This is a genomic window from Rhizobium herbae, assembly GCF_017873135.1.
Lineage (GTDB): Bacteria > Pseudomonadota > Alphaproteobacteria > Rhizobiales > Rhizobiaceae > Pararhizobium > Pararhizobium herbae.
The window spans coordinates 112,998-170,668 of record NZ_JAGGJV010000010.1; the positions used below are offsets into that span (position 1 = coordinate 112,998).

At 61.1% G+C, this 57,671-nt stretch carries 50 protein-coding genes (2 of these 50 cut by a window edge); 13 read left to right on the top strand and 37 right to left on the bottom strand.

Annotated features, from left to right (window positions below; genetic code table 11):
• The 15 genes from J2Z75_RS24125 to J2Z75_RS24195 form a co-directional block, all read right to left on the bottom strand.
• A protein-coding gene (locus J2Z75_RS24125) for an extracellular solute-binding protein (protein WP_209855512.1) crosses the window boundary here: on the bottom strand, positions 1-582 show its beginning. The gene continues 753 nt to the left of window position 1, outside the view; 582 of the gene's 1,335 nt are visible here — the first part of the coding sequence; it begins with the start codon at positions 580-582; the stop codon falls past the left edge of the window.
• A gap of 122 nt (positions 583-704) precedes the next feature.
• On the bottom strand, positions 705-1,556 hold the full coding sequence (locus J2Z75_RS24130) for a carbohydrate ABC transporter permease (protein WP_209855514.1): 852 nt from the start codon (positions 1,554-1,556) through the stop codon (positions 705-707).
• Entirely contained in the window at positions 1,556-2,497 is a 942-nt protein-coding gene (locus tag J2Z75_RS24135) for a carbohydrate ABC transporter permease (protein ID WP_209855516.1), read from the bottom strand. Before J2Z75_RS24135 ends, J2Z75_RS24130 begins: the two co-directional genes overlap by 1 nt.
• Positions 2,490-3,593: an ABC transporter ATP-binding protein gene (locus J2Z75_RS24140; RefSeq protein ID WP_209855518.1), complete on the bottom strand. Its 1,104-nt coding sequence runs from the start codon at positions 3,591-3,593 to the stop codon at positions 2,490-2,492. The genes J2Z75_RS24135 and J2Z75_RS24140 overlap by 8 nt, the downstream gene beginning before the upstream one ends.
• A 210-nt stretch (positions 3,594-3,803) precedes the next feature.
• Complete coding sequence (arfA, locus tag J2Z75_RS24145; RefSeq protein WP_209855519.1) at positions 3,804-5,315, bottom strand: arabinosylfuranosidase ArfA; 1,512 nt, start codon at positions 5,313-5,315, stop codon at positions 3,804-3,806.
• Between the two features lie 115 nt (positions 5,316-5,430).
• A complete protein-coding gene (locus J2Z75_RS24150) occupies positions 5,431-6,357 on the bottom strand; it encodes an ArsR/SmtB family transcription factor (RefSeq protein ID WP_209855521.1) in 927 nt (308 codons plus the stop codon).
• A gap of 121 nt (positions 6,358-6,478) precedes the next feature.
• Positions 6,479-7,747, bottom strand: coding sequence for a glycerate kinase type-2 family protein (locus tag J2Z75_RS24155; protein ID WP_209855523.1), 1,269 nt, complete (start codon positions 7,745-7,747; stop codon positions 6,479-6,481).
• Between the two features lie 6 nt (positions 7,748-7,753).
• Positions 7,754-8,068, bottom strand: a complete 315-nt coding sequence (locus J2Z75_RS24160) for a Dabb family protein (protein WP_209855525.1) — start codon at positions 8,066-8,068, stop codon at positions 7,754-7,756.
• A gap of 10 nt (positions 8,069-8,078) precedes the next feature.
• Positions 8,079-9,734, bottom strand: a complete 1,656-nt coding sequence (locus J2Z75_RS24165) for a GMC family oxidoreductase (protein WP_209855527.1) — start codon at positions 9,732-9,734, stop codon at positions 8,079-8,081.
• A gap of 174 nt (positions 9,735-9,908) precedes the next feature.
• Positions 9,909-10,682: a 3-ketoacyl-ACP reductase gene (locus J2Z75_RS24170; RefSeq protein ID WP_209855529.1), complete on the bottom strand. Its 774-nt coding sequence runs from the start codon at positions 10,680-10,682 to the stop codon at positions 9,909-9,911.
• Positions 10,679-12,187 carry a GMC oxidoreductase gene (locus J2Z75_RS24175; protein ID WP_209855531.1) on the bottom strand — a complete coding sequence of 503 codons (1,509 nt, stop codon included), beginning with the start codon at positions 12,185-12,187 and terminating at the stop codon, positions 10,679-10,681. The genes J2Z75_RS24170 and J2Z75_RS24175 overlap by 4 nt, the downstream gene beginning before the upstream one ends.
• An 8-nt stretch (positions 12,188-12,195) precedes the next feature.
• Entirely contained in the window at positions 12,196-13,308 is a 1,113-nt protein-coding gene (locus J2Z75_RS24180; protein WP_209855533.1) for an ABC transporter ATP-binding protein, read from the bottom strand.
• Positions 13,309-13,311: 3 nt separating this feature from the next.
• On the bottom strand, positions 13,312-14,202 hold the full coding sequence (locus J2Z75_RS24185; protein ID WP_456115041.1) for a carbohydrate ABC transporter permease: 891 nt from the start codon (positions 14,200-14,202) through the stop codon (positions 13,312-13,314).
• 50 nt (positions 14,203-14,252) lie between these two features.
• On the bottom strand, positions 14,253-15,206 hold the full coding sequence (locus tag J2Z75_RS24190) for a carbohydrate ABC transporter permease (protein WP_209855536.1): 954 nt from the start codon (positions 15,204-15,206) through the stop codon (positions 14,253-14,255).
• Between the two features lie 89 nt (positions 15,207-15,295).
• Positions 15,296-16,558, bottom strand: coding sequence for an ABC transporter substrate-binding protein (locus J2Z75_RS24195; RefSeq protein ID WP_209855538.1), 1,263 nt, complete (start codon positions 16,556-16,558; stop codon positions 15,296-15,298).
• Positions 16,559-16,891: 333 nt separating this feature from the next.
• On the opposite strand from J2Z75_RS24195, the gene J2Z75_RS24200 reads away from it, so the two are divergent.
• On the top strand, positions 16,892-17,938 hold the full coding sequence (locus tag J2Z75_RS24200; protein WP_407692813.1) for a LacI family transcriptional regulator: 1,047 nt from the start codon (positions 16,892-16,894) through the stop codon (positions 17,936-17,938).
• A 279-nt stretch (positions 17,939-18,217) separates the two neighbouring features.
• Here the strand turns inward: J2Z75_RS24200 and J2Z75_RS24205 are convergent, their stop codons facing one another.
• From J2Z75_RS24205 to J2Z75_RS24225, 5 genes are read right to left on the bottom strand one after another with little or no spacing between them, the layout of a single operon-like run.
• The gene (locus tag J2Z75_RS24205) at positions 18,218-19,729 is read right to left on the bottom strand and encodes an aldehyde dehydrogenase family protein (protein ID WP_209855540.1); all 1,512 of its coding nucleotides are present in this window, start codon (positions 19,727-19,729) and stop codon (positions 18,218-18,220) included.
• Positions 19,729-20,508 carry an enoyl-CoA hydratase/isomerase family protein gene (locus tag J2Z75_RS24210; RefSeq protein WP_209855542.1) on the bottom strand — a complete coding sequence of 260 codons (780 nt, stop codon included), beginning with the start codon at positions 20,506-20,508 and terminating at the stop codon, positions 19,729-19,731. Before J2Z75_RS24210 ends, J2Z75_RS24205 begins: the two co-directional genes overlap by 1 nt.
• The gene (locus tag J2Z75_RS24215; RefSeq protein ID WP_209855543.1) at positions 20,501-22,117 is read right to left on the bottom strand and encodes an acyl CoA:acetate/3-ketoacid CoA transferase; all 1,617 of its coding nucleotides are present in this window, start codon (positions 22,115-22,117) and stop codon (positions 20,501-20,503) included. Before J2Z75_RS24215 ends, J2Z75_RS24210 begins: the two co-directional genes overlap by 8 nt.
• Before the next feature lie 10 nt (positions 22,118-22,127).
• Positions 22,128-23,129: a Gfo/Idh/MocA family protein gene (locus tag J2Z75_RS24220; protein ID WP_209855545.1), complete on the bottom strand. Its 1,002-nt coding sequence runs from the start codon at positions 23,127-23,129 to the stop codon at positions 22,128-22,130.
• Entirely contained in the window at positions 23,126-24,175 is a 1,050-nt protein-coding gene (locus J2Z75_RS24225; RefSeq protein WP_209855547.1) for a LacI family DNA-binding transcriptional regulator, read from the bottom strand. The genes J2Z75_RS24220 and J2Z75_RS24225 overlap by 4 nt, the downstream gene beginning before the upstream one ends.
• Before the next feature lie 332 nt (positions 24,176-24,507).
• Between J2Z75_RS24225 and J2Z75_RS24230 the strand changes: the two genes are divergently transcribed.
• Positions 24,508-25,671, top strand: coding sequence for a dihydrodipicolinate synthase family protein (locus J2Z75_RS24230; protein ID WP_209855549.1), 1,164 nt, complete (start codon positions 24,508-24,510; stop codon positions 25,669-25,671).
• A gap of 9 nt (positions 25,672-25,680) precedes the next feature.
• Here J2Z75_RS24230 and J2Z75_RS24235 read toward each other — a convergent pair whose 3' ends face one another.
• The 14 genes from J2Z75_RS24235 to J2Z75_RS24300 all read right to left on the bottom strand — a co-directional run bounded on the left by J2Z75_RS24235 (position 25,681) and on the right by J2Z75_RS24300 (position 41,416).
• Entirely contained in the window at positions 25,681-26,616 is a 936-nt protein-coding gene (locus tag J2Z75_RS24235; RefSeq protein WP_209855551.1) for a sugar phosphate isomerase/epimerase family protein, read from the bottom strand.
• A gap of 14 nt (positions 26,617-26,630) precedes the next feature.
• The gene (locus tag J2Z75_RS24240) at positions 26,631-27,437 is read right to left on the bottom strand and encodes a TIGR01459 family HAD-type hydrolase (protein WP_209855552.1); all 807 of its coding nucleotides are present in this window, start codon (positions 27,435-27,437) and stop codon (positions 26,631-26,633) included.
• A 41-nt stretch (positions 27,438-27,478) separates the two neighbouring features.
• Positions 27,479-28,768 carry an FGGY-family carbohydrate kinase gene (locus J2Z75_RS24245; RefSeq protein ID WP_209855847.1) on the bottom strand — a complete coding sequence of 430 codons (1,290 nt, stop codon included), beginning with the start codon at positions 28,766-28,768 and terminating at the stop codon, positions 27,479-27,481.
• Entirely contained in the window at positions 28,768-29,820 is a 1,053-nt protein-coding gene (locus tag J2Z75_RS24250) for a class II aldolase/adducin family protein (protein WP_209855554.1), read from the bottom strand. The genes J2Z75_RS24245 and J2Z75_RS24250 overlap by 1 nt, the downstream gene beginning before the upstream one ends.
• Positions 29,821-29,831: 11 nt before the next feature.
• Entirely contained in the window at positions 29,832-31,340 is a 1,509-nt protein-coding gene (locus tag J2Z75_RS24255) for a glycerol-3-phosphate dehydrogenase (RefSeq protein WP_407692814.1), read from the bottom strand.
• Entirely contained in the window at positions 31,337-31,993 is a 657-nt protein-coding gene (locus J2Z75_RS24260; protein ID WP_209855556.1) for a class II aldolase/adducin family protein, read from the bottom strand. Before J2Z75_RS24260 ends, J2Z75_RS24255 begins: the two co-directional genes overlap by 4 nt.
• 10 nt (positions 31,994-32,003) lie before the next feature.
• Positions 32,004-33,041, bottom strand: coding sequence for a 2-hydroxyacid dehydrogenase (locus J2Z75_RS24265; protein WP_209855558.1), 1,038 nt, complete (start codon positions 33,039-33,041; stop codon positions 32,004-32,006).
• The gene (locus J2Z75_RS24270) at positions 33,038-34,615 is read right to left on the bottom strand and encodes an FGGY-family carbohydrate kinase (protein WP_209855560.1); all 1,578 of its coding nucleotides are present in this window, start codon (positions 34,613-34,615) and stop codon (positions 33,038-33,040) included. The genes J2Z75_RS24265 and J2Z75_RS24270 overlap by 4 nt, the downstream gene beginning before the upstream one ends.
• Positions 34,615-35,739, bottom strand: a complete 1,125-nt coding sequence (locus J2Z75_RS24275) for an ABC transporter ATP-binding protein (protein WP_209855562.1) — start codon at positions 35,737-35,739, stop codon at positions 34,615-34,617. The genes J2Z75_RS24270 and J2Z75_RS24275 overlap by 1 nt, the downstream gene beginning before the upstream one ends.
• Complete coding sequence (locus tag J2Z75_RS24280) at positions 35,736-36,854, bottom strand: ABC transporter ATP-binding protein (RefSeq protein ID WP_209855565.1); 1,119 nt, start codon at positions 36,852-36,854, stop codon at positions 35,736-35,738. Before J2Z75_RS24280 ends, J2Z75_RS24275 begins: the two co-directional genes overlap by 4 nt.
• A 3-nt stretch (positions 36,855-36,857) precedes the next feature.
• On the bottom strand, positions 36,858-37,715 hold the full coding sequence (locus J2Z75_RS24285) for a carbohydrate ABC transporter permease (protein WP_209855567.1): 858 nt from the start codon (positions 37,713-37,715) through the stop codon (positions 36,858-36,860).
• Positions 37,716-37,725: 10 nt separating this feature from the next.
• The gene (locus J2Z75_RS24290; RefSeq protein WP_209855569.1) at positions 37,726-38,649 is read right to left on the bottom strand and encodes a carbohydrate ABC transporter permease; all 924 of its coding nucleotides are present in this window, start codon (positions 38,647-38,649) and stop codon (positions 37,726-37,728) included.
• 163 nt (positions 38,650-38,812) lie between these two features.
• Positions 38,813-40,249, bottom strand: a complete 1,437-nt coding sequence (locus J2Z75_RS24295) for an extracellular solute-binding protein (RefSeq protein WP_209855571.1) — start codon at positions 40,247-40,249, stop codon at positions 38,813-38,815.
• Between the two features lie 201 nt (positions 40,250-40,450).
• Positions 40,451-41,416: a sugar-binding transcriptional regulator gene (locus J2Z75_RS24300; protein ID WP_209855573.1), complete on the bottom strand. Its 966-nt coding sequence runs from the start codon at positions 41,414-41,416 to the stop codon at positions 40,451-40,453.
• Between the two features lie 169 nt (positions 41,417-41,585).
• Between J2Z75_RS24300 and J2Z75_RS24305 the strand changes: the two genes are divergently transcribed.
• A complete protein-coding gene (locus J2Z75_RS24305; protein ID WP_209855576.1) occupies positions 41,586-41,759 on the top strand; it encodes a hypothetical protein in 174 nt (57 codons plus the stop codon).
• A complete protein-coding gene (locus J2Z75_RS24310; protein WP_209855578.1) occupies positions 41,747-42,610 on the top strand; it encodes an FkbM family methyltransferase in 864 nt (287 codons plus the stop codon). The genes J2Z75_RS24305 and J2Z75_RS24310 overlap by 13 nt, the downstream gene beginning before the upstream one ends.
• 40 nt (positions 42,611-42,650) lie before the next feature.
• On the opposite strand, the gene J2Z75_RS24315 is transcribed toward J2Z75_RS24310, so the two are convergent.
• Entirely contained in the window at positions 42,651-43,133 is a 483-nt protein-coding gene (locus tag J2Z75_RS24315; protein WP_209855580.1) for a class I SAM-dependent methyltransferase, read from the bottom strand.
• A gap of 205 nt (positions 43,134-43,338) precedes the next feature.
• Here J2Z75_RS24315 and J2Z75_RS24320 point away from each other — a divergent pair, with 205 nt between their 5' ends.
• On the top strand, positions 43,339-44,517 hold the full coding sequence (locus J2Z75_RS24320; protein WP_209855582.1) for a DUF3095 domain-containing protein: 1,179 nt from the start codon (positions 43,339-43,341) through the stop codon (positions 44,515-44,517).
• Here the strand turns inward: J2Z75_RS24320 and J2Z75_RS24325 are convergent.
• Entirely contained in the window at positions 44,507-45,850 is a 1,344-nt protein-coding gene (locus J2Z75_RS24325; protein WP_327791289.1) for a nucleotide sugar dehydrogenase, read from the bottom strand. The genes J2Z75_RS24320 and J2Z75_RS24325 overlap by 11 nt on opposite strands.
• A 282-nt stretch (positions 45,851-46,132) precedes the next feature.
• Here J2Z75_RS24325 and J2Z75_RS24330 point away from each other — a divergent pair, with 282 nt between their 5' ends.
• From J2Z75_RS24330 to J2Z75_RS24365, 8 genes are all read left to right on the top strand, one after another.
• A complete protein-coding gene (locus tag J2Z75_RS24330; RefSeq protein WP_209855584.1) occupies positions 46,133-47,482 on the top strand; it encodes an adenylate/guanylate cyclase domain-containing protein in 1,350 nt (449 codons plus the stop codon).
• Between the two features lie 258 nt (positions 47,483-47,740).
• Positions 47,741-49,642, top strand: a complete 1,902-nt coding sequence (locus J2Z75_RS24335; RefSeq protein ID WP_209855586.1) for an ABC transporter ATP-binding protein — start codon at positions 47,741-47,743, stop codon at positions 49,640-49,642.
• Positions 49,639-51,540: an ABC transporter substrate-binding protein gene (locus tag J2Z75_RS24340; RefSeq protein ID WP_209855588.1), complete on the top strand. Its 1,902-nt coding sequence runs from the start codon at positions 49,639-49,641 to the stop codon at positions 51,538-51,540. Before J2Z75_RS24335 ends, J2Z75_RS24340 begins: the two co-directional genes overlap by 4 nt.
• A 2-nt stretch (positions 51,541-51,542) precedes the next feature.
• Positions 51,543-52,541, top strand: a complete 999-nt coding sequence (locus tag J2Z75_RS24345) for an ABC transporter permease (RefSeq protein WP_209855591.1) — start codon at positions 51,543-51,545, stop codon at positions 52,539-52,541.
• The gene (locus J2Z75_RS24350) at positions 52,538-53,713 is read left to right on the top strand and encodes an ABC transporter permease (protein WP_209855592.1); all 1,176 of its coding nucleotides are present in this window, start codon (positions 52,538-52,540) and stop codon (positions 53,711-53,713) included. Before J2Z75_RS24345 ends, J2Z75_RS24350 begins: the two co-directional genes overlap by 4 nt.
• A 72-nt stretch (positions 53,714-53,785) precedes the next feature.
• Positions 53,786-54,994 (top strand): glycosyltransferase family protein, encoded by a 1,209-nt coding sequence (locus J2Z75_RS24355; protein WP_209855595.1) that lies wholly within the window; start codon positions 53,786-53,788, stop codon positions 54,992-54,994.
• Between the two features lie 7 nt (positions 54,995-55,001).
• The gene (locus J2Z75_RS24360; protein WP_209855597.1) at positions 55,002-56,249 is read left to right on the top strand and encodes a glycosyltransferase family 4 protein; all 1,248 of its coding nucleotides are present in this window, start codon (positions 55,002-55,004) and stop codon (positions 56,247-56,249) included.
• Positions 56,246-57,388 (top strand): glycosyltransferase family protein, encoded by a 1,143-nt coding sequence (locus J2Z75_RS24365; RefSeq protein ID WP_209855599.1) that lies wholly within the window; start codon positions 56,246-56,248, stop codon positions 57,386-57,388. Before J2Z75_RS24360 ends, J2Z75_RS24365 begins: the two co-directional genes overlap by 4 nt.
• A gap of 7 nt (positions 57,389-57,395) precedes the next feature.
• Here J2Z75_RS24365 and J2Z75_RS24370 read toward each other — a convergent pair whose 3' ends face one another.
• Positions 57,396-57,671: the 3' end of a class I SAM-dependent methyltransferase gene (locus tag J2Z75_RS24370; RefSeq protein WP_209855602.1), read on the bottom strand. Its footprint extends 402 nt past the window's final position; only the last 276 of its 678 coding nucleotides appear in the window; its start codon lies off the right edge, out of view; it ends in the stop codon at positions 57,396-57,398.

Consider the following 57,671-nt stretch of genomic DNA (forward strand, 5'->3'; position numbering starts at 1 on the left):
GGCCTGGGCCAGAAGCTCGTCCACGCTCGTCGGAAGTATCGGCGTGCCGTCGGCATTCAGAAGGCCCGCCTGCTTGAACAGGCCCAGATTGATATGATAGAGCATCGTCCAGCTGTCGATCGGCAGGGCGTAGATCTTGTCTTCCTTGGTGACGCCGCCGCGGCCGGCATCGGTAAAGCTGTCCGGTGAAATTCCGACGGTTGCCAGCAACTCGTCGAGCGGCAGCAGCAGGCCTTTGGACTGGTAGTCCGACAACGCGGATTCATGCACGGTGACAATATCCGGCGGATCGCCGGCGGCGAACTGCGCCGTCAGCTGGTCGTAGCCCGGCCATTCGACCGTGGTCACGGTTGCCTTGATGTCCGGATTGTCGGCGTTGAACTTGTTGATCAGCGAGGTGATGATGCCGCATTCGCCGACAGCCTTGCTGACATCGGTATTGGTGCCGAAATCTGCGTCGCAAGCGCCGAAGAAGCGCTGCACCGAAATCTCGGTAACATCCTGCGCAAAGGCGGGCGACGCGCTCGCCATTGCCGCGACGGATGCCGCCGCCATGATCCATGATCTGAAATGCCGTGTCATGCTTGTCTCCTCCGTTGGTTTCGTTCCGTTGGTGCGGTCAAACCCTCTCCCAAGGGCCTGTCTTTCATGACCGGCGCAGCACGACTGTCCGCATCCGGCTATTGGCAAATGTCCAGGTGGCGTTAGCGCACGGCGGCGCCCGAGACGGCCGTGACGATATATTTCTGGAAGAACAGGTAGAGGACGAGGATCGGCGCACCGGCAAAGATCGCCTGCGCCATCAGGAAACCCAACCCTTCCGACTGCGCGAAATTGGTCTGCGTCGACGCCATGCCGACCGTCAGCGTGAACATGGTGTTCTTGGTGCCTGAAATTAGCGGCCAGAAGTAATCGTTCCACGACCACAGGAAGGTGAAGATGCCGAGCGTTGCCTGGGCAGGAACGGTCAGCGGCAGAAGCACCTTCCAGAAGATCTTGAAACGGCTGGCATTGTCGAGCAGTGCCGCCTCATCCAGTTCCTTGGGAATGGCGCGAAAATACTGCGTCATCAGGAACACGCCGAAGGGTGCGGAAAGCCCCGGCAGGATCAGCCCCTGATAGGTATTGTGCAGCTTCAGAATGCCGAAGATCTGGTGGCGCGCGATCAGCACCGCCTGTTCCGGCACGGCAAGGCCGAGAAGCACGACGACGAACAGGATATCGCGGCCGGGGAAATTCAGCCGCGCAAAGCCGTAGCCGGCAAGCGAGCAGAGAACCAGCGTGCCGATTGTCAGGCCGGTCGAAACGATGAGGCTGTTCAGGATCCAGCGAAATACCGACGAGTTCGCGAGGATATTGAAGTAGTTCATCACCGTGTAAGGTGTGCGGAAGACCGAGTTCGTATCGGCCATCAGCTCGGCATTGGCCTTCAGCGACAGCCCGATTACCCAGAGAACCGGAGCCAGCATGATCAGCGCGAAGATGATGACGAGCGCAAGCACGACACGGTCGCCGAACTCGCGTCCCATGATGCTGGTAGAGCGGACATTGCTCATCAGTTTTCTCCCCGTTTGCGCGTCAGCAGGAATTGCGCCATCGCGGCGATCAGGATCAGGACGAATAGTACTTCCGATGCGGCAGCCCCCATGCCAAGGTCCCAGCGCTTGAAGGCAACGTCGTAGATGTACATGACGATCGGCTTCGACGTGTTGTTCGGGCCGCCCTGCGTCATCAGCCGCGCCTGCCCGAACAGCTGGAACTGCATGACCACTTGGATGAGAACGACGAGAATGAACGTGCGCTTGATCGACGGCAGCGTGATCGACCGAAAGGTCTGCCAGCGGTTGGCGTTGTCGAGCGCCGCCGCCTCGTAAATCTCGCCCGGGATCTGCTGCAGGGCCGAGAGATACAGCATCATCGGCAGGCCGATGCACCACCAGATCGTGGCGATCGCAATGGCGATCATCGAAAGATCGGGGCTGGACAGGAACGCCGGTCCCGGCAGCCCGAACCAGCCATAGATCGTTGCCAACAGGCCGAAATCGGGAATGAACACGATCCGCCAGATCAGCGTAACGATGGTGACCGAGAGTACAGACGAGGAGAAGAACGCGGCGCGCAGGAAGGCGGCACTGCGCGTCTGGCGATTGAGCGCCAGGGCCAGAAACAGGCCCAGAAGCGCCAGCACGGGTACCGTCAGAAGCACGAAATAGAAGGTATTGCCGACCGACTGAAGGAAAATCTTGTCGCTGAACAGCCGCACATAATTGGCGATGCCGACGAATTTTCCGACGCCGAACGTATCGGCCTTGTGGAAGCTCAGCCAGATGCCCCAGATGAGCGGAAAGACCAGCATGGTGGCAAAGAAGAACAGATAAGGGGCGATGAACAGGGCATTGCGCCACTGCGACGCGTTGATATTGGCCGGCGGCGCCTTTTGCGCGGTCAATGCGCGTGAAGACCGGCCAACCTGCGAAGAGACCACCGCTTCAGCCATTGATCCCCTCCTCGCAATGCCAGGCACGGTCGGACGTGTCGAACAGGTGCACCCGCGATCCGTCGATCGACAGCGAAACCGTATCGTTGACGGCAACACGGCTGTAGCCGATGTCTTCGGCGACAATGACACTGCCATCCTTGAGCTTTGTGTAAACCAGCGTGCGCTCGCCGAGCCGCTCCAGAACATCGACCGTTCCGGTGGTCACGCCCTGCCCGTCCGCAACGACCCGAACCGCCTCGGCGCGGATGCCGAGCGTGAAATTGCCGGGGTCCAGCTTCATCGCCGGAATGGCCGTCTTCACCTGCGTGCCGTCGCCCAGCGTCACGGTCGCACCGCCGGTCTCCCCTCCTGCGACGCGCACCGGTACGAAGTTCATGGTCGGCGAACCGACGAACGTCGCAACGAAGCGCGTCGCCGGCCGGGAGTAGATCTCCATCGGCGTGCCGATCTGCTCGATCTTGCGGTTGTTCATGACGACGATGCGGTCGGCAAGCGTCATCGCCTCGATCTGGTCGTGGGTGACGAAGATCATCGTCGATTTCACCCGGTGCCGAAGCTGGGCAAGTTCAACGCGGGTACGGACACGCAACGCCGCATCAAGGTTGGATAAGGGCTCGTCGAACAGGAAGGCCTTCGGTTCCTTGACGATGGCGCGGCCGATGGCGACGCGCTGGCGCTGGCCGCCGGAAAGCTGCCCCGGCTTGCGCTCCAGGAGATGGCCGATCTCCAGCATGCGGCCGGCCTCGGCAACACGGGCGGAGATGACATCGGCGGCAACACCGATATTGCGCAGCCCGAAGGCCATATTGTCGGCAACCGTCATGTGTGGATAGAGCGCATAGCTCTGGAACACCATGGCGATATCGCGTTGGCCCGGCGGCAGGTTGTCGATGCGCTGGCCGTTGATGGAAATAGTGCCCTCGTCGACGCTTTCGAGACCTGCGATCATCCGCAGCAGCGTCGATTTTCCACAGCCTGAAGGCCCGAGAAACACCATGAATTCATTGGGATCGATGGAGAGCGACAAATGGTCGATCACCGTCGCAGCGCCAAAACGCTTGACCACGTCCTTGATCTCGATATGGGCCGTCACGTCAACCTCCCTTGCCGTGATGGAACGGTTCCGATCCGGTGCGGCGGCGAAAACGCCTGCCACGACCAACCCGGCCATTCCTCGGATTCTGCATGCCGCGACCTGGGTCTCCTCCCCGGTCTCGGCGCCTTCTCCGTGGCGCCGAGTATCTCCGAAACGAAACTCAAGTCAATATTTTTGATATACATCATAAATTATGATATACAGGTATCAGACCTTCACGCGGATGATCTGATAGGACAGCGGCGGCAGCGGCACCGACACGATGTCGCCCTTGACCGACGCGCCGGTTCCCTTGCGGGGCGCGACGTTGTCGGGCTTTTCAGCCATATTGACGGCGCGCAAATCCGCATGTGTCATCACCTGATGATCGAAGATTTCCGCCCGCTCGAAGCCGGCGAGACTGAATTCCGTCTCGATGCTGTCCGTCAGATGGCGATTGACCGCGAAGAAGGTAACCGTCTTGCCGTCCGCATCATGCACGCCCGCGACATCGACGAAGGGCACCTTATCGGCGACAGGCGCATCGTAGGTCGGCGAATTGACGGCCAAGTTGAGCGCCGTGCCACGGCCGAAGACCGAGGCGAAATAATAGGGATAGAAGATCGACTGCCGCCAGGCATCGCCGTTCGGCGCGGTCATGATCGGTGCGATGACGTTGACCAGCTGCGCGATGCAGGCGATGCGCACGACATCGGAGCGGCGGATGAAGGTGTTGAGGATCAGGCCGACCTGCAACACGTCCTCGAAATTGTAGATGTCCTCGAGGAGAGCCGGCGCATGTGGCCAGCCCTGGTTGCCTTCCAGAAGCGCCTTGTCCTGCTCCTTGGAATGGTACCAGACGTTCCATTCGTCGAAGGAGATGTAGACCTGCTTCTTCGAGCGCTTCTTCGCCTTCACATAATCGATGACGCCGGAAACCGTGACGATGTAATTGTCGAGTTCGACGCTCTGGGCCAGATAGTTCGCGGTGTCGCCGGCCCGGTTTTCGAAATACATATGCAGCGAGATGTAGTCGACCTCGTTGTAGGTATGTTCGAGAACGGTCGCCTCCCATTCCGGATAGGTCGGCATGTGGGCATTGGACGAACCGCAGACGATCAGCTCCAGCGAGCTGTCGAAGGCGCGCATGGCCTTGGCGGTTTCATGGGCAAGCCGGCCATATTCGTCGGCCGTCTTGTGACCGATCTGCCAGGGACCGTCCATCTCGTTGCCGAGGCACCAGAGTTTTGTGTTGAACGGCTCGGCGCGACCATTGGCGATACGCATGTCGCTCCACTTGCTGCCGCCGGGATGATTGACATATTCGAGGAAATTGCGGGCTTCATCCAGACCGCGCGAACCGAGATTGACGGCCAGCATCATCTCGGTGCCGACACTGTCGCACCAGTCGGCGAATTCGTGGATGCCGACCTGGTTGCTGTCGGACGTGTGCCAGGCAAGATCGAGCCGCGTCGGACGGTCTTCCTTCGGTCCGATGCCGTCTTCCCAATTGTAGGCCGAGACGAAGTTGCCGCCGGGATAGCGCACGACCGGAACCTTCAGTTCCTTGACGAGGTCGATGACATCCTTGCGCATGCCGTTTTCATCGGCGGTCGCGTGATCGGGCTCGTAGATGCCGGTATAAATAGCGCGGCCCAGATGCTCGAGAAACGAACCGTAGAGCCGATCGTCGATCTGCGAAATCACATAGTCCCGGTGTGCGACAACGGAAGCCTTCACGGCATGCCCTCCCTGAATAATCGTCTTTTGTGATATCAATCACTTTTGACGATAATAAAACGGAAGAAGCTGGCAGCGTCAAGCGATATAATTCAGAAAATCGGGTTTATATCCGTTATTTCGTTTTCAATCGCATCACGATGTCCTGGTCGTAATTGCCGAAGCCACGGCCGAAGATATTGATTCCGCCGGGATGTTTTGCATTTTCACGCACCGCGATGCGAAGCCGGATGGAGTGATGTTCGGAGAGGCGCAGATCGCTCAAGGCGACGTCGGAAATCTTCAGACCGTCAATGTAGGTGCCATCGCCAGCGATTCGCCAGTTCTTCAGCTTGCCGTATTGCGAGCCCTTGAGCTTCCACCAGTCCGGTGTGAAGACACCACGCTTGTCGCCATAATCGCCGGGGGACGTCCAAGTCGCGGCATCGACACCATTGACCGAAAGGGTGATGTCGGACGGCCAATCTGCGCTTGTGCCCGGCACTTCCGAGCTCAATTCCATTGCAAATTCAATCTCTTCGATCTGCGTATTGGTCAGGCGCGCATTGTTCGGAAACTGATATTCGACATAGCCGCGGGTAAACCAGATCAGCCCGGCTTTCATGCGGTCGGGGTCGAGAAACGTATCCGGCACATCGAGAAGGCCGATGATTCCGTCGACGGAACAGAGGCCGCAGGGGCCGGTGACCTCGCAGCTCGTGTAGAGCCCAAGCGGCATGGCAACCTCGATGCCGCTCGATTTCAGCGCCTTGATATCGTCCTTGAAGACGACCAGAACCTCGTCGAAATTCGAATAGCAGATCTTCTGGTTGCCCTTGCGCGCCTTCTGCGATTCCGTGCGGATCAGCCCGGCCTCTTCGAGAATCGCGACGTTGGTCGATACCGTGGACTGCGGCAGACCCAGGATTTCGGAGATTTCGTTGACGTTTTGCGGGCCTTTGACATGCAGGAGCTTGAGCATCGCGATCCGGGATGTCGAGGCCAGCCCCTTCAGGACCGCCATTCCCTCTTCCGGATCGATCACTAGAAAATTTCGGCTCATCAGTTCTTCCCGCGCTCGATCATCGCTGCTCCACCAGCAAAACCAATTAATATCAAAATAAATGATATGGTCAACGCCACTCTGTGAGCAACGACTTTCAAACCACAGGCTCGAAAACGCGCTAAAGGATCAGCAAGGCGCGCAGATCGTTGACATTGGTGCCGGTGGGACCGGGCACGAACAGGTCGCCGCTGGCGTTGAACGCCGTCCAGGCATCGTGCCGGGCAAGATGATCGCGAGGATCAGCACCCGCAGCCCGCATTCGTGCGATGGTAGAGCCATCGGCAAAGGCGCCGGCATTGTCCTCGGACCCATCGATGCCATCGGTGTCGGCGGCCAGCGCGTGAATACCGTCGATACCATCGATATCCAGCGCCAAGGACAAGAGGAGCTCGCTGTTGCGCCCGCCCTTGCCATAGGCATCGCCCGCGATCGTCACCGTGGTTTCGCCGCCGGAGAGGATGACGATGGGCTTCTGAAACGGCCGGTTGCGCAACGCCGTTTCCCTCGCGATCGCCGCATGCATGCGGCCGATGTCGCGCGCCTCACCCTCGATCGCATCGGACAGGACGACAGCCTCGACACCGAGCGACCGTGCCCTCGCCGCTGCTGCGTCGAGCGAAACACTCGCCGATGCGATGATGTGATGGCTGTGGCGGGCGAATGCCGAATGATCCGAACGGGGTGCCGCCGCCTGTTCTGATCGCAGATGCCGCATGACGGCGTCCGGCAGGGCCATCCCGTATCGGGCGACGATGGCAAGCGCATCCGCGGGCGTGGACATGTTCGGGAACGTCGGGCCGGAGGCGACAAAGGCGGGGTTATCGCCGGGCACATCGGAGACGATCAGGCTGACGACGCGCGCCGGTGCCGCGGCAAAGGCCAGCCGTCCGCCCTTGATGCGCGAAACATGCTTGCGCACCACGTTCATCGCCGAAATCGGCGCACCGGATGCGAGCAGTGCCTTGTTTACCGCGATCTCGTCGGCCAGTGCCAGACCGTCCGGAGGCGCCGGCAACAGCGACGAACCCCCACCGGAAATCAGGGCGACGACCAGATCGTCCGGCGTCAGCCCCTCGACCAGCCGCAGCAGCTCCGCCGATCCGGCAAGCCCCGCCTCGTCCGGCACCGGATGAGCCGATTGCAAAACCCGGATGCGCTTGCAGGCCGCGATCGGCCCGTGCCGCGCCACGACTGCGCCTTCCAACGGCCCGTCCCACAGGCTTTCGAACGCCGCTGCCATCTGGCTCGCCGCCTTGCCGGCGCCGACGACGATCATCCGCCCCTTGGGCTTTTCCGGCAGATGGGCGCGGATGGCCGCGAGAGGATCGGCAGCTTCGACCGCCGCCGTAAACAGGCTTGCCAGAAAGTCCCTGGGGTCAGGCGTCATATGCAGTCAGCCCGCAATGTCGAAATCATAGACGAAGACGCCGTCGACGCCGCCTTCGGTGGCGGCAACGATCCGGCCGCCGGCCTTTTCATGATCGGGATGAACGAGATAGGCGTCCCGCGCGCCAGCATCCTTGAAGTCGATGATGAAGCCGCCATTGTAGGACTTGCCAAGCCCTTCGGGGCTGACATTGGGGCCGATATCGATCGAAAGATAGCCCGGGACGTGTGCTTTTAGTGCGGCGATGTCCGAGAGGATAGACACTCTCTCGGCATCCGAAACGCTCGCCTTGAAACGGATGAAGACACAATGGCGGATCATGGCGGAACTCCTATCGGATATCGGCGCGCGCTCGCGGCCGCTGGTCGTTGCGTTCGTGGGAGAAGATCGCCGCCGGCAAGGGCTGCCGGTCGCGGATGATGTCCGATCCCTTTTCACCCATCATGATCGTCGGCCCGTTGGTATTGCAAGAGGGAACGCGCGGCATGACGGAACTGTCGCAGACCCGCAAACCTTCAAGCCCGTGGACCTTGAGATCAAGACCGACGACGGCATCGGAGCCCGTGCCCATCTTGCAGGTACCGACGGGATGATGGTCGGTCTTGGCGCTGGCACAGCCGTAATCGAACATCTCCTCGTCCGTCATCACCTTCGGCCCTGGTAGCCGCTCCGCCATGACGAACGGTTTCAATGCGGCCTGCTGGAGGATTTCCCGGGCGATCTTCAAACCCTCGATCGACATTTTGCGGTCATGCGCGTCTTCCCAGTAGTTCGGATCAATCAAGGGAGCCGCCGCCGGATTGGAGGATGACAATCGCACCGTGCCGCGCGAGCGCGGATGCAGATAGGCGGAATTGAGCGTCACGCCTGCATTCTTCAGCTTCTCGACGCCAGCCTCGATGCCGGAGCCGAGGCCCAGATGGAACTGGATATCCGGCGAGCGCGCATTCGGGTCGGCATACCAGAAACCGCCGGTCTCAAACAGCGACGAGGCGACCGGGCCGGAGCGGAACAGCACATATTGCAGACCCGCCCAGATCGACCGGTGCCACTTGGCGACGCCGTCATAGGTATGATCGCCGGTGCATTCTGAAATGACGAAGAGATCGAGATGATCCTGCAGATTGCTGCCGACGCCGGGCAGATCGTGCTTCACCTCGAGCCCGACGGAGCGCAAGTGATCGGCCGGGCCAATGCCGGATTGCTGTAAGAGCTTCGGCGAGCCGATGGCGCCGGACGTGACAAGCACTTCGCGCCCGGCCCGGATGATTTCCAGGCCCTTGGAGGTCGCAACCTCGACGCCGACCGCGCGCGTTCCCTCAAGCACGACCCGTGTCACCAGCGCCCCGAGCCGAACAGTCAGGTTCTTGCGGCCCTTGATCGGGCTCAGATAGGCAAGCGATGCGGACGACCGGCGGCGGTTGCGCTGGGTCAACTGGTAGAAGCCGATACCGGCCTGCTGTTTGCCGTTGAAATCGTGATTGTAGGGAATGCCGAGTTCCTGCCCCGCGCGGATATAGGCATCGCAGATCGGCAGGCCGGAAGCGGGCATGGAAACGCCGAGCGGTCCGCCATAGGTATGATAATCGTCGGCGAAACGCTGGTTGTCCTCGGCGCGCTTGAAATAGGGCAGAACGCTGCGGTAGTCCCAACCCGTGCAGCCGTCCTCGCTCGCCCAGAGATCGTAATCGACCGCATTGCCGCGCGTATAAAGCTGCGCATTGATCGAGGAGCCGCCGCCGACCACCTTGGCCTGGGTATAACGCATCACCCGACCCTTCATGTGCTTCTGCGGCACGGTCTCCCAGCCCCAGCTGGCAACACCCTTGGTCATCTTGGCAAACCCGGCCGGCATGTGGAACAGCGGGTGCCAGTCGCTGCCGCCCGCTTCGAGCAGCAGCACCTCGACGTCCGCATCCTCGGTCAGCCGGTTGGCGAGAACGCAACCGGCTGGTCCTGCGCCGGTGATGATGTAGTCGTAGGTCATGTCAGCGTCCTCAAAAGTCAATTATCGAGGGGATGCCTGCCCCTCACTCTAGCCCTCCCCCCGCAAGCGGGGAGAGGGGACGACGGAGTTTGCCGCTTGTTCCTTCTCCCCGTTTGCGGGGAGAAGGTGACCGATAGGCCGGATGAGGGGCTGAGCCACAAACCCGCCTGTTCCCTACAGCCTTCCGATCGACAGCCCGCCATCCGCATGGATCACCGATCCGGTGGCAAAACCGAAACCGCCGCTGGCAAGGGCTGCGACCATCCGGCCGATATCATCCGCCTCGCCCCAGCGCTTCATCGGCACCAGACCATCGGCAATCAGCGCATCGTATTTTCCTGAAACACCGGCCGTCATATCCGAGCGGATGATGCCGGGCCGCACCTCGAAGACGGAGATGCCGGCGTCTGCCAGCCGCAGAGCCAGCCCTTGCGAAAAGGCGGCGAGTCCCGCCTTGCTCATGCAATAGTCCAGACGCTCGGGCGAAGTCAGCGTTGCGGAAACGGAGGTGATGTTGATCACCGAGCGGCTCGCGGCAGATTTGGTTGCGAGCATCGCCTTCACCACGGCCTGCGTGAAAAACACCGTGCCGCGCAAGTTCGTCGCAACGATCGTATCGAAATTTTCCGGCGACAATTCCAGGAAATCACCACGCACCACTGACGCCATGCCCGCATTGTTGACGAGGCAATCGATGGAGCCGAATTGCCCCAGAACCGCATCGACCGTCGCCTGATGGCCGGAAAGATCGGAGAGGTCCGCCTTCAGAAAGATCGCTTTGGAACCCAGAGCAGCGAGTTCATCCAGCACGGAGCCGACCTGATCAGCTTCGCCGATACCCGTAATGGCGATGTCGAAGCCGCCTTTCGCCAAGGCCCTGGCAATGCCCAACCCGATACCGCGACGGCCGCCGGTGACGATGGCAACGGGGCGCTTGTGACCGGTCATGCCGCCAAATCCTTTGAAACAATGTGATCGGCAACACGCAGCGCCTGCGCCGCCACCGTCAACGCCGGATTGACCGCCGCCGATGTCGGCAGGCAGCTGGCATCGACCACAAACAGGTTCTGGTGATCGAACGCCCGGCAATAGACGTCGAGCGGCGCCAACGCCGGATCATTGCCCATCTTCACCGTGCCGCACTGATGCGATGGCGTGCGCTTGTCGAACGGCCGCGACAGCACGATCGGAAATCCTGCCGCCCGCAAGGCCTGCTTCAGCTTCTTCACCAGCATCAGATGCGCGTCCCAGTTGGTCCGCACCCATTGCAGCACGATGCGCTCGCCATCGACCATGATCCGGCTTTCCGGATGCGGGATATCCTCGCTCATCGCGTAGAAATCGATCGCGTGTTTCGAGACCTGATTGAGCAGCCATTCCGGCATGGACGGAATGTTCGCCTTCAGGATCGGCCCGGAAATACGGCCAAGAAGCTGGACATTGCCGAGCGGCGGACCACCCTCGCCATCCGAGAGATAATAATCGTTGAAGCCGAAAGTCTTCTGGTAGATTGAGGTGTTCCTGAAGAACGGCGAGATTGCCAGCACTGCGCTCGAATTGTGGTTCATGAAATTGCGGCCGACCTGATCCGAACTGTTGGCAAGCCCCTTCGGATTGGCCGCATTGGCGGACCGCAGCAGCAGCACCGACGACTGCACGGCGCCGGCGGACAGGATGACCAGCTTCGGCGACACCGTCTGCTCGACGCCGTCCTTGATATAACGCACCGTCTCGATGCGCTTGCCATCCGCTGCCGTCTCAAGCCGCGTCACTCGCGATCCGGTCTGTAGCCGCACATTCCCATGTTGCAAGGCGATCGTCAGCGCCGCCGTCTCGGCATCCATCTTGCCGTCGAAGCTGTTAGGATGCGCATCCCATGGCGTCTTTGCCTTGGCGAGCCACTTGTCGATATCGACGCCCAGCGGCAGCGAATAGGGATGCAGCCCGTTGCGCTTGAGTTTCTCGCGGACCGACGCGATCGGCGGCTCGTCGGCAACCGGGGGAAAGGCATAGGGTTGCGAATGCACAGGCTCGGTCGGATCCTGCCCGAGAGCCCCGCGCACCTGATAGAGCTGCTCGGCCCGGCTGTACCAGGGTTCCAGCTCCTCATAGGCAAAGGGCCAGGCTGGCGAGACGCCTTCCAGATGAGCCATCTCGGCAAAATCCTCGCGGCGGTAGCGTACCAGCACCGCACCGAAGAATTTCGAATTGCCGCCGACATTGTAGTAGTTGCCGGGGTTGAAGCCCTTTCCGTCGGTTTCGTACCAGAGTTCTTTCGGTCGGAAATGGCCGCGTTGAAAAATCGCCCGCTGGTCGCGGTTCTCTGGGCGGTCTTCGATATGACCTCCGGCCTCAAGAATGAGGATTTCCGCACCCGAACCGGCAAGGGCCGACGCGACCGTTGCTCCGCCAATGCCGGAGCCGATGATGACAATATCGGACTGCTTCATCATGACAGAACTCAGCCGATGCGCTGCTGGCTTTGCGGATCGAAGAACACCGCCTTGTCCAGGTTGAAGGCAAGCCGGGCGGTCTGGCCGGGCGCGATGCGGGCATCGGCGCGCAGGCGGGCCACGACCTCCTTGCCGCCGAGCTTGGTCACGGCGAACGTGTCGGAACCGGCAGGCTCGACGACGTCGATCAGGCAATCGCCTTCAAACAGGGATTTCGCATTGCGGTCGGCGCCATCCGGATCGGTCAGGGCTTCTGGCCGTATGCCGAAAATGACCTGCTTGCCGGAATAGGCGGCCAGACCGCCGATCTGCGGCACCGGCACACGCAAGGGTTCGGCTTCCGGACGCAGCAGCGAAACATGCAGGTCATTGCCGCCGCCTTCGATCGTCGCGGTCAGAAGGTTCATCGCAGGCGAGCCCATGAAATCAGCGACGAACAGGTTCTTCGGATTGTTGTAGATCTCGGCCGGCGTGCCGAACTGCTGCACCTCGCCATCACGCATGACGGCGATCTTGGTCGCCAGCGTCATTGCCTCAATCTGGTCGTGCGTGACGTAGACGATCGACGTGCCGGTCGCCTGATGCAGCCGCTTGATCTCGATGCGCATGTCGACGCGCAGCTTGGCATCGAGGTTGGACAGCGGTTCGTCGAACAGGAACAGCTTCGGATCGCGCACCAGTGCCCTCCCCATGGCAACACGCTGGCGCTGGCCGCCGGACAGCTGGCTCGGTTTGCGGTCGAGCAGATGGGTGATCTGCAGAACTTTAGCCACTTTGTCGATGGCCTTCTTGCGTTCCTCGACCGGCACACCGCGCATCTCCATGCCGAAGGAGATGTTCCCGGCAACGGTCATGTTCGGATAGAGCGCGTAGGACTGGAACACCATGGCGATATCGCGCTTGGACGGATGCAGGTCGTCGATCGCCCGTCCATCGACGCGGATCGTGCCCTCGGTGATCGTTTCAAGCCCGGCAATCGTGTTGAGCAACGTGGACTTGCCGCAGCCGGACGGGCCGACGAGTACCAGAAAACCACCCTTCTCAAGCTCAAGGTCGATGCCCTTGAGGATTTCCAGAGAGCCGAAACGCTTTCTGAGACCGGATATTTCGAGGAAAGCCATGTGTTATCCTTTGACGGCGCCCGCCATCAGTCCGCGTACGAAATAGCGGCCGGCGAGAACGTAGACGAGAAGCGTGGGCATGGCGGCGATCATCGCGGCTGCCATGTTGACGTTGTATTCGACCACCCCGGTCGAGGTGTTGACGACGTTGTTCAAAGCCACCGTCATCGGCATGGATTCACCGGTTCCGGCATAGGCCGAGGCAAACAGGAAGTCGTTCCAGATATTGGTGAACTGGTAGATCACCGTGACGACGATGATCGGCAGCGAATTCGGCAGCATGATCCGCCGGAAAATCTGAAAGAAACCGGCGCCATCGACCTGCGCGGCCTTCACCAATTCGGTCGGGAAAGCCTCGTAGAAATTGCGGAAGAACAGCGTCGTGAAGCCGAGACCATAGATGACATGGACCAGCACCAGATTGACCGTCGGATTGCCGAAACCGAAGCGGAAACCGGTCGCGTTTTGCAACGTGATACCGAAGCGTCCAAGGCTGCCGAGAATGGTCGCCATCGGCAGAAGCACCGACTGAAACGGGATGAAGCAGGCAAACAGCATCATACCGAAGACCAACGTGTGGCCGCGGAAGCGCCACTTGGTCAGCACGTAGCCGTTGAGTGCGCCGAGAATCGTCGAAATCAGCACGGCCGGAATGACCATCTTCAGCGAATTCCAGAAGTAGCCCTTGATACCGGCGCAGGTGAGACCGACGCAGGTCTCGCCCCAGGCCTTCACCCACGGCTCGAAGGTCGGTGCGCTCGGCAGCGACAGCATGTTGCCGTTCTGGATTTCGTCCATCGTCTTGAAGGATGTGACCAGCATCACGAACAGCGGCATGAGATAGACGATGGCGAAGAATGCCAGAAGCCCGTAAATGACGACCCGGTTGAACATCCGTGCGCCATTGCTGCGCCGCGCCGCCGTGCCCGAGGAGACGATCGCGCTCATCGTGATTTCTCCCGCAGTTCAGAATAGAGATAAGGCACGATGATCGCCGAGATCGTCATCAGCATGATGATGGCGCTGGCCGAGCCGACGGCCATTTCGTTGCGCTTGAACGTGTATTCGTACATAAAATTGGACGGCAGCCAGGCAGAACCGCCGGGGCCGCCCGATGTCAGCGCCACCACGAGGTCGTAGGACTTGATCGCCATATGGGCGAGTACGATGAAGGCGGACAGGAAGACCGGGCGCAGCAACGGAATGATGATGCGGCGATAGAGCTGGATCGTCGTCGCGCCATCGATCTGCGCCGCCTTCATGATCTCGCCGTCGATGCCGCGCAACCCTGCCAGAAACATCGCCATGACGAAACCGGAGGCCTGCCAGACACCGGCGATGACGACGGTATAGATCACGAAATCCTTGTTCTTGATCCAGTCGAAATGAAAGCTCGTCCAGCCCCATTGATGCAGCGTCTGCTCGAGACCGAGACCCGGATCGAGGAACCACTTCCAGGCAACGCCGGTAACAATGAAGGACAGCGCCATCGGGTAGAGATAGATCGGCCGCAGCAGCCCCTCGCCGCGGATTTTCTGATCAAGCAGGATAGCGAGGAACAGGCCAAGGCCCAGGCAGATGCCGATATAGAGAAAGCCGAAAATGCCCATATTGGTGATCGAGGTGTACCAGCTGGAGGGCGGGTCGCTCTCGAACGTCCAGCGCCACAGCCGTTGATAGGCGCGCGCACCCGTGATCGCATAGGACGGAAACGTCTTGGAATTGGTGAAGGACAGGTAGCCCGTCCAGATGATGAAGCCGTAAACGAAGACCAGCGTGATGACGAAGCTTGGCGCCAGCACGATCTTCGGCAGCGCATCCTGCAGCCGGGAACGCAAGGAGGTCCGCGTCGAGCGCTCCGGCGTCAGGCTGATTTCGGGGGTAGTCACAGTGCTCATGAAAATCGTCCCCTCCCAGGGCCGTCATCGGCATTCGTGTCTGGAAACCTCCCCCGCTTTGGCGGGGAAGGTTCCTGTTCAGCGAACGATCAGCGTGCGTCGTCGATCGCCTTGACGAGTTCCGTAACGGCTTCGTCGGAGGTCTTGATCTGGCCGTGCACGAACTTGGACACGACGTCCTTATAGGCATTGGCTATCGCCGGAGGTGCACCGTAGCCCTGGGCCAGCGAGCCGAACAGCGTGCCGCCGTCGTTCGCTGCCTTCAGGTCGGCGATGCCCTTCTTGCCGCAGGCGTCGAAATCCGTGTCCGGAACGTCGGTCCGGGCAGGAACCGAACCCTTGACGACGTTGAACGCCGACTGGAAGCTCTTCGACAGGGTTGCGGTCGCAAGCGCGACCTGGGCAGCCTTCTGGTCGTCCGGAACGTTGAACATGCCGAACATGTCGGAGTTGTAGATCACGCTGCCGTCGGTGCCGGGGAAGCGGTAGCACAGGAAGTCCGTATCCGGGGTTTTCTTGGCAGCGACGAATTCGCCCTTTGCCCAGTCGCCCATGACCTGCACGAGGGCATCGCCCTTGATGACCATGGCGGTTGCCAGGTTCCAGTCGCGGCCCGAGAAGTTCGGATCAACATATTTGATGATCGTTGCGAGGTTATCGAACGACTTCTTCATCGTGTCGGACTTGAGCGACTCTTCGTCGAGATCGTTGAAGGCCTTCTTGTAGAATTCAGGACCGCCCGTGGAAAGGACGATCGAGTCGAACATCGTGGCTTCCTGCCAGTTCTGACCACCCAGAGCCAGCGGGATGACGCCTGCAGCCTTGGCCTTGTCGAGCAGGGCAACCAGGTCTTCGAAGGTCTTGGGCTCAGTGCCGCCGATCTTGTCCATCACGGCCTTGTTGATCCACAACCAGTTCACCGAGTGAACGTTGACCGGCGCAGCAACCCATTTGCCGTCATAGACCGAGAACTTCTGCAGCGCTGCCGGAACTGACTTGTCCCAGCCTTCCTTGACGGCCGTTTCGGTGAGGTCGCCCATCACACCGGCAGCCGCATAGTCGAGTACGGTATAGCCGAGCATCTGCGAGGCTGTCGGATAGGTGCCTGCGGCAACCATGGCCTTCAGCGCGGTCATGGCGGCATCGCCGCCACCACCGGCAACCGGCACGTCCTTCCAGGCAAAGCCTTCCTTGGCCAGGTCGCCCTTGAGGACGTTCAGAGCAGCCGCTTCGCCGCCCGACGTCCACCAATGCAACATCTGAACTTCCTTGACATCCTCGGCATGGGCCGCAAGCCCGCAGCCTGCCACCATCAAAGCCGCCATTGCCGTCGTCGTCATAAACTTGCGCATCGTAATCCTCCCGGTTGCAAGTCATCGAGGCGGAATCTCCTCCCGCCGTTGAGTGCCGTCCCGCTCCCAAAAACGGGGTAGCAATATATCTGCGGCACACGCCGCTGGACAATTTAAAACGTTATAAATACCCGCAAGTCAAGCCGGTGCCAGTGTTTTGAGCTAAGGAAAGAGAACACATTGAATTTGCTGTTTTATAAGCAGAAATCCCATGCTGCATCGCAGCAAGAATTAACCGCGAAAACGCATTTATAACGTTTGCACAGCATGCATTGCGCATCCGTTTGTCCCGCGTTACAAAGCGGCTCGTGCTCGCGTATAGAAAGAATGTCATTGGCAGACACTCCCAAACCCATGGCGCCGGAACAAACCACGGCCCGACACGTCCGGCCAACGCTGCGAACGATCGCCGATCTCACCGGATTTGCGGTCACCACCGTATCGCGCGCGCTGAGCAACGCGCCGCAGATTTCGGCCGAGACCCGCAAGCGCGTCCAGGAGGTTGCAGCCGAGATCGGCTACCTGCCGGATCGCGCCGCCCAGCGGCTGAAGACCGGCCGGACCAATGTCATCTGTGTCCTGCTCGATCCGCACGAGGAAATCCTCGGTTACGGCATCTCGCTGATGCACGGCCTTGCCAAGGCGCTGAGAGACACGTCCTATCACCTGATCGTCATGCCGAACTTCATCAGCGGCGCCAATATCGACGCGGTCCGCCACATCGTGCGCAACGGCATGGCCGATGGCCTGATCTTCTCGCGCACTGAACCCTTCGATCCGCGCGTCCGCCTGCTGCTCGAAAACGGCTTCCCGTTCGTCACCCACGGCAGGACCGAATTCACCACCCCGCATCCGTATGTCGACTATGACAATTTCAGTTTTGCCTATGAGGCAACCAAGCGGCTGATCGCCCGCGGCCGCCGCAAGCCGATGATCATCCTGCCGCCAAAGCGCATGACCTTCTCGCAGCATCTCCTGCATGGATTCATGACCGCGGTGCGGGAGGCCGGCGTCGCCTACGAGATCCCCGACGAGATCGATCTCGACTGTCCGGTCGAGCAGATCCGCGATTACATGAGCCGCCGTGCCGGGCAGCCCGACGCCCCCGACGGCTTTGCCTGCGGCGGCGAAGTTTCCGCGCTCGCAACCATTACCGGCATGAGCGACCACGGCCTGACGCTTGGGCTCGAATACGACATCGTCGCCAAGCGGACCTCGAAGCTCTTGAGCCAGATCCAGCCGAAGGTCGAGACGATCTACGAGGACCTGACCGATACCGGCGAACAGATGGGCCGCGTCCTTCTTGCCCGGATCGCGGGTGATGAGACGGCCGAGATGCAGGTACTGCTCAGGCCGCAGATCGGCTTTCCGGCGGTGTGATACGAAGGGGCTGTTGGCTATCCCCGTGGAGTTTACCCCCCTCTGTCGGCGACGCCGACATCTCCCCCTCAAGGGGGGAGATTGGCCGCTGGCTCTGTCGGCACAAGGGAAAAGAACGATCTCCCCCCTTGAGGGGGAGATGTCCCACAGAGACAGAGGGGAGTAAGTGTCCCCGAATTCAGTCGAATTGAAAGAACGGGAAGCAGCGCCCTGCTCCAGATTTAAATTCAATTCCTGCATCACGCCCTCCTTTCCCTTCATCGCCTCAGTCAATCCATCTTACCCGCGCGGCATCCACCAGCCGGTGCGGCCGCCGATATGCATGTTGAGCGTCTTGGTCTCGGTATAATCCTCCACCGCATGACGGCCGAGTTCGCGGCCGAGGCCGGACTGGCGATAGCCGCCGAATGGCAGTTCCGAGGCGCCATCCATGAAAGTGTTCATCCAGACCGTACCGGCCCGCACCTTGCGGCCCACCGTCAAGCAGGTATCGAAATCGCGGCTCCAGACGCCGGCCGACAAGCCGTAATCGATGGAGTTGGCAAGGCGGATCGCCTCGTCGGTGGTTTCGAAGGTCAGCACGGACAGGACAGGACCGAAGACCTCTTCGCGGGCCACGGCCATGTCCGGTGTCACCGACGACAGAATAGTTGGCGACATGAACTGGCCGGAGCCGAGATCCAGCGCTGCGCCGCCATGCGAGACCGTCGCGCCTTTGCCGGAAGCGGCCGAGACATAACCGACGATCTTTTCCAGATGCTGCGGCGTGATGATCGCGCCGACCTGAGTTTGCGGATCGAGCGGATCGCCGACCTTGACCTTGGCCGACATTGCCGCGATGCGGGCGATGACATCCTGCGCGATCTCCTTGTGAACGATCAGCCGAGAACCGGCATTGCAGCATTCGCCGGCATTGAAATAGGCGCCGAACACGGCGGCATCGATGAAATCGTCGAGATTGGCATCCGGAAAGACGATCTGCGGGTTCTTGCCGCCAAGTTCCAGCGAAACCTTCTTCAGCGTCTGCGCCGCATTGGTCATCGTCAGCTTGCCGACACCGGTCGAGCCGGTGAAGGAAATCATGTCGACATCCGGGTGCGAGGTCATGATAGCGCCGACATCCGGGCCGGTGCCGGAGATGATGTTGACCACACCGGCCGGAACACCGGCGGCCTCGAGGATTTCGCCCAGCACCAGCGTCGAGCCGGAGGTAAGTTCGGACGGCTTGACCACCGTGGTGCAGCCGGCGGCCAGCGCGAAAGGCAACTTCTGGCTGACGATCAGGAACGGAAAATTCCACGGCGTGATGATCGAGACGACGCCGATCGCTTCGCGCAGCACGACACCGAGCGTGCCGTCGCCGAGCGTATTGTAGCTTTCGCCATGCAGATCACGGGCAAGGGCCGCGGCATAGCGCCAGATATCGGCAGCACCGCCGAGTTCCCCCTTCGCCTGGCTGATCGGCTTGCCGGATTCGATGCAGTCGAGATAGGCGAGTTCATCGGCACGCGCCGCAATCATGTCGGCCGCCTTGAGCAGGATCAGCGAACGCTCGGACGCCGTCATGCGCGGCCAAGGACCATCATCGAAGGCTTTGCGCGCGGCGGCAATCGCCCGTTCGGCATCGGCTTTCGTCGCAGCCTGATAGCGGCTGACGGTAACGCCGTGACCCGGCGCCACGCGCTCTAGCGTCCTGCCTTCGGCCGCATTGCCCCATTTGCCGTCGATCAGCATCTGGAACTCGCGCACCTTTGTATCAGTCAAAGCCTTGGGCTTCACCAGAACCGTCATTACCATTCTCCCTTGAATTCCGCGGGGCGCTTGTCCGTAAAAGCCGCGACGCCCTCTTTCATGTCGCCGGTCTTGGCGGCCAGGATCGACCCCAGCGCCTCGACGGCGGTTCCGTTGTCTTCGCCGTTGGCAGACGCAATCATCAACTTGCAGATTTCGAGCGCGGCTGGCCCGCGCTTGGCGATGCGATGGGCATAATCCCGGGCCATGCTCATCACCGTGCCGGTTCCGGCCACCGCGTCAATCAGACCCAGATGCCGTGCCTCGTCGGCGGAGAACATCTCGCCGCCCAGCACCATCCGGCGCACGACCTGCGCCCCGAACCGCTTGACCAGGCGCTGCGTACCCGACCAGCCCGGCACCATGCCGAGGCTCGTTTCCGGCAGGCCGATCTTCACCTGGATTTCCGCAATGCGGATATCCGCCGCCGCCGCCAGTTCCAGCCCACCGCCGAGCGTGTGGCCGTTGATCGCGGCGATCACCGGCATGCGCAGCGTCGCCAATCGTTCAAATACCCGGTGGCCGAAGCGCACCCATTGATGACCGAACTCATTCGGACTCATCGCGCCCCAAGCCTTGATGTCGCCACCGGCGGAAAAGGCCTTGCCCTCCCCCGTCAGGATGACCACGCGGATATTGGCATCCGCTTCGACCGTATCGCAGGCCGCAGAAAGCGCTTTCAACATGTCGATATCGAATGCGTTCAACTTGTCCGGCCGGGCAACCGTCAGGATGGCAATCGCATCCTCAACTTCGATCCTGATCCGTTCATCAGACATGTGCCGCCCCTTCCAGTGTCCGGATAGGCTTTTGCGGCAGCGTCAGGCCGATCGGCGCTTCATGGAACAGCGCCATGTCCATGACCTTGAGCTTGTCGGAAACGATCAGCGGAAATTCCGACTGGTCGAGAATATGCGCCTGCAAATCGACGCCCGGCGCGATCTCGGTGAGCATGATGCCCTGCGGCGTCAGCTTCAGCACGCAGCGCTCGGTGACATAGGTGATGTCCTGCCCCTGTTCGACAGCGCGGCGACCGGAGAAGGTGACGTGCTCGACCTCGTTGACCAGCTTCTTCAGCTTGCCCTCTTTCTCGATTACCAGCTTGCCCTCGGCCATGGAGAGCTTCGCACCGGCATTGAACATGCCGGAGAAAACGATCTTCTTTGCCCGTGCCGTGATATCGACGAACCCGCCCGCCCCTGCCGTCACATGCGGCCGGAAGGAGAGTTTCGAAACATTCACCGAGCCGTCCCTGCCGATTTCGAGGAAGGACAGCAGCGAGGCATCGAAGCCCGCCCCCTGAAAATAGGTGAACTGGTAGGGCGACGGCATGAAGGCGTCGGCATTCGACGCGCAACCGAAGGCAAAATCGAGCAGCGGCACGCCGCCGACCGCACCCTGTTCAATCACCCAGGTGACCGAGCCATGCAGCCCCTCTTCCAGCAGGACACGCGGCACATTGGCCGAGATACCGAAGCCGAGGTTGACGCAGCTTCCACCTTGCAACTCCTGAGCAACGCGGCGTGCAATGACCTTCTGAATATTGAATTCGGGCACGCGAAAACTGTCGAGCGGCCGGAAGATTTCGCCAGAGATCGCCGGATCGTAATCCGTCAGCGTCGTCTGCTTCTGGTCGGGATCGACGATCACATAGTCGACCAGCATGCCGGGCACGCGCACGTCGTGCGGCTTCATCGAGCCGGATTTGGTGATGCGCTTGACCTGCGCGATGACGATGCCGCCATTGTTGCGAGCCGCCAATGCCTGGTCGAGACCACCAAGATAGGCGCCCTCGTGCTCATAGGTGAGGTTGCCGCGCTCATCGGCGGTGGTCGCCCGGATAATCGCCACCTGCGGCACGATCGCCTTGAAATAGAGCCAGTCCTCGCCCTCGAACTCGATCTTCTTGACGACAGGTTCTGCGGCAGCCGACGCATTCATCGCACAGCCCTGCCGCGACGGATCGACGAAGGTATCGAGGCCGATCTTGGTCAGCACGCCCGGACGTTTGGCGGCGGCTTCGCGGTGCATGTCGAACAGCACGCCGGAGGGGATATTGTAGGCGGCAACCTCGTTGTTGCCGATCATCTGCCAGATCAGCGGTGGTTCCGATGTCGAAGGGCCGGAGGGATAGGAGCCGCCGATGATCTTCTTCAAGAGGCCCTTTCTGGCAATGTGGTCGATACCCTTGATGCCGCTCATGTCGCCGGCGGCAATCGGGTGCAGCGTCGTCAGATCGCGCGGATGGCCGGTCGCATCGAAGCGCTCGCCGATCGCCTTCAGCATCAGATCCGGGCACCCGAGACCGCTCGACGACGACACGGATACAACCGCTCCGTCGGGGATCAGGGAGGCTGCCTCAGCCGGGGTGATGATATGCTTGCTCATGGAAATGCTCTCAAAGTCCGGTTTCGATCGCGACCGTGCCGCCGGTCTGCGCTGATTTCATCACAGCAAGCCCCGTGGCCAGCGACCAGACGCCATCCTCGCCGCCGCAGAGCGGCTTGCCCTTGCCGGCGATCGCCGCATCGAAGGCAAGAAGGGTGTTTTCGTAGAGATTGCGGTGGTCGAGCGGCAATTCCGCCTCGCCATCGGCGTTGCGAAGGGTGACCGTTCCGACTGCCTTCTGCGTCATGCAGTTGCGACCGATCAGCGAGCCCTCGGAGCCGTGTATCTCGAAACCGGTGACGGCATATTTGGTGGTGAACCCGTCGTGAAATTGCGCGATCAGCCCGGATTTAAACCGCAGAACGCCCATGGCCGCATCTTCAAGCCCCGCCTGCGCCATGCCCCCGAATTGACCGAAGGCAATAGCTTCCACCGGATCGTCGCCCAGTACAAAGCGCAGCGTATCGGTGTCATGCACGGTGATATCGAGAATGACGCCACCGCCCGCCTCTGGCCGGTCAAGCCGCCAGCCCTGCAGATGCGCAGGCAGGTAACCGGCATGGCAGACACGGGCCGCCAGCGGTTTTCCGATCCTGCCTGCGGCAATTGCATCGCGCATGGCCCGGTGCGTGGCCGCACCGCGCAGATGGTGATTGGTCGCCATCACCACGCCCGCGTCCTTTGCCGCCTTGACCATGGCGCGCGCGTCCTCCAGCGAAGTCGCCAGCGGCTTTTCGCAGAGTACATGCCTGCCGGACCTGACGGCGGCGATCACCTGATCGCGGTGAAGTTCGTTGGTGGTGGAAATATAGACCGCCTGTACATCGGGATCGCCCACGAGGTCGGCAACGCTGGTCACGGATTTCGCGATGCCGTGTTCGCCAGCATATTTGGCGCCCCGCTCGGCACTCGTGCTCATCACCGAAACGATCTCGCCGCCGACGGCGCGGATCGCATCGATCACCCATTCACGAGCAATCGTGCTTGCCCCGATCAAACCCCAACGCGTCATAGCAAAGACAGCCTTTCCCTCTTGTCGCTCGCCGAGCCGCAGCTCTGGCGCACGACGAGCCGCACGGAACTGACGATCGCTTCCGCATCCGCCCGTCCGGCATTGATCTGTTTCAAGAGAAGCTGGGCGGCTCGCCGCCCCATGCCCTGCGGATCGACCGAAACGGTGGTCAACGCGGGCACCGCCGTCTGCGCCTCGATCACATCGTCAAAGCCGATGACGGCAAAATCCTCGCCCGGATCGAGCCGATGGGCACGAAGCCCGTCGCAAACCCCGAAGGCAACCGCATCATTGAAGCAAACAGCGGCAGTGGGCCGCTCGCGCAAAAGCAGCGCCCGTTCGATGGCCGCGACGCCACCGGCCCGCGAGGGTGCTGAACTGACAACCAGTTCATCATGAACGGCCAGGTCCATATCCGAGAGCGCATCGCGATACCCCTGCAGCCGCTCATTAAAAACGGCGGTGTCGGGAAAACCGCCGAGGAAGGCGATACGATGATGACCTAACCCGGCAAGATGGCGAACCGCATCGCGCATGCCGGCGTGATTGTCGGAAACCAGAGACGAAACCTTGGCGCCCGCGACCTGGCGGACGACATTGACGACCGGGATGCCGCTTGCCACCAGCGACTTCAGATCCGCCGCTTCCGTGCCGCGCGCCGGCGACAGGATGAGGCCGGAAATGCCGTGTTCGCGCATCGAGGATATGACCTCGCGCTGGCGATCGACGCTTTCGGCGGTATTGGCGAGGAACTGCACATAGCCTGCCGACTGCACCACCATGTCGACGCCGACGGCAAGCTCGGCGAAGAAGCTGTTGGTCAGGTCGTTGACGACGATACCGATGATTTTCGATTTGGAATTGGATTGGCGCAGGTTGGCGGCGCCACGATTGTAGACATAGCCGAGATCGCGAATGACCGCGTTCACCTTGGCGCGGGTCACCTCGTTGACCAGGGGGCTTGCCTGAAGCACGAGCGACACGGTCGACTTCGACACGCCGGCGGCATGCGCAATATCGATGACTGTCACCCGTTCCTTACCCACATTTTCCTCCCGGAGAGGTCTTGTCGCCTCAACACTCGCCGCAAGATAATTGGAACGTTCCAATTCTGTCAAGTAAATTTCCGGAAAAATGTACAACCCGATCAGAGCTGATCGTCACACCGAACGCGTGGGTAAGTCTGAAAACACAAATGCGATTGAAATATATAGATATTCACTCGAGGAAGCACTTGTGTGCGGAGGCAATCAGGGTGGTTTACAGATGACCGTCGCGCCTTTTGAATGCATCGCAGCATGATCACTTCGCCAAATTATCACTTGAAATTTGGAACGGTCTAAATTATTCAGCTTCCAACACTGAGGGAGGAGCCTGCATGTCCGTTACCCTGTCGCTGCCGCGCGCCGACGGCACGATTGAGCCTTATCGCCTTTTGGGAACGCCGATCATGCGGCCCGCAACGGTTCCGACCTTCAATCGCATCGCCTATGCGGCGGCGCACGTCGTCTCTGACCCGCTGCGCGACCTCGACCCGTGGGGCCGCTCCGCCATCGACTGGGAAACGACGATGGCCTTCCGCCATCACCTCTGGAGCCTGGGTTTCAAGATCGCCGAAGCAATGGACACGTCGCAGCGGGGAATGGGTCTCGACTGGGCTGGCGCGCAGGAACTGATCCGTCGTTCGCTGACGGAAGCGCGCACCGTGCCCGGCGCCGATCTTGCCTGCGGTGCCGGCACCGATCATCTGGCCCCCACCGACACACGCTCGCTGGACGACGTGATCCGTGCCTACGAAACGCAGATCGGCTTTGTCGAACAACAGGGCGGACGATCGATCATGATGGCAAGCCGCGCGCTTGCCCGCATTGCCAAGTCGCCCGACGACTACCGCAAGGTCTACGGCCACATTCTTCGCCAGACGAAAGACAAGGTCGTGCTGCATTGGCTGGGCGACATGTTCGATCCGCAGTTGAAAGGCTATTGGGGCTCGGAGAATTTCGAAACGGCGCTCGAAACCGTCCTGTCGATCATCGGGGAAAACAAGGCCAAGGTCGAAGGTATCAAGATCTCGCTGCTCGACAATGCCTGCGAAGTGGCTCTGCGCAACCGTCTGCCCGAAGAGGTGCTCTGCTTCACCGGCGACGATTTCAACTATGCCGAACTGATCGAGGGCGACGGAAAAAAATACAGCCATGCCCTGCTCGGCATCTTCGACGCCGTCGCGCCATCCGCGTCGAAAGCACTGGCCTCACTGGCGGCGGGCGATGTCGCGACATTCCGCGCAGTGATCGAACCGACCGTGCCCTTGTCGCGAAAAATCTTCGAGGCACCCACGCAGTATTACAAGGCCGGCGTCGTCTTTCTTGCCTGGCTCAATGGCCACCAGAGGCATTTCACCATGCCGGCCGGCCTGCAATCGGCCCGCGGCGTGCTGCACTATGCCGATATCTTCCGTCTGGCCGACAAGGCCAATGTGCTGGATAAGCCCAATCTCGCAGCCGAACGCATGAAGGCATTCCTGGCGACGCAAGGCTTTTGAAACAAGTGATCAGAGGCCGCGTCGCGCGTTGAAGCCCGTATCAATATGGGGTTCCCAGAATTCGACGGATTCGCGGATCATCTCGACGACGAGGTGGTCTGTCGGTTCGCGTTCGCGGAAGGAGAGTTCAAGGCAGATCTCGTTGTCCGTGCCGCCGCCACGGCTGATCGTGTCGAGCAGTTTTTCCGGCGTGATGCGGCCGTCCTTGTTATGGGCGGCAATGAAGGGCCAGTGGCCGCCCTTGTTCATTGACGACTGCTTGATGTGGATGATCGGCGATTCCTTCGGAAAGGCCTCCGCCCAGGCATAGGGGTCGATGTCATCGGGATTGCTGGAGGTGACGTCGCCGTGGTCGATATCGACCATCATCTTCATCGGGATCGGCAGGCCGGATTGCGCGAGCCGGCCGTTGAGCGCCCGGCATTCGGCGATCGTATGGCCGAACTCCCGGCCGATCGACATCGGCTCCCAGAAGAGATAGGTGAGGCCCGCGCCCTTGGCATGTTCTGCGACTTCCGCCCAGCAGTCGATGGCGATCCGCATCATCTGCTCGCGCCGTGCCGGATCGTCGTAATCCTTGTGGGTGAAGATGGCGAATTGCGTACCCATGCCCGACGCGCCGAGCTCGGCCGAAATATCGGCAAAGGTCTTGAACCAATCGACATAGTAGCGGCGAACATCGGCATCGGGATGGCCGAAATGATTGAGCCGGCCATAGGGGCCAGTCATCCCCGAGGTGACTTTCACGCCGGTCCGGCCCAGCGCCTTTTTGAACTGGCGCAACTGCTTGGCAATCGTTGCCGCCGGCCAGCCGGGATTGATGAATTCATGGGTAAGCTGAACGTAACCGATGCGGATTTTCTCGGCGATCGTGTCGATCAGGTCGTCGGCCTCGGCGAAGCGGTTGACCAGCGGATTGGTGTTGAGCGACAGCGTGAACGCCATGATCTTGGCCTCTCTTACCAGATGAACTTCGGCAGGATGAAATCGGGGATGGCGCCATGCTCGGCAAACAGCGCCTGCCGCTCCGCGTCCGATGCCGTTTCGAGAATGCCGGTCGTCACCAGCACCGATTTCAGCCCCGCGCCTGCGGCACCGGCAATATCATGCTCGATGCTGTCGCCGATGCAGCAGATGCGCTCCGGATCGATCAGGCCGAGAAATTCGAGCGCCGTCGCATAGATGTCGGGAAACGGCTTGCCGATCCAGCGCACCGTTCCGCCAAGCTCTTCGTAAAGCTCGGCGATGCGCCCTGCCCCGAAGGCCGTCCCCTCCTTCGTCAGCATGATCTTGTCCGGATTCGTGCACAGGCACGGCACGGCACGTCTGGCGGCAGGAGCCAAAAGAGTTTCGTAGTCGGCAAGCGGACGAACATCGCCCTCGCTTGCGGCGAGCAGAATGAAATCCGCGTCGTCGCCCCGTTCGGTCCGGATCAGATCGAGCCCGTCAAGCGGCGACGTATCGCCGTCGCGGCTGATCAGCAGGCATTTGCGGGCAAGGCCCTTGCCTTCTCCGAGGCTTTCGGACCCCAGTATCTTCCAGGCCACCTCGCCGGACGTCAGGAACCAGTCCCAGCTTTCCGGATCGAAACCGAGCGCAGCAAGTCGGCGATCGTTTTCCGCCGAGCGCTTGCCCGAGTTGGACAGGATGATGATTGTCTTACCGGATTGTTTCAGGCGAACAAGCGTTTCCGCAGCACCGGGATAAGGTCCCTTGCCGTCCCGCAGCACGCCGAACTGATCGATCAGGAATGCATCGAAATGCATGGCAATCTCATCCAGGCCGGAAATTGCTTGCGGAGCGCCGGTCACAAGACACCTGCCGATTTTGCGCCAATCAGCGCAAGCCGCGCCGTTCCGGCTGCCGCCTCTTCCGACACCACCGGCAGGAAGGGGACCGGTATCTTCCGATTGCGGATCGCCGTCCAGACCGCATTTTGCGCGCCGCCACCGACAGTACGAACAGAGCGCAGCGCCGGGCTACCGAGCGACCCGAGACGCTGATAGGCGATTGCCTCGACGCCGGCGATCCCTTCGAAAATCGCCTTCAGAAACTCGGCATCGCTCTCCGGCCGCGGGCTCATGCGCGGCTTCATCGCCGGATCGTTGACAGGAAATCGCTCGCCGTCCCTCGTGAGCGGATAATAGTCGAGCCCGGTATCGGTCGATGGATCGATCTCCGTCGATAGCGCGGCGATACGGTCATTGCCGAAATGCGCCGACAGCACGACGCCGCCGGTGTTCGACGCTCCGCCGGCCAGCCACATGTCGCCGAAACGGTGGCTATAGAGCCCGTATTCCGGCGCAAACAGCGGCCGGTCGGAGAGCATCTTGACTGTCAGCGTCGTTCCAAGGGCAGAGACTGCGTCGCCCGGCTGATCGGCGCCGGTCGCCAGAAACGAGGCGCAGCCATCCGTCGTGCCCGCGACAATGATAGTACTGATCGGGAGGCCGAAAGCCTCGGCAGCCGCGACGGAAATTCCGGCAATCGGAGCTCCTGCAGGCAACACATCCGGCAACACATCCATCCCCGCGCCGGTCCTGCCGATCCACTCCGGCCAGCTGCGCGATACCGGATCGTAGCCGGTCTTCAGCGCGTTGTTCTCGTCGGAAACACTGTAGAGGCCGGTGAAATGACCGGCCAGCCAGTCGGCCTGATGGAGGATGCGAAAGATATCCGGGATGGACTGAAAGGTCAGCACCTTCGCCAGCCCGGACGTCGCCCCGTGCGCGGCGCTTTCCTTCGGCGCGTGGCTGGCAATCCGGGCCAGAATATCGACGTCATCGACGGGATCGTTATACATCATCGGCACGGCAAGCGGTGCGCCATCGGCGCTAACGGGCAGCATGGTGCCGGACGTGCCATCGATCGCAATCGCTCTCACCTGCGGCCGGTCGATTGCCTCCAGCACTTGGAAAAATGCGGTTTGCACGGCCTTCCACCAGACAATGGGATCGCGATGATCGTCAGAAAAATCCACCAGCTTCGATGATCCGGACGCGACAATGTTGAAGCCGAGATCCATTGCCACAGCGCGGGCGCCGGATGTGCCGATATCGATGCCGATCACCAGCGGAGCGTTTGCAGTGTTTGTCATCATTGCAACGCTTTCCCGGCCCGGTTCAGCTCCTGCCGGTATTTTTCCGCGTCCCAACCGAGCAGTTCGGCGTTCTCCGCATCCGTCAGATAGCGCAGCCGCGCGCCGTCTGTGATGCGGCCAAGCACATCGGACAGGCAGCGCGCCATGGCAAGCGCCCCGGCCGTGATCTCCCTGGCAACGAGCACACCCTTTCCCGGAAACAGCAGCGCCGGTGGCAAGGTCAGCCCTTCGGCGCGGTGCTGCTCCTCGATGGAGACTGCCGTATCGCCGGGTGCCGCGACAAACGAGCCACGGCCGAGAAAGATGACATGGTCGGGGTAAAGGCTGCCGCCGGCAGCGATCCGGCAGCTCGCCAGATCGGTCGCCACATCGTGTATCAGGCTGTCGTCCGGCAGGGTGAAACCACTGCCGACCGCAAGCCGGGACAAAACCGGGAGGTTCGCATCAGGTGCCTTGCGGCGCGGCAAGGCCAGTCTCCCTGAAACGTCAGCCAGCAGGACTTCCGCCTCCGCCACCGTTTCGGCAGCCACCGCAAGACCGTGATTGCCGAGGATCAGCACGCTGGTATCCGGCCGAATCCGCGCGGCAATCGCCTTGGCAAGCGGCAGCCCAGGGCGGGCATAGGGCACGAATACATGCGGAATTCCGGCCAGCTTGGACGCGGCGATGGCTTCGCCGTTGACCTGAACGGCGGTCGCGATCGTCTCGACGCAATGGACGTGGATCACGACTTTCTGCGGCATCAGCGCGTGCACGGTCGTTTCGATCGACGGCCGCAAGCCGGATGGATTGCGATCCTTGATGACGAAATCCTGTGCCTTTTCGGTCGAAGGATCGTCGCGTTCCAGCGCGTCAAGCAAAGCATCGAGCGCCACCGGCACCATCACGTCACGCTGCCGAGCATGCATAAGCCAGAGGCCGGACGCCTTGATCCACAGCGTGCCGCCTTCCTTGATCGACGTATTGCCGCCGGCCGCCTGCACCAGCGCCGGGTCGGCACCGACCCGCGCCGAGACATCCAGAAGGGCTTCGAATTCAGAACTTCTCACCGTGATCTCCCTCAAGCCGCCTGCGACTGACTCAGACACCAGGACGCAAAAACCTCGCGCTCCGCCGGTGTCATGTGCAACCCGTGTTTCGTCCGGCGCTCCAGAATGTCCTGCGGCGTCTGCGCCCACTCTGTTTCGATCAGGAATCGCGCCTCGCGCTCGTACAGCAGCTTGCCGAAAGACGGCCCCAGATCGTCGAGCGACGCCGCGCTGCCGATCAGCTCATGGGCGCGCGTGCCATAAAGCCTTGCATAGTGCTTGGCCAGATCGGCGGGCAGCCAGCGGTATTTTGCGCGGAGATCACCGAGGAACTGATCGAAATCGGCCTTTGGCATGTCGCCGCCCGGCAGGATGCCCTTGGAGGTCCAGCCCGGCGCCATCGCCGGGAAGAACGGCCTGATCTTCTCCAGCGCATGTTCCGAAAGCTTGCGGAAGGTGGTGATCTTGCCGCCGAAGACGGACAGCAGCGGCGCCTTGCCGTTCACTGCATCGACCTCGAAAATATAGTCGCGCGTCACGGCCGAAGGGTTTTCAGCATTGTCGTCGTAGAGCGGCCGCACGCCGGAGAAGCTGTGCACGATATCGTTTTCCGTCAGCTGCTGCTTGAAATAGCGGTTCACCGATTTGATCAGGTAATCGATCTCGTTGGCATCGGCCTTCACGTCCTCCGGACGGCCTTCATAGGGAATATCCGTAGTGCCGATCAGCGCCAGGTCGTTCTCATAGGGGTTGATGAAGATCACCCGCTTGTCCGGGTTCTGCACCAGATAGGCCTGCCGCCCCTCCCAGAATTTCGGCACGATGATGTGGCTGCCCTTGACGAGGCGGACGTTACGGCGGGAATTGAGCCCGGCAACGCGACCGATGACGTCATTCACCCACGGCCCCGCCGTATTCACGACGCAGCGCGCCTGAAGCTCGGTCTTGCGGCCGGTACCGGTGTCCGTCATCTCGATATCCCAGAGATCGCCGTTGCGGCGCACCGAGGTACAGGCCGTCCGGGTATGAATCTCGGCGCCGCGCTGCTTGGCGTCGAGCGCGTTGAGCAGAACGAGACGGGCGTCATCGACCCAGCAATCGGAATATTCGAAGGCCTTGCGATACTCCGTCTTGATCGGCGCACCTTCCGGCGCCGTGCGCAGATCGAGCGTGCGCGTTCCCGGCAGCCGTTTGCGCCCGCCAAGATGATCGTAGAGAAACAGTCCCAGACGGACGAGCCAGGCCGGTCGGTCGGACGAGCTGTGCGGCAGCACGAAGCGCATTGGCCAGATGATATGCGGCGCGGATTCGAGCAGCACTTCGCGCTCGATCAAAGCCTCGCGCACCAGCCGGAATTCGTAATATTCGAGATAGCGCAGGCCGCCATGCACGAGCTTGCCGGAACGCGAACTGGTGCCCTGCGCCAGATCATCCTTCTCGCAAAGGACAACCGACATGCCTCGCCCTGCCGCATCACGGGCGATACCCGCGCCATTGACGCCGCCGCCGATAATGAACAGGTCGATGATGCCGGCGCTCACGAACGTTTCTCCTGCAATCCGTATGTCGCAAACCCCTTCAATACGCCGGCAATCTCCGCCTCCGGCAGAATGACCGGACCGCCGATCAGCAGGGAGTGGTAATATTGCTTGGCAATCGTCTCGAGTTCGACCGCCGCCCACATGGCCTTGTCCAGACTGGGTCCGGTCGCGACCATGCCGTGATTGGCCATCAGGCAGGCCGAGCGCCCTTCGAGCGCAGTGATCACGTTCTCGGACAATTCTTTCGAGCCGTAGCGCGCATAGTCGCAGACCCGCACGTCATGGCCGCCGAAAGCCGCGATCATGTAGTGGCAGGCCGGGATTGGCTTGCGGGCGATTGCCAGAATGGTGGCAAACGTCGAGTGCGTATGGACGACCGCGCCGATTTCCGGGCGCGCGCGCAAAATGTCGCGATGGAAAGGCCATTCGACCGAGGGCTTCTTCGGCCCCTCCCATTGCGATGCATCGCCTTCGATCGGCATGGAAACAATCATGTCCGGCGTCATCTGGGCATAAGGAATGGCCGACGGCGTGATCAGCATCCGCTCGCCATGCCGAACGCTGATATTGCCCGATGTGCCCTGGTTGAGGCCGCTGGCATTCATGGCGCGGCACTGGTCGATGATGGCCTGTCGCAATTCGAGTTCGCTCATCGGAAAGCCCTCAGCACGGATTGACCGGCGGCAGGCCGGCGACGTAGCGGCGCACTTCTTCGGCCGCCATCTCGGCCGCATAGGTGACGGTCCGCACCGAAGCTCCGGCGATATGCGGCGTCAGCGTCACGTTCGGAAGCTGCAGCAGCGGCCAGTCGACAGGCACCGGCTCGATTGCAAAGGTTTCCAGCATGGCAGAACCCAGCGGGCCGTTGACCAGAGCTTCATAGAGAGCGTCGTAATCGACCAGCGGTCCGCGTGCCGTGTTCACGAAGATCGCGCCCGGCTTCATCTTGGCAAAGCTTTCCGCATTCATGATGTTGCGCGTCTCCTCCGTCACACGCGGATGCAGCGTCACCACATCGGAGCGCGACAGGAGATCATCCAGGGCAACATGCTCGACACCGGCATTGCGGTCTTCGGCCGACAGCTGGACATAGGGATCGTGCACCAGAACCTTGGTCCCGAACGCCCGCAGCAGCCGCACCACCTTGGTGCCGATATTGCCGTAGCCGACGACGCCGACGGTCATTTCGGAGAGTTCGCGTCCCGTCTTGTCCGCGCGATAGAGTTCGCCGCGCCATTCCCCCTTGCGCAGGGATTCATGACCGGTGCGGATCAGCCGGGTTTCGGCAAGGATCGCGCCGAGCGTGAATTCGGCGACGGCGCTGGCATTGCGGCCGGGCGTATTGACGACCAGCACACCGGCGTCGCGCGCGGCATTCATATCGATGTTGACCGGCCCGCCGCGCGACACGGCGATGAATTTCAGGCTTGGCAGGCGTGAGAGCATGGCGCGGGAAAACGGCGCAAGCTGGGTGATCACCAGTTCGGCGTCACCGACGAAGTCGACGATGTCGTCGGCCTTGCCGACATATTCCTTCAGGCCGTCCATACCCTCGACGGCATAGCCATGCTCCATCGGCTCGTCCGGCCAGGGCTGTTCGAGGAGACGAATGTCATGTCCGTCACCACAGGCTTCCACGACCTTGTCGCGAAAGACCGTCGGCAGCATGAACCGGTCTCCGATGATGGCGATCTTCTTCATTTCAGTCTTTCCTGTTCAGATGCCGGGGCAGCGCCGTGGGACAGGGCGTGCCAGACCGGACGAAGGGCCAGGCGCGATTGCCTGTAGATGGGAAACGCGGCATCAAAGCGCGCTTTCATGATCGTGTCGGCAGGTTCCGCCTGCCGCTGGTAGGGGGTCACCCATTCCTTGACGCATTCGGCCATGGAGCCATAGATGCCAAGCGAGACGGCAGCAATCATCGCCGTTCCGGCAGCGCCCGCCTCTTCCCGCTCGCTGGTCTGCACGGCACAGCCAAGCGCCCCGCCGAGAATGCGCCGCAGGGAGGCGCTGCGCGCGGCCCCGCCGGTCAGGCGCACCCGCGACGGAAGCGGCCCCATCTCCGCATAACAATCGCGCGATGCCATCGCCAGCCCATTGAACACCGCTCGAACCATGTCTGCAAAGCCGTGGTTCATGTCGAGCCCGATGAAGGATGCCCGCGCCGAGGCATCTACGAACGGCCCGCGCTCGCCGGCCTCAGAGATGTATGGATGGAACAGCAGCGAGGTTTCCTTGGCTTCCGAAAGCCAGTCTTCAACATGGGAAAGAAGCTCGGGCTTGCTTTTCTCTATTCCCATGCCTTTGAGCACGCTGCCAGCCAGCGCCAGTATCCAGTCGATGTTCAGCGTCGCCGCCATGTTCGACTGCATCTGTGCATAGTGACCGGGCATGGGCAGGCACATGGTATAGCCCGTCAGATCCTTGTTGAGCTGCACGTGATCCGGGCTCGTCGCCAGCCGCATATGCATGCCGGTGGAGCCGACGATCGAGCAGCCCGTATCCACGCCCGGTTCATAAAGACCGGCACCGAGAGAAGTACAGACGACATCGACATAACCGAGTACGACTGGCGTTCCGGCCAGAAGCCCCGTCAACGCAGCGGCGCTGTCGCTCAGCGCATGCCGGGTCACCGCACCGTCAACGATCTCCGGCAACAGGTGACGCTGCTTCCTCAGATCGAGAAAGTCGATGACATCCTCGGAATATTGCCGCGTGCGGAAATTGCCGAAGGTGAAGTTGGCTTCCGACGGATCGGTGGCTCGCTGCCCGGTCAGCTTGAAATAGAGCCAGTCCTTGCAGTGAAATCCGGTCGTCGCGCCATCAAGCATTTCCGGGGCGTTGTCGAGGATCCAGCGCAGCTGAGACCCCATCTGGCAAGCGGCAAGGCCGGAACCCGTATGGGAAAACCGGGCCACATCGCCGCTGTCGCCACGCAACCGCTCGACGGTTTCCCCGGCGCGAGCATCGAGCCAGAGCCAGCCCTTGCCGACGGGATCGCCGTTTTTGTCGATCAGCCAGGTACCGTCGCCCTGTGCGGTCACCGAGATGGCAGCGACACGGCTTGCAAGGTTCTCGACCTTGCCGGCAAGATCGGCGAGCGTCTTGGCGGCATCTGCCCAGGTCCGGTCGAGATCCTGTACGACGCCCTTGCCGCCTTCGCTTTCATAGCTGTTCGGGATCGCACAGGCCGCGATCTGACGGCCGCCGAGATCGAAGGCGACCGACTTGATGACGGAGGTTCCCGCATCGATCCCGATCAGGATATCGCGCATCAGGCAAGCTCCTGCCCGTGGCTGATCGCCCGGCCATTGTCGCCGTCAAAGACATGCAGGCTCGACGGGTCGAGGCGGATGGCGACAGTCTCGCCGATTGTCAGATTGGTCCGGTCATGCTCGACCAGCACCATCGTGCCCCCGGCAAAGTCAGCGGCGATATGCGTCTGGTCGCCGAGCCACTGGTTGACCGCAACCTTCGCGCCGACACCGCCTTCGCTGCGCCGGACGGCATAGGGCCGGATGCCGAGCACAACCTTGCTGCGTTTCATCAGTTCGGCGCGCACCGCATGCGAGAAATCCGAAGCCTTGTAATCCAGCTTCACGCCTTCGTTGAGACCGAAGGATACCGTATCACTGGTCCCGGAAATCCCCGCCGAAAACACGTTCATCGGCGGCTCGCCGACAAAGGTCCCGGTGAACAGGTTGGCCGGACGCTCCTTGATCATCTGCGGCGTATCGAACTGCTGCAGCACGCCGCCTTCCATGACGGCGATCCGATCGGCCAGCGCGTTGGCTTCCGTCTGGTCATGGGTGACGAGGATAGCGGTCAGCCCGCGCTCCTTGATGAAATGCTTGATGCGGCCGCGCAACAGTGCCCGCAGTTGCGGTTCCAGCTGCCCCATCGGCTCGTCGAGCAGATGCAGGTCGGCATCGCGGATCAGGGCGCGACCAAGTGAGGCGCGCTGCTGCTGGCCGCCCGAGATCGAGCTTGGATAACGACCCATGATGTCCTCAATCTCCAACAACTTGGCGATATTCGCCACCTTCTCATCGACGACGCTCTGGGAGAGCCGGGATGCCTTCAAGGCAAACGCGATGTTTTCGCGCACCGTCAGCGGCGGATAGAGCGAATAGCCTTCGAACGCCATGGCGACATTGCGCTTGACGGGCGCAAAGGTCTGGACCTCGCGTCCTTTCATCGAAATCGTCCCGCGAGAGACAGCTTCGAAACCGGCGATCATGCGCAAAGTCGATGTCTTGCCGCAGCCGGACGAGCCGAGAAGCGCGATGATCTCGCCCTTCTTCACATCCATGTTGAGCTGTTTAACGGCATGGACGCCGTGATCGATCGGGCCGTAGAACTTATCGACACCCTTGATAAAAAGCGCTGTCTCGCTCATGCCGCTTCTCCATTGCGTGTCATCGGGATGGCGGCTGACCGGATCAGCCCGCCGCTCTCCTTGTCGAACAGAAATGTCGTATTTCCGTGGACGGCGATATGGGCGGGACCGGATGTCGGCCCCGGCGTTCCGGCCGGGCGCGAAACCAGGATTTCACGGCCACGGGCTGTCAGCACCAGCGTCACCGTTTTCTCGTTCAGCGGCGTTTCCGCCTCGACCGTCACCGGAATTGCGCCCGATGCGCCCGCATCTGTAAAAACAATGGTTTCCGGTCTGAGCCCAATCACAGATGTTTTTCCAACCACACTCGCCGGCATGCCCGGCAACGGCACCTTGACGTTGGAAAGCTCGACATAAACCCCATCCGGACCGGACTTCGGCGTCACATCCAGAAGGTTAATCGTCGGGTCGCCGAACAGCCGGGCAATCTCGATATCGGCCGGCGTATTGTAGATATCCTCCGGCGTGCCGATCTGGCGAATACGCCCTTGCGACATGACGGCGATCCGGTCACCCAGCGCCATCGCTTCCTTGTAATCCTGCGTCACGTAGACGACCGTTGCACCCTGAGCGGCCAGCAGGCGCGGCAGCTCCAGACGCATCTCGAAACGCAGCTTGGCATCGACGTTGCGCAAGGGATCGTCAAGCAGGAGCAATGGCGGCGAACCGGCAAGGGCGCGGGCAAGCGCGGTGCGCTGCTTCTGGCCGTTCGACAGCGCCTTGGGGTGATGCGTCAGAACGTGATCGATCTTCAGGAGCTTTGCGACTTTCAGGACGCCGGCCGAGATCACATCCTTCGTCGCATTCGTCGCCGTCAGCGGGCTGGCGATGTTGTCGAAAGCGCTCATATGCGGGAACAGGGCGAAATTCTGGAAGGCCATGCCGATGCCGCGATATTCGGCGTCGATATCGCTGACATCCTCGCCGCCGATCAGGATCTGCCCCTCGTCGGGATCGATCACCCCGGCCACCAGCCGGAGCAGCACGGTCTTGCCGGCACCCGACGGGCCGAACAGGACCAGCGTCTCGCCATCGGCCACATCCAGCGACAGGTTGTCGAGAACCGGGTTGGTCTTGTAGCGCTTGGTGATATTTTTAAGCTGAAGCGTCGTCATGATTTATCCCTTAACCGCGCCGAGCGACAGTCCTTCGACGAGGTAGCGCTGGGCGTAGAGTGCAAGTGCAAGCGTCGGCGTGACCGAAAGCACGATGGCCGAGGCGATCTGGCCATACTGGATGCCGGAGGAGGTCACGAACGCAAGCGCGCCCACCGTCACCGGCTGCTTGTCGGCCGAGGCCAGCACCAGCGCGAAGACGAAGTTGTTCCAGGCGAAGATGAAGGCAAGCAGGCCAGCGGCGGCGATCCCCGGTCCTGCCAGCGGCAGGGCGATCTTGCGGAAGGTCGCAAACCAGGAATGACCGGCGATACGATAGGCATATTCGACATCGGCCGAGATATCCTCGAAATAGCCGCGCACGATCCACAGGATGAGCGGCAGGCAGATCAGCTGGTAGACCCAGATCAGGCCGAAATAGGTATCGGACAGCCCGAGCCACTGGAAATACTGGGTGAGCGGCAAAAGCACGAGCAATGGCGGCGCGAACCGGAAGGACAGCAGCGTGAACGCGATGTCCTCGGAGCCCTTGAACTTGTGGCGGGCGAAGGCATAGGCCGCGGGGACGCCGAGAACCAGCGCAAGGGCTACCGACGTTACCGACAGGAAGATCGAGTTGCCGAGATTGCGCATGAAGGCGATGTCGAGCGTGCCGGCGGCGGTCGTCAGCTTGCCGGTAATCAGCGCCGCATAGTTCGACAAGGTTGGCGTGAAGATGATCGACGGCGGGATCGCCAGGATCGTCTCGTTGGTCTGGAACGACATCAGGAAGATCCAGAAGATCGGGAACATGAAGAAGATGACGACAAGCGTCAGCGCAATCAGCCGCAGCGTTTTTTCAAGCGTGGATGTGGTTTCCATGATTTTCCCCTCACGCTTCGCCACGAGCGCGTTCGCGCAGCCGCAGCCAGTTCTTGATGAAGATGTTCGACAGGAAGTAGGTGATCGCCCAGAGGATGACCATCAGTGCTGCGGAACGCCCGACATTGGTCGACTGGAAGAAGTTGAGATAGGCCTCCACCTGGAAAACGGTCAGCGTATTGCCCGGCCCGCCTTGCGTCATCGCGTAGATGATATCGAACTGCTGGATACTGTCGAGCAGACGGAACAGCGTCGCCGTCAGGATATAGGGCGTCAGCATCGGCAGCGTGATGCGGAAGAACACGAACGTCCTCGGCACGCCATCGAGCGCTGCCGCCTCGAATGGCTGGGTCGGCAACGAGCGCAAGCCGGCCAGCAGCAGGATCATGATGAAAGGCGTGTAGACCCAGATATCGACGAGGACGACGGTGAGCAGCGCCGTACTCGGGGACGACGCCCAGCGGAAATCGTGAAGTCCGATCAGGCTTGCCAGATAGCTCAGGATCCCGAAACTCGGATTGGTCATCAGCTTCCACATCAGCGCGGCCAGCGCCGGTGCGATCATCAGTGGCAAAAGCAGCATGATCGAGATGAAATTGTTGACCGTCGAGCGGCGCTGCAGAAGCAGCGCGATGCCGAGACCCAGCAGCAGTTCCAGCGTCACGGTGATGCCGGCATAGAGCAGCGACACTTTCAGCGTGTTCCAGAAGGCCGGGTCGGTGAAGAAGTTGAGATAGTTCTCACCCCAGTTGAACTGCCGCGCCCAGGGCTGGCTGAGGCGATAGCGCTGGAAGGAATAGATCACCGCGGTGATAAACGGGATCAGGATGCCGATGCACACGAGCAGCGCCGGCAGGCTGAGCACATAGGGCAGCATCTTCCTGCTGATGCGAAAACCTGAAGCCGGCTTGCGGAGGGTTGCTGTTGAAGCCATGTCGAGCTCCGTTCTTTGTCTTTTGAAGAAACCACGCGAGGGCACAAGCAATCAAGCTCGAGCGCCAGTCCATCGGCATCTCAGGTTGTCTTTCAGTGGCATTCAGCCGGTGTGCGGGTTGCCCGGCACTCTCTCAAGCGCCGGGCTCTGCTTGGGAGGCAGATTAACCGAGACCAGCTTCCTTCAGCTGGCGATCGATGCTCTCGACGAGCTGGTCGAGACCTTCGTCAACCGGCACTTCCTTGGCGACCATCTTCTGCAGCGTTGCCGCCCATTCGGTGGTGACGTCGAAGAACAGCGGCTGCGGCGTGAACTTGATCGATGCGCCGGCAGCCGAAGCGTCGAACATGTCGACGTAGCCCGGATACTTGTCGAGTTTGGTGCGGAATGCTTCGTCCTTCCAGACCGACTGGCGGACCGGATCGACGAAATCCATCTTGGTGGCGCCGAAGATCGCGTGTTCCGGACCTGAAGCCCACTGCATGAAGTACCAGGTGGCGTCCTTGTCCTTGGAAAAGTTGGACATGGCGAGCGACCAGATCCAGATGTTCGGCGTCGAGGCCGTTGCATCCGGGTTGGCGGTGAAGGCGGCGTAAGACAGCTGACCGGCCATCTTGTTGTCGCCGCCGTTCATGAAGTAGCCGAGAATGTCGGCGTCGAAGATCATCGCCGAGGCGCCGGCGCCGAGATCGGTGCCGACCTGATACCAGGTGTAGGTCGACCAGTCCTTCGGGCCGCTTTCCTGGATCATCTGCACCCATTTGGCGTGGAATGCCTTGGAGCCTGCCGTTCCCATCGCCGCCGACAGCTTGCCGTCGGTGACGTTGAGGTCCTTCTCGTTGAAGTTCGAGTAGGCCGACAGGAAGCCCGGATGGATCGTCGCCCAGGAGCGCGAACCGCGAACGCCGATGCCGTAGATGCCGCCGACATCCTTCTGCAGCTTGGCGGCAGCGGCGATCATTTCATCGATGTTCTTGGGGACGGCAACGCCCGCTTTGTCGAACATCGCCTTGTTGTAGGTGATGTTGTTCTGTTCGAAGCCCCACGGAATGCACCATTGCTTGGCGTCGTCCGAACCAAGCGCACCGCCCGGCTGGCCGTTCCAGGCGCAGGAATTCTTGACGCCCGGCAGGAAGTCGTCCCAGGCATAGTTGGGGTTGGTCTTTTCCGGATCGTTGATCCACTCCTTCAGGTCGGTGATCCAGCCGGCCGGACCATAGGTCCAGGTCATGTAGGCGCCGGTCATGAACGCATCATATTCGGTGGAGCCGGACGATAGGGCAGCCGTCACCTTGTCGAAATAGACGTCTTCCGGAAACACGTCATAGGTCACTTCGATGCCCGTCAGATCCTTGAAGTTCTGCAGGTTGGCGATCATGGCATCGGCATAGGGGTGCTTGTTCAAAAGCAGTTTCAGCGCCTTGCCGGAATGTTTCTTCCAGTCGAAATCGGCGGCAAGTGCCCTGGTGGACATCATGTTGAGCAGCGTGCCGGCGGAACCGGCCGTGATCCCCATGGCGCCAAGGCCCTTCAGCATTCCGCGGCGGTCCACCTCTCCACGCAGGAATGCACTGATGAGGTCTTTTTCTTTCTCATGCATCGGTCTTCTCCTCCTTCACGGGCAAAACATGCTCAACCCATTGAGCCGTACCGGCTTACCCGACCGGTATTTCCTCCAGATCGCAGCGCATGCACCCCGCGGCACAAGACCAGGCGGGATGCTGCTGCTGCGAAAGGCTGAACCGAACCACTCCCCGGGCCGGTTGACAGCCGTCATTTCCTCATCCGGAACGGCGCCATTTCAGGCGGCGTCCTCCATCAATGTCTGCGCCGTCTTCTCGTCGGTGATCAGACCGCTGAGGAATCGGCTTTCGAGCACGGCCCGAATGGCGCGGGCCTTCACCTTGCCGCCGGCAACGGCGACCGTGCGGCGGTTCTTCAGGTCCTCGCGGCTCAGCGTGAACGTGCGGTTGGACAGCGACGTCTCGATCGGCTGGCCCTTGTCGTCGAAGAAATGGCCGAGCAGTTCGCCGGCACCGCCGCCGTTCTTGATTTCCTCGATCTCGCTTTTCTCGATCATGCCGGTGGCGACCAGCGACGCCTCGCGCTCGACCGTGCCGATGCCGACGAGCAGCAGATCGGCGCTGCTGGCGAGATCGAAAACCTCGCGCACGCCGCGCTGGTTGAACAGAACGTCGCGATCCTCGACCGTGTTGGCGAAGAACGGCACTGGCATGACATAGGCTTCAGCCCCGGTGCGCTCGGCCAGCCGGTGGATAACGTCATGCGGGTTGGCGGAAAACCGGCGCGTAAGGCCGCCGAGCAGCGAGACGAAGCGGACGTCGTTGTTGGTGGTGCGCGGCAGATATTCGACGCAGGCGGCAAGCGTCCGCCCATGCCCCATGCCAATCAGGACGGAACCGTCCTTCTCGATCTCGCGCTTGAGGAACTGAGCCCCGGAAATGCCGAGCGCCTTCAGCGGCAGGTCCTCCGGATCGAAATCCGGCACGACTTCGCAATAGTCGAGACCGTAGCGGGCAGACAGCTTCTGCTCGAGTTCGACGCATTCGGAAACTTCGCCGTCGATATAGACCTTCACCAGGCCTTCCTGGTTGGCCTTGGTGATCAGGCGGTGTGCCTTGAGCGAAGACAGGCCGAGGCGCTTGGCAACTTCGGACTGGGTCAGCCCACCGGCGTAATGCAGCCATGCGGCACGCGTCGCCATGCTCGACTCATCGTCCCGAATTGAACCGCCACCCAAAGCCATGTCTCCGCCCTCGCTCTGCTATTTTTTTCACAGCATGATATTTTTATCTCTTGTTGAAAGAATTTTCACATCATGAAAAATTTGTCAAGCGCGTTCGATGCGGCGGCGCACCAATTCGACATACGCTTGCGGAGCACCTGTTGAATTTCGCGGCAGGCAGCCGCGGCCGATGACCATCAAGGTCGATGGCTTTGCGCGCGGCGCGGCACCGCAGGAAAGCCGGGCTGAAGCGGTCTCCATCGCAAGGGGCAGCGTTTTCGCAGAAACGCCTTCATTTTCCGCCCAATCTCGTGTTGAAGAAGGACACGATACGATGGAGACGGCGAAGGCATGTTTGCGATGAAATCCTGGAAGCGCCGGCTGCGCAAATGGCGCAATCGCATGGCAAAGCGATTTCTCGCCACCCCGACCGGCCGCGAAATGCTCGTCAATGCCGTCAGCCCGAAAATTCTCTCCATGACCGCCGATTGCGGCGATCACCTGATGACCTTTTCCCCGCATGACTACATCGGCCGGAAGATCTATCGAAAAGGTCATTTCGAACGGGAAAACGTCGACCGGCTGTTATCCGTTCTGCGGCAAAGGGGGCTGCTGCAACCGGAAAAAGTCCTTCTCGAACTCGGCGGCAACATCGGCACCCAGACCATCTACTTCGCGCTCAGCCGGGCCTTCCGTCGCATCGTCACGGTGGAGCCGGATCCGCGCAACTTTCAGCTGCTTCGAACCAATATCGACCAGAACGGCCTGGGAGAGCAAATCACCGCGATCAACAGCGCCGCCGGCGAAAACGCAGGCACGATCGATTTCTTCCTCCACCGGGACAATCACGGCAAGAGCAGCGCACTGCGCCAGAGCGACCAGGATATCGAGATCAAGGTTCCGGTCAAGCCGGTCACCGCCTTGCTTGCCGAAGCCGGGGTCGCCGCAGAAGACATCGGGCTGATCTGGATGGATATCGAGGGCTACGAGCCGGTTGCGGCCCGTTCCATGCAACCGCTTCTTGCCCGGCGCGTGCCGTTCTACATGGAGTTCTCTCCGGTCTTCTACGGACCGGCCGGATCGAAGGCTTTCGTCGATCACCTGGCAGGCTTCTACGAGGACTGCATCGTGTTCTTCGAGGGTCGCCAGGAGGAGATGAAAGTGACTGCTCTGCCGATCCAGCAGGAGCAGTTCGATGTCCTGCTCCTGCCGTAACACACCGCTCGCCCGATAAGGCAAGAGTAGAAGCAGCCGTTCAGCGCTTCCGGTAGAAATAATAACGTCCCGGCTCGACGCCAGCCGGCAACGGCAGCGGTTCGAGTTCCGGATTGTCGAGCGGCAGGCCGCTCACCGCAATGCCGCCAAGCGCAAGGGCTGCTGCCACCGACTGCGGCAGCCAGGTCAGTGTCCGCGCATCCTTTTCAGGATAGGCCGTGCCGATGTCGGCATGCGCAAGCGCAATGTTCTTGCCGGCAAATTGCTGGATCGTATCCTTGATGTCCCCCAGGATGAGATCTTCCTCCGGCGGTGTTGATGCCGGATGCGAGCCGACGGCACGATCGAAGACGATGATGCGGTTTGTTGGAAACCGCTCGCGGATATGATCGTAGGTCCGCCCGTTGCCCAGCCCGATTTCAAGAATCACGCCATCGGGCGCAATCATCGAATTCTCCTGGACGTGGTTGAGGATTTCGCGCTGTGACTGCATACGGGAAATAAAACCATCAAGGCGGCTCATCTAATTTTATCCATCCATTCCAAATCATGCGGGTCGTCTCGCTTAACACGAGGTCGCGCGCCCGGTCGACCGTGGCAGGGGTAAATTAGCGGTAAATTCAACCATGCGGAGGCGTACCATTGATTTATTCCCCGGCCTGCATTTCCCCATCCCGGGTGGCGAAACCACCGTCGCCTGCCCCGAGCGAATATGTTAGCCTCGCAGCATGAGCCAGCTTTCCAGCGAAACATTCTTCAGTGCGCTTCCGGTCTTCGTCGAGTTCGAAGGCGTCGCCGACAGCCAGAACTATCGGGCATTGCCTGCCGACTGGGCCCTGGCGACCGCCGATATCGTCGATTCGACCGGTGCGATCGAGGCCGGGCGCTACAAGGCGGTCAACATGGCCGGCGCCAGCGTCATTTCGGCCATCCTCAACGCTTTGGGCAAGAACGACCTTCCCTTTGTCTTCGGGGGAGACGGCGCAATGGTCGCCGTTCCGCCGTCCGGCGTGGAAAAGGCACGAAACGCCCTCTCCGCGGTCCAGAATTGGGTCGGCGAGGAACTGCAACTGACGCTGCGCGCCGCCCTCGTCCCCGTTGCCGATGTCGTCGCGGCGGGCCTTGAGGTGCGTGTCGCCCGCTTCCAGGTCAATCCCGATATATCCTACGCAATGTTTGCCGGCGGCGGATCGAGCTGGGCCGAGGCGCGTATGAAGGAGGGTTTGTTTGCCGTTCCGACGGCGCCACCGGGCGCACGACCGGACCTTACGGGCCTCTCCTGCCGGTGGAACCCGATCCAGTCCCGCCACGGCGATATCGTCTCGATCATCGCGGTTCCCGTGGGATCAGGGAACATAGCCGCGTTTCAGGCACTGGTCTCCGCCATCGTGGCGCTCGCCGCAGGTGAAGAACGGGAAGGCCATCCGGTTGGGGCCGAAGGTCCGCAGATCGGACTATCGGCAGCGGGACTATCGGCAGAAACGAAGACCGCGCCAAAAGGAAAACGCTTCGCACACCGGCTCTTCATCCTTGGGCAATATCTGCTCACCGTCGGGCTTTACCGTCTTGGCATGACGCTGGGTGGCTTTGACCCGAAAGCCTATCGCCGCGATGTCGCACGCAACACCGATTTCCGAAAGTTCGACGATGGTTTGAAAATGACCATCGATGTCGATCCCGAAAGGTTGCGGCAGATCGAGGCACGGCTGGAGCAAGCGGCCAGCGCCGGCATCTGCCGCTTCGGCCTTCACCGCCAGGATTCGGCGCTGATGACCTGCATCGTTCCGACGCCGCTCAGCCACGATCATATGCATTTCATCGATGGCGCAGCCGGCGGTTATGCGATGGCCGCCAGCCGGCTGAAAAACCAGATATCGGCCGCGGCGTCGGTCGCGGCTACGCCTTGAGGATGGTTCCCTCTTCGATGCCCCTGCGGGCAAAGGCGTTGCGGGTGTCGATGATCAACGGCGACCAGCGCGCAAGTGCCGCATAGTCGACGGCGTCGTGATCGGTTGCGATCAGTACGGCATCGAAGCCCTTCACCAATTGCTCCTCCAGTGGCACCGACGTCCGCCCCTTCAGCGCCATGTATTCGCGCGTCCTCGGAATTTCGGCGACATGCGGATCGTGGTATGCGGCGCTCCCGCCCCGTTCCTCGATCAGTTCGATCAGTTTCAGCGACGGGCTTTCGCGGATGTCCGGCACGTTCTTCTTGTAGGCCAGGCCGATCACCAGCACGCGTGACCGGCTGAGCGCCTTGCCGAGATGGATATCGAGCGCCTCGGCCAGCCTCCCCACGACATGGCGCGGCATGGCGGAATTGATCTCGCCGGCAAGTTCGATGAAGCGTGTCGGCAGCTCGTATTCGCGCGACTTCCACGTGAGATAAAACGGATCGATCGGGATGCAGTGACCACCGAGACCGGGGCCGGGATAAAACGGCATATAGCCGAAAGGCTTGGTCTTTGCCGCGTCGATCACCTCCCAGATGTCGATGCCCATGGCCTCGTAGACGACCTTCAACTCGTTGACGAGCGCGATATTGACAGCGCGAAAAATGTTTTCCGTCAGCTTCACGGCCTCGGCGGTGGCGGGCGACGATACCGGAACGACTGACTGGACCACGGCCCCATAGAATGCCGCCATCAGGCCCGAAGCCGCTTCACCGTCTCCGGCCACGACCTTGGGAATGCTTGACGTATGGAAATCGCGGTTGCCCGGATCCTCGCGCTCCGGTGAGAAGCCAAGGAAGAAATCCCGTGTCGACTTCAGGCCGGTTCTTTCAAGGATCGGCCGCACAACCTCGTCCGTCGTGCCGGGATAGGTGGTCGATTCCAGCACGATCAACTGTCCGGGTTTCAGCGTCTCGGCAATGCGGTCGCAGGTCTTTGTAATGAAGGAAAGATCGGGATCGCGGTGTTTCGTCAGCGGCGTTGGCACGCAGATGACGATGACGTCGCAGGCAGCAAGCGCTTGGAAATCGGTTGTTGCACGGAAGCGGCCTTCTGCCGTCTCCGTGGCCAGGACCGCATCCGGCACCGCCTCGATATAGGAACGCCCGGCATCGATGGCGACGATCTTTTGCGGGTCGATATCGAAGCCGGTCACGGTGAAACCGCTGCGGGCAACGGTGATCGCCAGCGGCAAGCCGACATAGCCGAGCCCGATGACACCGGCGTGGGCGCTGCGGTCCGCTATCTTCGAAAGGAGGGTCTCGCTCAAGGAGGAATTGACGGTCAAATGGGTGTTCTCGACTGATCGGACGCGCGCAGGCGCCTTTGCTGATGCGGGTCAGTTGAGGATAAATTGGCCGAGTGTCAAGGACCGGTCCGACTGCGCATTCCGCCGCGGGCGGAACAATTCTCCAATTTTGTGAGGGCCGAATCTGGTTTTGCCGATATCGCCACTTATATTGCTCAGGGAGCGGGCGCCCGGTCCACCGAGTGGCAGACAAGCAGCAAACTGGATATCCCGCGGTCGGCAAACCTTGGGATTTTCGTTGAGAAAGCGACACGTCAAGCGATGAACATCCACAAGACGACTGTTTCCACCCATCTGCTGGACCGCGTATCGTACTGGTTGCAGCAGGCCGCCCTCAACGGCGAAACTCTCGAAACAGTGGTCGCGGGATTCTGCGAGAGGCTTGCGGCGTCCGGCCTGCCGCTCAATCGTGTCCATTTGAGCTTTTCGATGCTGCACCCGCTCTATGATGCGCTCGGCTTCACCTGGCTGCGCGGCCAGGGTGTCATCGTCGAAGGCTATCGCGCCGATCCCACCGATGAAAAGCCGGACCGCTTTCTGCAAAGCCCCTATTATTATCTGCTGAGCAACAACCTCGAGCACATGCGCCGGCAGATCGATCCCAAGGCTCCTTCCGAATTTCCGATCTTCGACGATCTGAAGGAAATGGGTGTCACCGACTATATCGCCTTCGTCCAGTCATTCGGCACAACGTCCGGCCAGGGCATGATCGGCTCTTGGTCCACCGACGCCCATGGCGGCTTTGACGACGATGTCATCGAGGCGTTGCTGCGCATCCAGAACAACCTGGCGGTCGCCGCCAAGATGGCCGTTCTCGGCAAGCTCGCCGACAACATGCTCACCACCTATCTCGGCGAAAATGCCGGCAAGCGCGTCCTCTCCGGCCAGACTCGGCGGGGCGATGGCGAAACCATCCGGGCCGCGCTGGTGATGGTGGACATGCGACAATCGACGGTGCTTGCAGAACGGGAAGGCCGGCAGGTTTATATCGATACGCTCAACCAATTCTTCGATGCCATCGCCACTCCGTTCAGCCGCAATGGCGGCGAGATACTGAGTTTCGTCGGCGACGGTTTTCTCGCCGTCTATCCCTGCGGTCGCCACCGGGAACCGTCCCAGGTCGCCGCCCTTGCCGCGATGGCAGCGGTTCGCCAGGCCACGGCGCATATGGCCGAACTCAACGCCGACCGTCGGCGCCAGGGTATTGGCGATGTCAATTATGGTATCGGACTGCATGTCGGCAATGTCATGTTCGGCAATGTTGGCCTCAAGGATCGACTGGCGTTTTCCGCCTTCGGCGCCGCCGTCAACGAGGTGGAGCGGCTGCAGGGCCTGACCAAGAAATACACCCAGCCGATCGTTGCCAGTCAGGCTTTCGCCACCTATTGCGGCGGTGACTGGGTGACGCTCGGCCAGGAAAAGCTGCGCGGCGTGCGCCAGAAGGTGACCGTGCTTCTGCCCGGAGACGAAAACATGAAGCTGGACGCAAGCGAGACCATACAAAGCCGTTCGCTGGAGACGCGTTCGGAGGCGGAACAGGTCATGCTGCTCTATCGCAACAGCAAGAAACCGCAGCCGCGCGAGCCCCTCTGGAACAAGCTGCTGCAATAACGGATCAAGAGGCCAACGCGGCCAAGCCCGCTGATTGCATTAGCGGGACGCGAAAAACTCTGATCCCGTTCGAATGATTATAGTTTCTTCGTTCGTGGTGGCTTGCCGCCGCGGCTATATCCGCGCCAACTTTACCAGCCGAAGGTCATGGACACGCCAATTTCCGTGCGATAGTCTCCCTGCGATGAAGCCGGGTTTCCACCCGGAGGCGATCTCTGCGTGACAGCGGGCCGCTATGAAACAAGGACACCTGCTGGCATGAATTCAGGCGCAGACCTGTTGCGGATCGAGGATTTGAGTATCTCGTTCGCGATGCTCGGCGGGCAGCTCGATGCCGTGCGCAACGCCAGCCTGCGCGTCCTGCCGGGCAAGGTGACGGCTCTGGTCGGCGAATCCGGCTCGGGCAAATCCGTCATCAGCCAGGCGGTGATGGGCATCCTGCCGAAGACGGCCACATGCAGCGGCCGCATCCTCTTCTGCGATCCGGCGACCAGCAAGGGGCCGGCCGACTTGCTGCTGATGCCGCGCGACGGGCGGGAGATCCGCAACCTGCGCGGCAATCGCATCGGCAAGATCTTCCAGGAGCCGATGACCTCGCTGTCACCGCTGCACACGATCGGCAACCAGATCAGCGAATCCCTGAAAATCCACACCGGCATGTCCGGACGCGAGCGCCGTGAGCGCACCGAGGAAATGCTGGCATTGGTCGGCTTCGCCAAGCCGTCGCGCGCCTTCGACATGTATCCCTTCGAACTGTCGGGCGGCATGCGCCAGCGCGCCATGATCGCCATGGCCCTGATTTGCAATCCCTCGCTTTTGATCGCCGACGAACCGACGACCGCGCTCGACGTGACCATCCAGGCGCAGATCCTGCAACTGTTGCGCGGGCTGCAGACCAAGCTGAACATGGCCATGCTCTTGATCACCCATGATCTCGGCGTCGTTGCCAATGTGGCCGACGAGGTCGTCGTTATCTACCACGGCGAGATCATGGAGGCCGGGCCGGTCGAGGCTATTTTCCGCAAGCCGTCGCATCCCTATCTCAAGGGACTGATGGCCGCCGTTCCGCATTTCGACATGAAGCCGGGAGAGCGCCTGAAAGCGCTGCGCGAAGTTCCGGTGAATACCAGCAACCTGCTCGGGAAAAAGATGATCGTCGCGGCCGACGAAGCCTTGAAGCCGGAAATCCTGCTTTCGGTGCGCGACGTCAGCAAGACCTTCGCCACCCGAAAATCGAGCTGGCTGACCAAGGACACCTCGCCGGCGACCAAGGCGGTCGACGGCGTCAGCTTCGACATCATGCGCGGCGAATGTCTTGGGCTGGTGGGTGAAAGCGGTTGCGGCAAGACCACGCTCAGCAAGATCCTGATGCGTGCGGTGACGCCGGACGAAGGCGCGGTGATGCTCGACAGCAGCGATGGCCCAATCGACGTGCTGAAAGCTGAAGGATCAGGACTCCTGGCACTGCGCACCAAGGTGCAGATGGTTTTCCAGGACCCCGTCTCCTCACTGTCCCCGCGCATGACGGTCCAGAACATCCTGAGCGAGCCGCTCGAAATCCACGGGCGCGGCAACGGCAAGTCGCGTGTCGAGACGGTGAAGGCGCTGTTGAAGGCGATCGGCCTCAACGAGCGCCATCTCAATCGTTATCCCCACAGCTTTTCTGGTGGCCAGCGCCAGCGTATCGGTATCGCCAGGGCGCTGGCGCTCGGGCCTGACCTTTTGATCTGCGACGAGCCGGTCTCCGCGCTCGATGTTTCGGTTCAGGCCCAGATCCTCAACCTGTTGAAGGATCTGCAGAAGGAACTGGGGCTGACCTACCTGTTCATCTCGCACAACCTTGCCGTCGTCGATTACATGGCCGACCGGATCGCGGTGATGTGCGGCGGCCGCATCGTCGAGATCGCCCCGCGCGAAACGTTGATGCAGGCGCCCGTTCACCCCTATACGAAATCGCTGCTTGCCGCAGTACCTTTCCCCGATCTCGACCGGCCGCTGAACTTTTCCATGCTCAACCCAAGCGGCGCGTCCGACAAGCGCAGCTGGGGCAAACAGTTTTCCGACGAGGGCGACGGGACCGTGCTGGGAACAGCGGACCTCGGCAACGGCCATCTTGTTCTGGCGCGCAAAACCGCCGATGTCAGGGAGCTCGTATCATGATCACCCGGCGCATGACCCTTGGGTTGCTTGCCTCCGCTCTCGTGCCCGGCGTCGCCCGAGCGGCCCCGGAGCCGCCATTCCTGCGGCCTTATCTGCGGGCTCAGGCCCTGCCTGATCTGCCTGATCGCCTGCCGAAAAACCCGCGGCGCGTCAATCTGGCCGCCATGGGCCGGCAGCCCGGAAAGTACGGCGGCACTGTCCGCATGCTGATTGGCAGCCAGAAGGACATCCGGATGATGACGATCAACGGCTATGCCCGTCTGGTCGGCTATACCGAGGACCTGCAGTTCCAGCCCGATATCCTGGAAAGTTTCGACGTTCAGGAAGGCCGGATTTTTACCTTCAAGATCCGTGACGGTCACCGCTGGTCGAACGGCAGCTACCTGACCTCCGAGGACTTTCGCTATACCTGGGAAGACGTGATCCTCAACAAGGATTTGCGCAAGGGCGGCATCCAGCGCGAGCTTCTCGCCGATGGTGAAGGGCCGACATTCGAGATCATCGACAAACTGACTGTCCGCTACACCTGGAAAACGCCCAATCCGGACTTCCTGCCGGGCCTTGCCGCCGCCTCGCCGGTCGTCATCCTGATGCCGTCGGCCTATATGCGGCACTTCCACAAGAAGTATCAGGACGATTTCCGCCTGTCGGCGTTGATGAAACAGTACCGGGTCAAGAAGTGGGCCGATCTGCACATCAAAATGTCGCGCCAGTACCGTCCTGAAAATCCCGACCTGCCATCGCTGGACCCGTGGATTCCGCGCACGGCGCCGCCGGCCGAGCAGTTCGTGTTCGAGCGCAATCCGTTCTTTCACCGGATCGACGAAAACGGCCTGCAGCTGCCTTACATCGATCGCTGGCTGCTCAATATCAGCTCGTCGGAAATCATCGCGGCCAAGACCGGGGCGGGTGAAACCGACCTACAGTCCACCGGCGTCGATTTTTCCGACTACGCGTTCTTCAAGGATGCGGAAAAACGCTATCCCGTGAAGGTCAATCTCTGGAAAAGGACTCAAGGCTCTCGCCTCGCCCTTTTGCCGAATCTCAATTGCAGCGACAAGGTGTGGCGCGACCTGTTCTGGGACGTGCGGGTCCGGCGCGCCCTGTCGCTGGCGATCGACCGGCACGAAATCAACATGGTCAGCTTCTACGGGCTTGCGAAGGAAAGCGCGGACACAATCCTGCAGGAAAGCCCACTGTTCAAGCCGGAATATGCGGCCGCATGGGCAAGCCACGATCCCGATCAGGCCAACAGGCTACTCGACGAGGTCGGCCTGACGCAACGCAACAGCGACGGCATACGGCTGCTACCCGACGGGCGGGAAGCCCAGATCGTCGTCGAGACCGCTGGTGAGAGTACGCTCGAGACCGACGTGCTGGAACTCATCAAGGACCATTGGGCGAAAGTCGGCTTCGCGCTTTTTATCAAGACCTCGCAACGGGACGTTTTCAGCAGCCGGACGATGAGTGGCGAGATCATGATGTCCATGTGGTCAGGCATCGAAAATGGCGTGCCCACAGCCGATATGAACCCGGGCGATCTTGCGCCGAGCAGAGACGACCAGTTTCAATGGCCCTCTTGGGGCATGTACTATCTCTCCATCGAGCAAAACGGAACTGCGCCGGAATTGCCGGAAGCGGTCAAGCTGATCGATCTGGTGAAGCAATGGCGAAAGACGGACAACACCGGAGAACGGACACGCATCTGGCACGAAATGCTGGAAATCTATACGCAGAACGTCTTTTCGATCGGCATCGTCAATGCGACTCTGCAGCCGGTCATGCATTCCGCCTATATCCGCAATATTCCCGAAAAGGGCCTCTACGGCTTCGACCCGACCTGTTATCTCGGGGTCTATATGCCAGACACGTTCTGGTACAGCGAAGAGGTTAGCTGACCATGGTGCGTTACATTTTCTGGCGTATCCTGGCAATGATCCCGACCCTCGTCATCATTTCCGCGCTGGTTTTCACGATCATCGAACTGCCACCTGGAGATTACTTCGAGAGCTACATTGCCGAACTTCGCGCCCAGGGCGAAGCTGTGGACACCGCTGAGATTGACGCGTTGCGCAAGGAGTACGGCTTCGATCAGCCGCCGGTGATCAGGTATTTCCATTGGGCCGCTGGCCTGGTGCAGGGCGACTATGGCTATTCGTTCGAATATCAGCTGCCGGTCAACGAGGTGGTCGGTGACCGTCTCTGGCTGACGGTACTGGTTTCCTTCGTCACCATCCTGTTCACATGGCTGATCGCCTTCCCGATCGGCATCTATTCCGCCACCCATCAATACAGCTGGGGCGACTATGGCCTGACGTTTGTCGGCCTGATCGGCATCGCCATTCCGAACTTCATGTTTGCGCTGATCCTGATGTATTTCGCCAATATCTGGTTCGGCACCTCGATCGGCCATCTGATGGACCAGAAATACCTGGCCGAACCGATGAGCTGGGAGAAGGCGAAATCCATTCTTGAACACCTGTGGATTCCCGTGCTGATCGTCGGCACCGCCGGTACCGCAGGCATGATACGCCGTCTGCGCGCCAATCTGTTGGACGAGCTGCAGAAACAATATGTCGTGACCGCTCGCGCCAAGGGCTTGCATCCGTTCCGCGCCCTGGTCAAATATCCCCTACGCATGGCGCTCAACTTTTTCATCTCGGATATCGGTTCGATCCTGCCGGCGATCATTTCAGGGGCGGAGATCACTGCCATCGTGCTGTCTCTCGAAACAACAGGCCCGATGCTGATAAAAGCGTTGCAAAGTCAGGATATGTATCTTGCCGGTTCGTTCCTGATGTTCCTGGCATTCCTCACCGTGATCGGCGTGCTGATATCGGACATCGCACTCGCATTCCTCGACCCGCGCATCAGACTGCAAGGCGGTAGCACCAAGTGACTGTGTCCCTACCTGAATCCGGCGCACCGCTGGCGCATTATGTCTCGACGGCGGCGTTCGATCCCCATTCCATCGATGTGATGTCCGAGGAACAATCGCGAGTCTACCAGGCATCGCAGCTGCGGCTGATGTGGTGGAAGTTCAAGAAACACCGGTTGGCGCTGTACTCGCTTTATTTTCTCACCTTTCTCTACGCGACCATCGCCATCGTCGAGTTTCTGGCGCCGTACAATCTGCACACCCGCAACGTCGACTTCATCCATTCGCCGCCGCAGCGCGTCCATCTGTTTCATGACGGCAAGTTCGTCGGACCGTTCGTCTATGGCCGCACGATGACGCTCGACATGGACACGCTGCGCCGGATCTACACGGACAAACCGGACCGGGTTGAGCCGATTCGCTTCTTCTGCCGGGGCGACGGTTACAGGTTCTGGGGTCTCGTACAGACCAATGTCCATCTGGTCTGCCCGGCCAAGGACGGGCAACTCTTCCTGCTGGGAAGCGATCGCCTCGGTCGCGACGTGTTGTCGCGTATCCTCTACGGAGCCCGGATATCGTTGACCATCGGCCTGCTCGGCATCACCATGAGCTTCGTGCTGGGTATCACCATCGGTGGTCTGGCCGGCTACCACGGCGGTGTCTTCGATCTGATCGTCCAGCGCATCATCGAGGTTTTACAATCCATACCGAGCATACCGCTCTGGATGGCGCTGGCAGCGATCATGCCGGTGACATGGAGCCCGATCCTGATCTATCTCGGCATCACCGCCATTCTCGGCCTGCTCGACTGGACGGGGCTGGCGCGTGCCGTGCGCTCCAAGCTGCTGGCCCTGCGTGAAGAGGACTACGTGCTGGCGGCACAGCTGATGGGCGCCGGCTCCAGCCGCATCATCGGCCGCCATCTTGTCCCCGGCTTCATGTCCCACCTGATCGCGACGGCCACGCTCGCAATCCCGGGCATGATCCTCGGCGAGACGGCATTGAGCTTCCTCGGTCTCGGTCTCCGTCCGCCAATCACCAGCTGGGGCATTCTCCTGACGGAAGCCCGCAGCGTCAGCGTCATTGCTTTTTATCCCTGGCTGCTGTTTCCAACCATTCCGGTCATCCTCGTGATTCTGGCGTTCAATTTCCTGGGCGACGGTCTTCGCGATGCTGCCGATCCGTATAAGTGAAGTGGATACTGATATGCTAAGGACACTCCGCAAGGAGATCGGCAGCGCCAGGGGAGACAAGAGGCTCCGCTCATGACGCGCCGGATCGAGGATGCCCGTATCCTGATGTACAGCCACGACACCTTCGGCCTTGGTCATCTCCGCCGTTGCCGGACCATCGCGCATTCGCTGGTGGAGGATTATCGCGGCGTCAACATCCTGATCATTTCGGGTGCTACGATCGCGGGGGCCTTCGACTACCGGGCGCGCGTCGATTTCGTGAAGATCCCCAGCGTCATCAAGCTGCGCAACGGCGAATACACCTCGATGGACAGGCATATCGACCTGCACGAGACGCTGAAGATGCGCAAGTCGATCATCCGCCATACGGCCGAGACTTTCCAGCCGGACATCTTCATCGTCGACAAGGAGCCGATGGGCCTGCATGGCGAAGTCGAGGACACGCTGGCCTATCTGAAAAAGCAGGGAACGACCCTGGTTCTCGGCCTGCGCGAGGTCATGGACGCGCCGCATCTGCTCGACGCCGAGTGGAAGCGCAACGACGTGATGCGCAAGATCGGCCAGTTTTACGACAGTGTCTGGGTCTACGGCCCACCGGATTTCTACGACCCGCTGATCGGCCTGGACGTTCCCCCGTCTGTGCGCGCAAAAATGGACTTTGTCGGCTTCCTGCAAAGAAGCGTCTCGCAAGATGTGGAATCCGAGCACAAGCCAAAGGGCGACTACATCCTGGTGACCACCGGCGGCGGCGGCGACGGCTCCGACCTGATCCACGACGTCATCGACGCCTATCAGGAAGATCCGACGCTCACGCACAAGGCGCTGATCGTGCTTGGCCCCTATATGCCGGCGAAGCAGCGCCACAAGCTGATCATGAAATGCGCCAAGATCCCGTATGTCGAGGTCATCGAATTCGACAACAGGATGGAGGAACTGATCGCCGGCGCCAAGGGCGTTGTCGCCATGGGCGGCTACAACACCTATTGCGAAATTCTCTCCTTCGACAAGCCGGCACTGATCGTGCCCCGGGTCATGCCGCGCGAAGAGCAGCTGATCCGGGCAAGCCGCGCCGCCGAGCTTGGCCTGATCGACATGCTTCTGCCCGAGGAAGCCGCCGACCCCATGCGCTTCGCTGCTGCTCTCAAGGCCCTGCCGAATCGCAACCCGCCATCGAAAAGCGCCAAAGGCATGACACTCGAAGGCCTTGCGAACATATCGCAGATCGTTGGGGAATGGCTCGGCCGCCGCGACCGCGAGCACCTGACGGTCGTGAAAGGGTGACGACACGTTGACTGAACGCCGCAAGATCGTCGTGGTGCTGAAGGGATATCCGCGCCTGTCGGAAACCTTCATCGCCCAGGAACTGCTCGGACTGGAAAGGGCCGGTTTCGAACTCGCGCTTGTGGCGCTGCGCCACCCGACGGACAAGAAGCGCCATCCTGTTCACGACGAAATCCGCGCTCCGGTTCACTATCTGCCGGAATATCTGCACGAGGAACGTCTCAGGGGCTTGCGTGCGCTTGCCTTCTGCCTGCCGAAGCCTGGATTCTGGCGCGGTCTGCTCTCGCTCGCTTCGGATTTCTGGCGCGATCGGACGCGCAACCGGCTTCGCCGTTTCGGCCAGGCAATGGTGCTCTGCGCCGAGTGGCCGAAGGGTGGCGAGTGGCTGCACGCACATTTCATCCACACGCCCGCCTCCGTCGCCCGCTACGCCAGCATGATAAGGGGTACGCCCTGGACCTGTTCGGCCCATGCCAAGGACATCTGGACATCGCCCGAATGGGAGCTTGCCGGCAAACTTGCCAGCACCCGCTGGACGGTGACCTGCACGCAGACGGGATTTGAGCAGTTGCGCCATCTTGCCGGCGGCAAGCCGCATGTGCATCTGAGTTATCACGGCCTCGACCTCACCCGTTTCGGCACATTTGACGACATCCGCCCATCCCATGACGGATCGCGGCCGGAAGCTCCCGTGACGATCGTCAGCGTTGGCCGCGCCGTAGAGAAGAAGGGGTTCGATATCCTGCTGCGCGCGCTCAGCCTGCTGCCTGCGGATATCAACTGGAAATTCGAACATATCGGCGGCGGCGAACTGCTGAAAAAGCTTCAGGCGCTGGCGTCCGAGCTTGGCATTGCCGAAAAAGTCACCTGGCATGGCGCGCTGTCGCAAACGGAGGTGCTGGGGCATTATCGCAACGCCGATATTTTCGCCCTTGCCTGCCGCATCACCGCCGATGGCGATCGGGATGGATTGCCGAACGTGCTTGTCGAGGCGTCGAGCCAGTCCCTGGTCTGCGTATCGACGAACATCTCCGGCGTGCCCGAACTCCTTGTCGATGGCGAAAACGGCTTTGTCGTCCCGCCGGAGAACGCCCAAGCGCTGGCCGGGGCCTTGGAAAAGGCCATCCGCGATCCAGCCCTGCGACAGCGGCTGGGAGAAGCGGCGGAACAAACGGTGCGCCGCGAATTCGACCATGAAACCAGCATCCGCCAGCTGAAAAACCTGTTCGAGACGGAATGGCAGGTTTCGCAATGACCGAGGTTCAAACGGCGCCCCGCGCGTTTTTCTACGTCCAGCACTTGCTCGGCATCGGACACCTCGCCCGCGCCAGCCGCATTGCCCGGGCTCTGGCCGAGGATGGTTTCGACGTCACGGTGGTCACCGGCGGCACGCCGGTCACAGGCTTTCCCGGACCGCTCGTACATCACGTCGCCTTGCCGCCGATCACGGCAGGGGATGCCGGCTTTTCCGGACTGGCCGATATCGACGGCAATCCGGTCGACGATGCCTTCAAGGATAATCGCCGGGATCGGCTGCTGACGGCTTTCCGGCAAAGCCAGCCCGATATCGTCATCATCGAGGCCTTCCCCTTCGGCCGCAGGCAGGTCCGTTTCGAACTGCTCCCCCTGCTCGATGCGATCGCCACGACGGATCCGAAGCCCTTGGTCGTCACCTCGCTGCGCGATATCCTGCAGGAGCGCTCCAAGCCCGGCCGCGACGAAGAAACCGTTGCAACGGTGAAGCAGTATTTCGACCGCGTCCTGGTCCATGGCGATCCGGCTTTCGCCCGGCTTGAAGATACCTTTCCGCTGGCTGCGGACATCGCGGACAAGGTTGTCTACACGGGGCTGGTGGCCGCACCGTCGCCCGGACAGCCAACCGAGCGTTTCGACGTCATCGTCTCAGCCGGCGGCGGCGCCGTCGGCAATGCCTTGATCCGCGCGGCGCTTGAAGCCGCCAAGTCCCTCGGCGCGGCCCTGTCCTGGGCGCTGATCGCCGGCCCCAATCTGCCCCAGTCCGATTTCGACGCCATCTCGGCCGATGCGCCCTCGCATGTCAGCGTCTACCGCTTCCGTCCGGATTTCGCCAGCCTGCTGGCCGGCGCCAAATTGTCCGTGTCACAAGCGGGCTACAACACAGTCTGCGATATTCTGCGTGCCGGCTGCCACGCCCTGCTGATCCCGTTTACCGCTGGCGGTGAAACCGAACAGACAGTCCGGGCGGAGCGCCTGGAAAAGTTGGGACTTGCTCATGTTCTGACCGAAGATGATCTCTCGCCGGAAAGCATGACGCAGGCCATCAAAACCGCTCTCCTGGAGACCGACCGCCCGCCGCACAGCCTCGATCTCGACGGCGCGCACCGCACCGCCGAAATCCTGCGCGGGCTGCTCTGATAGCGCATCAGACGGTGCCGATCACCATGAAGCGTGTGTATTTCTTCATCGCCAGCGAGCCGGCAAACGCTACGTGGCTGAGCGACGTCTGCTCCTGGAAGGCCTCGAGCGACGGCACGCAGTTGATGTGGGTCGGCTCGCTGAAATAATCGTTCGACTGCAGCATGACCTGCGTGCCGCGTGGCAAGAGCGAGAGCCACGCCGGAAGATCGGCGATGTGCTCGCAGCTGGTGTTGATCACCAGATCCGCATCGCGCGCCTGGTAATCGAGCCCGTACATATC

What these genes read in the sequence shown, in the direction of transcription:
- J2Z75_RS24315 (WP_209855580.1), bottom strand. Translation starts at nt 43,133, where the DNA reads ATGAGCCGCCTTGATGGTTTTATTTCCCGTATGCAGTCACAGCGCGAA.
- J2Z75_RS24265 (WP_209855558.1), bottom strand. Translation starts at nt 33,041, where the DNA reads ATGAAGAAGATCGCCATCATCGGAGACCGGTTCATGCTGCCGACGGTC.
- J2Z75_RS24340 (WP_209855588.1), top strand. Translation starts at nt 49,639, where the DNA reads ATGATCACCCGGCGCATGACCCTTGGGTTGCTTGCCTCCGCTCTCGTG.
- J2Z75_RS24240 (WP_209855552.1), bottom strand. Translation starts at nt 27,437, where the DNA reads ATGCATTTCGATGCATTCCTGATCGATCAGTTCGGCGTGCTGCGGGAC.
- J2Z75_RS24330 (WP_209855584.1), top strand. Translation starts at nt 46,133, where the DNA reads ATGAACATCCACAAGACGACTGTTTCCACCCATCTGCTGGACCGCGTA.
- J2Z75_RS24180 (WP_209855533.1), bottom strand. Translation starts at nt 13,308, where the DNA reads ATGGCTTTCCTCGAAATATCCGGTCTCAGAAAGCGTTTCGGCTCTCTG.
- J2Z75_RS24245 (WP_209855847.1), bottom strand. Translation starts at nt 28,768, where the DNA reads ATGACAAACACTGCAAACGCTCCGCTGGTGATCGGCATCGATATCGGC.
- J2Z75_RS24335 (WP_209855586.1), top strand. Translation starts at nt 47,741, where the DNA reads ATGAATTCAGGCGCAGACCTGTTGCGGATCGAGGATTTGAGTATCTCG.
- J2Z75_RS24260 (WP_209855556.1), bottom strand. Translation starts at nt 31,993, where the DNA reads ATGAGCGAACTCGAATTGCGACAGGCCATCATCGACCAGTGCCGCGCC.
- J2Z75_RS24210 (WP_209855542.1), bottom strand. Translation starts at nt 20,508, where the DNA reads ATGTCTGATGAACGGATCAGGATCGAAGTTGAGGATGCGATTGCCATC.
- J2Z75_RS24135 (WP_209855516.1), bottom strand. Translation starts at nt 2,497, where the DNA reads ATGGCTGAAGCGGTGGTCTCTTCGCAGGTTGGCCGGTCTTCACGCGCA.
- J2Z75_RS24280 (WP_209855565.1), bottom strand. Translation starts at nt 36,854, where the DNA reads ATGACGACGCTTCAGCTTAAAAATATCACCAAGCGCTACAAGACCAAC.
- J2Z75_RS24150 (WP_209855521.1), bottom strand. Translation starts at nt 6,357, where the DNA reads ATGAGCCGAAATTTTCTAGTGATCGATCCGGAAGAGGGAATGGCGGTC.
- J2Z75_RS24220 (WP_209855545.1), bottom strand. Translation starts at nt 23,129, where the DNA reads ATGACGCGTTGGGGTTTGATCGGGGCAAGCACGATTGCTCGTGAATGG.
- J2Z75_RS24165 (WP_209855527.1), bottom strand. Translation starts at nt 9,734, where the DNA reads ATGACCTACGACTACATCATCACCGGCGCAGGACCAGCCGGTTGCGTT.
- J2Z75_RS24160 (WP_209855525.1), bottom strand. Translation starts at nt 8,068, where the DNA reads ATGATCCGCCATTGTGTCTTCATCCGTTTCAAGGCGAGCGTTTCGGAT.
- J2Z75_RS24365 (WP_209855599.1), top strand. Translation starts at nt 56,246, where the DNA reads ATGACCGAGGTTCAAACGGCGCCCCGCGCGTTTTTCTACGTCCAGCAC.
- J2Z75_RS24205 (WP_209855540.1), bottom strand. Translation starts at nt 19,729, where the DNA reads ATGACGGTTCTGGTGAAGCCCAAGGCTTTGACTGATACAAAGGTGCGC.
- J2Z75_RS24155 (WP_209855523.1), bottom strand. Translation starts at nt 7,747, where the DNA reads ATGACGCCTGACCCCAGGGACTTTCTGGCAAGCCTGTTTACGGCGGCG.
- J2Z75_RS24175 (WP_209855531.1), bottom strand. Translation starts at nt 12,187, where the DNA reads ATGATGAAGCAGTCCGATATTGTCATCATCGGCTCCGGCATTGGCGGA.
- J2Z75_RS24305 (WP_209855576.1), top strand. Translation starts at nt 41,586, where the DNA reads ATGACCATCAAGGTCGATGGCTTTGCGCGCGGCGCGGCACCGCAGGAA.
- J2Z75_RS24235 (WP_209855551.1), bottom strand. Translation starts at nt 26,616, where the DNA reads ATGGCGTTCACGCTGTCGCTCAACACCAATCCGCTGGTCAACCGCTTC.
- J2Z75_RS24320 (WP_209855582.1), top strand. Translation starts at nt 43,339, where the DNA reads ATGAGCCAGCTTTCCAGCGAAACATTCTTCAGTGCGCTTCCGGTCTTC.
- J2Z75_RS24300 (WP_209855573.1), bottom strand. Translation starts at nt 41,416, where the DNA reads ATGGCTTTGGGTGGCGGTTCAATTCGGGACGATGAGTCGAGCATGGCG.
- J2Z75_RS24130 (WP_209855514.1), bottom strand. Translation starts at nt 1,556, where the DNA reads ATGAGCAATGTCCGCTCTACCAGCATCATGGGACGCGAGTTCGGCGAC.
- J2Z75_RS24345 (WP_209855591.1), top strand. Translation starts at nt 51,543, where the DNA reads ATGGTGCGTTACATTTTCTGGCGTATCCTGGCAATGATCCCGACCCTC.
- J2Z75_RS24190 (WP_209855536.1), bottom strand. Translation starts at nt 15,206, where the DNA reads ATGAGCACTGTGACTACCCCCGAAATCAGCCTGACGCCGGAGCGCTCG.
- J2Z75_RS24355 (WP_209855595.1), top strand. Translation starts at nt 53,786, where the DNA reads ATGACGCGCCGGATCGAGGATGCCCGTATCCTGATGTACAGCCACGAC.
- J2Z75_RS24285 (WP_209855567.1), bottom strand. Translation starts at nt 37,715, where the DNA reads ATGGAAACCACATCCACGCTTGAAAAAACGCTGCGGCTGATTGCGCTG.
- J2Z75_RS24170 (WP_209855529.1), bottom strand. Translation starts at nt 10,682, where the DNA reads ATGACCGGTCACAAGCGCCCCGTTGCCATCGTCACCGGCGGCCGTCGC.
- J2Z75_RS24295 (WP_209855571.1), bottom strand. Translation starts at nt 40,249, where the DNA reads ATGCATGAGAAAGAAAAAGACCTCATCAGTGCATTCCTGCGTGGAGAG.
- J2Z75_RS24215 (WP_209855543.1), bottom strand. Translation starts at nt 22,117, where the DNA reads ATGAGCAAGCATATCATCACCCCGGCTGAGGCAGCCTCCCTGATCCCC.
- J2Z75_RS24270 (WP_209855560.1), bottom strand. Translation starts at nt 34,615, where the DNA reads ATGCGCGATATCCTGATCGGGATCGATGCGGGAACCTCCGTCATCAAG.
- J2Z75_RS24310 (WP_209855578.1), top strand. Translation starts at nt 41,747, where the DNA reads ATGTTTGCGATGAAATCCTGGAAGCGCCGGCTGCGCAAATGGCGCAAT.
- J2Z75_RS24230 (WP_209855549.1), top strand. Translation starts at nt 24,508, where the DNA reads ATGTCCGTTACCCTGTCGCTGCCGCGCGCCGACGGCACGATTGAGCCT.
- J2Z75_RS24195 (WP_209855538.1), bottom strand. Translation starts at nt 16,558, where the DNA reads ATGCGCAAGTTTATGACGACGACGGCAATGGCGGCTTTGATGGTGGCA.
- J2Z75_RS24185 (WP_456115041.1), bottom strand. Translation starts at nt 14,202, where the DNA reads ATGTTCAACCGGGTCGTCATTTACGGGCTTCTGGCATTCTTCGCCATC.
- J2Z75_RS24290 (WP_209855569.1), bottom strand. Translation starts at nt 38,649, where the DNA reads ATGGCTTCAACAGCAACCCTCCGCAAGCCGGCTTCAGGTTTTCGCATC.
- J2Z75_RS24275 (WP_209855562.1), bottom strand. Translation starts at nt 35,739, where the DNA reads ATGAGCGAGACAGCGCTTTTTATCAAGGGTGTCGATAAGTTCTACGGC.